This is a genomic window from Pedobacter lithocola (assembly GCF_042650845.1).
GTDB classification, from domain to species: Bacteria; Bacteroidota; Bacteroidia; order Sphingobacteriales; family Sphingobacteriaceae; genus Pedobacter; species Pedobacter lithocola.
In genome coordinates this window covers 1-57,671 of record NZ_JBHSBW010000003.1, presented here as the reverse complement: position 1 = coordinate 57,671, position 57,671 = coordinate 1, and the positions used below count along the sequence as shown (strand labels likewise).

General features: G+C 35.7%; 61 protein-coding genes (1 of these 61 running past the window's edge). 28 read left to right on the top strand and 33 right to left on the bottom strand.

Annotated features, from left to right (window positions below):
* On the bottom strand, positions 1 to 43 hold the beginning of the coding sequence (locus tag ACFOWA_RS01045) for a hypothetical protein (protein ID WP_378980960.1). The gene continues 152 nt to the left of window position 1, outside the view; the window shows 43 of its 195 coding nt (coding positions 1-43); its start codon is at positions 41 to 43; its stop codon lies off the left edge, out of view.
* 175 nt (positions 44 to 218) lie between these two features.
* On the opposite strand from ACFOWA_RS01045, the gene ACFOWA_RS01040 reads away from it, so the two are divergent.
* Entirely contained in the window at positions 219 to 407 is a 189-nt protein-coding gene (locus ACFOWA_RS01040; protein WP_378980958.1) for a hypothetical protein, read from the top strand.
* Positions 408 to 505: 98 nt separating this feature from the next.
* On the opposite strand, the gene ACFOWA_RS01035 is transcribed toward ACFOWA_RS01040, so the two are convergent.
* The 4 genes from ACFOWA_RS01035 to ACFOWA_RS01020 all read right to left on the bottom strand — a co-directional run bounded on the left by ACFOWA_RS01035 (position 506) and on the right by ACFOWA_RS01020 (position 4,759).
* Complete coding sequence (locus ACFOWA_RS01035) at positions 506 to 1,018, bottom strand: glycosyl-4,4'-diaponeurosporenoate acyltransferase CrtO family protein (RefSeq protein ID WP_378980956.1); 513 nt, start codon at positions 1,016 to 1,018, stop codon at positions 506 to 508.
* 472 nt (positions 1,019 to 1,490) lie between these two features.
* Positions 1,491 to 3,071 (bottom strand): ATP-binding protein, encoded by a 1,581-nt coding sequence (locus ACFOWA_RS01030; RefSeq protein ID WP_378980954.1) that lies wholly within the window; start codon positions 3,069 to 3,071, stop codon positions 1,491 to 1,493.
* A gap of 393 nt (positions 3,072 to 3,464) precedes the next feature.
* The gene (locus ACFOWA_RS01025; protein ID WP_378980952.1) at positions 3,465 to 3,866 is read right to left on the bottom strand and encodes a hypothetical protein; all 402 of its coding nucleotides are present in this window, start codon (positions 3,864 to 3,866) and stop codon (positions 3,465 to 3,467) included.
* A 515-nt stretch (positions 3,867 to 4,381) separates the two neighbouring features.
* On the bottom strand, positions 4,382 to 4,759 hold the full coding sequence (locus ACFOWA_RS01020) for a Fur family transcriptional regulator (RefSeq protein ID WP_378980950.1): 378 nt from the start codon (positions 4,757 to 4,759) through the stop codon (positions 4,382 to 4,384).
* A gap of 278 nt (positions 4,760 to 5,037) precedes the next feature.
* Here ACFOWA_RS01020 and ACFOWA_RS01015 point away from each other — a divergent pair, with 278 nt between their 5' ends.
* Positions 5,038 to 5,874, top strand: a complete 837-nt coding sequence (locus ACFOWA_RS01015; protein ID WP_378980949.1) for an NAD(P)/FAD-dependent oxidoreductase — start codon at positions 5,038 to 5,040, stop codon at positions 5,872 to 5,874.
* Between the two features lie 185 nt (positions 5,875 to 6,059).
* Here the strand turns inward: ACFOWA_RS01015 and ACFOWA_RS01010 are convergent, their stop codons facing one another.
* From ACFOWA_RS01010 to ACFOWA_RS00980, 7 genes are all read right to left on the bottom strand, one after another.
* Positions 6,060 to 6,482 (bottom strand): hypothetical protein, encoded by a 423-nt coding sequence (locus ACFOWA_RS01010; protein WP_378980947.1) that lies wholly within the window; start codon positions 6,480 to 6,482, stop codon positions 6,060 to 6,062.
* Positions 6,483 to 7,089: 607 nt separating this feature from the next.
* Complete coding sequence (locus ACFOWA_RS01005; RefSeq protein ID WP_378980945.1) at positions 7,090 to 7,512, bottom strand: hypothetical protein; 423 nt, start codon at positions 7,510 to 7,512, stop codon at positions 7,090 to 7,092.
* 47 nt (positions 7,513 to 7,559) lie between these two features.
* Positions 7,560 to 8,087 carry a hypothetical protein gene (locus ACFOWA_RS01000; RefSeq protein ID WP_378980943.1) on the bottom strand — a complete coding sequence of 176 codons (528 nt, stop codon included), beginning with the start codon at positions 8,085 to 8,087 and terminating at the stop codon, positions 7,560 to 7,562.
* Positions 8,088 to 8,291: 204 nt separating this feature from the next.
* Positions 8,292 to 9,269, bottom strand: a complete 978-nt coding sequence (locus ACFOWA_RS00995; RefSeq protein ID WP_378980941.1) for an ankyrin repeat domain-containing protein — start codon at positions 9,267 to 9,269, stop codon at positions 8,292 to 8,294.
* A 19-nt stretch (positions 9,270 to 9,288) separates the two neighbouring features.
* Complete coding sequence (locus ACFOWA_RS00990) at positions 9,289 to 10,725, bottom strand: ankyrin repeat domain-containing protein (RefSeq protein ID WP_378980939.1); 1,437 nt, start codon at positions 10,723 to 10,725, stop codon at positions 9,289 to 9,291.
* Entirely contained in the window at positions 10,725 to 11,216 is a 492-nt protein-coding gene (locus ACFOWA_RS00985) for a hypothetical protein (protein ID WP_378980937.1), read from the bottom strand. The genes ACFOWA_RS00990 and ACFOWA_RS00985 overlap by 1 nt, the downstream gene beginning before the upstream one ends.
* A gap of 14 nt (positions 11,217 to 11,230) precedes the next feature.
* Positions 11,231 to 11,539, bottom strand: a complete 309-nt coding sequence (locus ACFOWA_RS00980; RefSeq protein ID WP_378980935.1) for a hypothetical protein — start codon at positions 11,537 to 11,539, stop codon at positions 11,231 to 11,233.
* Between the two features lie 215 nt (positions 11,540 to 11,754).
* Here ACFOWA_RS00980 and ACFOWA_RS00975 point away from each other — a divergent pair, with 215 nt between their 5' ends.
* Together ACFOWA_RS00975 and ACFOWA_RS00970 are read left to right on the top strand one after the other, a co-directional pair.
* Entirely contained in the window at positions 11,755 to 12,159 is a 405-nt protein-coding gene (locus tag ACFOWA_RS00975) for a hypothetical protein (protein WP_378980934.1), read from the top strand.
* Positions 12,160 to 12,281: 122 nt separating this feature from the next.
* A complete protein-coding gene (locus ACFOWA_RS00970) occupies positions 12,282 to 12,473 on the top strand; it encodes a hypothetical protein (protein WP_378980932.1) in 192 nt (63 codons plus the stop codon).
* 148 nt (positions 12,474 to 12,621) lie between these two features.
* Here the strand turns inward: ACFOWA_RS00970 and ACFOWA_RS00965 are convergent, their stop codons facing one another.
* A complete protein-coding gene (locus ACFOWA_RS00965) occupies positions 12,622 to 12,999 on the bottom strand; it encodes a response regulator transcription factor (protein WP_378980930.1) in 378 nt (125 codons plus the stop codon).
* A gap of 304 nt (positions 13,000 to 13,303) precedes the next feature.
* Between ACFOWA_RS00965 and ACFOWA_RS00960 the strand changes: the two genes are divergently transcribed.
* A complete protein-coding gene (locus ACFOWA_RS00960; RefSeq protein ID WP_378980928.1) occupies positions 13,304 to 13,729 on the top strand; it encodes an alpha/beta hydrolase-fold protein in 426 nt (141 codons plus the stop codon).
* 35 nt (positions 13,730 to 13,764) lie between these two features.
* Complete coding sequence (locus tag ACFOWA_RS00955; protein WP_378980926.1) at positions 13,765 to 14,475, top strand: tetratricopeptide repeat protein; 711 nt, start codon at positions 13,765 to 13,767, stop codon at positions 14,473 to 14,475.
* 180 nt (positions 14,476 to 14,655) lie between these two features.
* Here ACFOWA_RS00955 and ACFOWA_RS00950 read toward each other — a convergent pair whose 3' ends face one another.
* A complete protein-coding gene (locus ACFOWA_RS00950) occupies positions 14,656 to 15,021 on the bottom strand; it encodes a hypothetical protein (RefSeq protein WP_378980924.1) in 366 nt (121 codons plus the stop codon).
* A gap of 626 nt (positions 15,022 to 15,647) precedes the next feature.
* Between ACFOWA_RS00950 and ACFOWA_RS00945 the strand changes: the two genes are divergently transcribed.
* The 6 genes from ACFOWA_RS00945 (at position 15,648) to map (ending at position 20,626) form a co-directional block, all read left to right on the top strand.
* A complete protein-coding gene (locus ACFOWA_RS00945; RefSeq protein ID WP_378980922.1) occupies positions 15,648 to 15,755 on the top strand; it encodes a S26 family signal peptidase in 108 nt (35 codons plus the stop codon).
* A 254-nt stretch (positions 15,756 to 16,009) separates the two neighbouring features.
* Complete coding sequence (locus ACFOWA_RS00940) at positions 16,010 to 16,981, top strand: aldo/keto reductase (RefSeq protein WP_378980920.1); 972 nt, start codon at positions 16,010 to 16,012, stop codon at positions 16,979 to 16,981.
* Positions 16,981 to 17,802 carry a helix-turn-helix domain-containing protein gene (locus tag ACFOWA_RS00935; protein WP_378980918.1) on the top strand — a complete coding sequence of 274 codons (822 nt, stop codon included), beginning with the start codon at positions 16,981 to 16,983 and terminating at the stop codon, positions 17,800 to 17,802. The genes ACFOWA_RS00940 and ACFOWA_RS00935 overlap by 1 nt, the downstream gene beginning before the upstream one ends.
* A 248-nt stretch (positions 17,803 to 18,050) precedes the next feature.
* Entirely contained in the window at positions 18,051 to 18,629 is a 579-nt protein-coding gene (locus ACFOWA_RS00930) for a TetR/AcrR family transcriptional regulator (protein WP_378980916.1), read from the top strand.
* The gene (locus ACFOWA_RS00925; protein ID WP_378980914.1) at positions 18,613 to 19,608 is read left to right on the top strand and encodes an alpha/beta fold hydrolase; all 996 of its coding nucleotides are present in this window, start codon (positions 18,613 to 18,615) and stop codon (positions 19,606 to 19,608) included. The genes ACFOWA_RS00930 and ACFOWA_RS00925 overlap by 17 nt, the downstream gene beginning before the upstream one ends.
* A gap of 259 nt (positions 19,609 to 19,867) precedes the next feature.
* A complete protein-coding gene (gene map / locus ACFOWA_RS00920) occupies positions 19,868 to 20,626 on the top strand; it encodes a type I methionyl aminopeptidase (protein ID WP_378980912.1) in 759 nt (252 codons plus the stop codon).
* Between the two features lie 58 nt (positions 20,627 to 20,684).
* Here the strand turns inward: map and ACFOWA_RS00915 are convergent, their stop codons facing one another.
* From ACFOWA_RS00915 to ACFOWA_RS00900, 5 genes are all read right to left on the bottom strand, one after another.
* Positions 20,685 to 21,341, bottom strand: coding sequence for a hypothetical protein (locus tag ACFOWA_RS00915; RefSeq protein ID WP_154278606.1), 657 nt, complete (start codon positions 21,339 to 21,341; stop codon positions 20,685 to 20,687).
* A gap of 477 nt (positions 21,342 to 21,818) precedes the next feature.
* On the bottom strand, positions 21,819 to 22,679 hold the full coding sequence (locus ACFOWA_RS00910; RefSeq protein WP_378980910.1) for an NAD-dependent epimerase/dehydratase family protein: 861 nt from the start codon (positions 22,677 to 22,679) through the stop codon (positions 21,819 to 21,821).
* 386 nt (positions 22,680 to 23,065) lie between these two features.
* Positions 23,066 to 23,275: a DUF7695 domain-containing protein gene (locus tag ACFOWA_RS20635; RefSeq protein WP_449301883.1), complete on the bottom strand. Its 210-nt coding sequence runs from the start codon at positions 23,273 to 23,275 to the stop codon at positions 23,066 to 23,068.
* A gap of 361 nt (positions 23,276 to 23,636) precedes the next feature.
* Entirely contained in the window at positions 23,637 to 24,041 is a 405-nt protein-coding gene (locus ACFOWA_RS00905; protein ID WP_154278609.1) for a VOC family protein, read from the bottom strand.
* A gap of 58 nt (positions 24,042 to 24,099) precedes the next feature.
* Positions 24,100 to 24,462: a nuclear transport factor 2 family protein gene (locus ACFOWA_RS00900; protein ID WP_154278610.1), complete on the bottom strand. Its 363-nt coding sequence runs from the start codon at positions 24,460 to 24,462 to the stop codon at positions 24,100 to 24,102.
* A gap of 255 nt (positions 24,463 to 24,717) precedes the next feature.
* Here ACFOWA_RS00900 and ACFOWA_RS00895 point away from each other — a divergent pair, with 255 nt between their 5' ends.
* Positions 24,718 to 25,581 carry a hypothetical protein gene (locus ACFOWA_RS00895; RefSeq protein ID WP_154278612.1) on the top strand — a complete coding sequence of 288 codons (864 nt, stop codon included), beginning with the start codon at positions 24,718 to 24,720 and terminating at the stop codon, positions 25,579 to 25,581.
* A gap of 339 nt (positions 25,582 to 25,920) precedes the next feature.
* On the opposite strand, the gene ACFOWA_RS00890 is transcribed toward ACFOWA_RS00895, so the two are convergent.
* On the bottom strand, positions 25,921 to 26,511 hold the full coding sequence (locus ACFOWA_RS00890; RefSeq protein WP_378980907.1) for a hypothetical protein: 591 nt from the start codon (positions 26,509 to 26,511) through the stop codon (positions 25,921 to 25,923).
* Between the two features lie 110 nt (positions 26,512 to 26,621).
* Positions 26,622 to 28,043, bottom strand: a complete 1,422-nt coding sequence (locus tag ACFOWA_RS00885) for an amidohydrolase family protein (RefSeq protein WP_154278615.1) — start codon at positions 28,041 to 28,043, stop codon at positions 26,622 to 26,624.
* A gap of 557 nt (positions 28,044 to 28,600) precedes the next feature.
* Here ACFOWA_RS00885 and ACFOWA_RS00880 point away from each other — a divergent pair.
* Entirely contained in the window at positions 28,601 to 29,017 is a 417-nt protein-coding gene (locus ACFOWA_RS00880; RefSeq protein WP_209437567.1) for a lysozyme inhibitor LprI family protein, read from the top strand.
* Between the two features lie 67 nt (positions 29,018 to 29,084).
* Positions 29,085 to 29,594 (top strand): hypothetical protein, encoded by a 510-nt coding sequence (locus ACFOWA_RS00875; protein ID WP_154278617.1) that lies wholly within the window; start codon positions 29,085 to 29,087, stop codon positions 29,592 to 29,594.
* A 79-nt stretch (positions 29,595 to 29,673) separates the two neighbouring features.
* On the opposite strand, the gene ACFOWA_RS00870 is transcribed toward ACFOWA_RS00875, so the two are convergent.
* From ACFOWA_RS00870 to ACFOWA_RS00860, 3 genes are all read right to left on the bottom strand, one after another.
* Entirely contained in the window at positions 29,674 to 29,844 is a 171-nt protein-coding gene (locus ACFOWA_RS00870) for a hypothetical protein (protein WP_378981206.1), read from the bottom strand.
* Positions 29,845 to 30,020: 176 nt separating this feature from the next.
* Complete coding sequence (locus ACFOWA_RS00865) at positions 30,021 to 31,136, bottom strand: acyltransferase family protein (protein ID WP_378980904.1); 1,116 nt, start codon at positions 31,134 to 31,136, stop codon at positions 30,021 to 30,023.
* Positions 31,137 to 32,057: 921 nt separating this feature from the next.
* Positions 32,058 to 32,624 (bottom strand): TetR/AcrR family transcriptional regulator, encoded by a 567-nt coding sequence (locus ACFOWA_RS00860; protein ID WP_154278621.1) that lies wholly within the window; start codon positions 32,622 to 32,624, stop codon positions 32,058 to 32,060.
* Between the two features lie 101 nt (positions 32,625 to 32,725).
* Between ACFOWA_RS00860 and ACFOWA_RS00855 the strand changes: the two genes are divergently transcribed.
* Both ACFOWA_RS00855 and ACFOWA_RS00850 read left to right on the top strand, forming a co-directional pair.
* Positions 32,726 to 33,730, top strand: coding sequence for a hypothetical protein (locus tag ACFOWA_RS00855; protein ID WP_154278622.1), 1,005 nt, complete (start codon positions 32,726 to 32,728; stop codon positions 33,728 to 33,730).
* Between the two features lie 472 nt (positions 33,731 to 34,202).
* The gene (locus tag ACFOWA_RS00850; RefSeq protein WP_378980902.1) at positions 34,203 to 34,553 is read left to right on the top strand and encodes a nuclear transport factor 2 family protein; all 351 of its coding nucleotides are present in this window, start codon (positions 34,203 to 34,205) and stop codon (positions 34,551 to 34,553) included.
* 96 nt (positions 34,554 to 34,649) lie between these two features.
* Here ACFOWA_RS00850 and ACFOWA_RS00845 read toward each other — a convergent pair whose 3' ends face one another.
* Positions 34,650 to 34,895: a 2Fe-2S iron-sulfur cluster binding domain-containing protein gene (locus ACFOWA_RS00845; protein ID WP_378981204.1), complete on the bottom strand. Its 246-nt coding sequence runs from the start codon at positions 34,893 to 34,895 to the stop codon at positions 34,650 to 34,652.
* A 1,525-nt stretch (positions 34,896 to 36,420) separates the two neighbouring features.
* On the opposite strand from ACFOWA_RS00845, the gene ACFOWA_RS00840 reads away from it, so the two are divergent.
* Entirely contained in the window at positions 36,421 to 37,323 is a 903-nt protein-coding gene (locus ACFOWA_RS00840) for a prohibitin family protein (protein WP_378980900.1), read from the top strand.
* Positions 37,324 to 37,536: 213 nt separating this feature from the next.
* Here ACFOWA_RS00840 and ACFOWA_RS00835 read toward each other — a convergent pair whose 3' ends face one another.
* The 6 genes from ACFOWA_RS00835 to ACFOWA_RS00810 all read right to left on the bottom strand — a co-directional run bounded on the left by ACFOWA_RS00835 (position 37,537) and on the right by ACFOWA_RS00810 (position 42,956).
* Positions 37,537 to 38,655 (bottom strand): Gfo/Idh/MocA family protein, encoded by a 1,119-nt coding sequence (locus ACFOWA_RS00835; protein WP_378980898.1) that lies wholly within the window; start codon positions 38,653 to 38,655, stop codon positions 37,537 to 37,539.
* Between the two features lie 249 nt (positions 38,656 to 38,904).
* Positions 38,905 to 39,312, bottom strand: a complete 408-nt coding sequence (gene uraH, locus ACFOWA_RS00830) for a hydroxyisourate hydrolase (RefSeq protein ID WP_378980896.1) — start codon at positions 39,310 to 39,312, stop codon at positions 38,905 to 38,907.
* A 32-nt stretch (positions 39,313 to 39,344) separates the two neighbouring features.
* Positions 39,345 to 39,875, bottom strand: a complete 531-nt coding sequence (locus ACFOWA_RS00825; protein WP_378980894.1) for a heme-binding protein — start codon at positions 39,873 to 39,875, stop codon at positions 39,345 to 39,347.
* Positions 39,876 to 39,928: 53 nt separating this feature from the next.
* Positions 39,929 to 40,498, bottom strand: coding sequence for a Crp/Fnr family transcriptional regulator (locus tag ACFOWA_RS00820; RefSeq protein WP_378980892.1), 570 nt, complete (start codon positions 40,496 to 40,498; stop codon positions 39,929 to 39,931).
* A 155-nt stretch (positions 40,499 to 40,653) separates the two neighbouring features.
* Complete coding sequence (locus ACFOWA_RS00815) at positions 40,654 to 41,709, bottom strand: oxygenase MpaB family protein (RefSeq protein WP_378980890.1); 1,056 nt, start codon at positions 41,707 to 41,709, stop codon at positions 40,654 to 40,656.
* Positions 41,706 to 42,956: an NAD(P)/FAD-dependent oxidoreductase gene (locus ACFOWA_RS00810; protein WP_378980888.1), complete on the bottom strand. Its 1,251-nt coding sequence runs from the start codon at positions 42,954 to 42,956 to the stop codon at positions 41,706 to 41,708. Before ACFOWA_RS00810 ends, ACFOWA_RS00815 begins: the two co-directional genes overlap by 4 nt.
* Positions 42,957 to 43,339: 383 nt before the next feature.
* On the opposite strand from ACFOWA_RS00810, the gene ACFOWA_RS00805 reads away from it, so the two are divergent.
* The 10 genes from ACFOWA_RS00805 to ACFOWA_RS00760 all read left to right on the top strand — a co-directional run bounded on the left by ACFOWA_RS00805 (position 43,340) and on the right by ACFOWA_RS00760 (position 55,584).
* Positions 43,340 to 44,944, top strand: coding sequence for a tetratricopeptide repeat protein (locus tag ACFOWA_RS00805; RefSeq protein WP_378980886.1), 1,605 nt, complete (start codon positions 43,340 to 43,342; stop codon positions 44,942 to 44,944).
* A 260-nt stretch (positions 44,945 to 45,204) separates the two neighbouring features.
* A complete protein-coding gene (locus ACFOWA_RS00800) occupies positions 45,205 to 47,982 on the top strand; it encodes a TonB-dependent receptor (RefSeq protein WP_378980884.1) in 2,778 nt (925 codons plus the stop codon).
* A gap of 22 nt (positions 47,983 to 48,004) precedes the next feature.
* Positions 48,005 to 49,267: a right-handed parallel beta-helix repeat-containing protein gene (locus ACFOWA_RS00795; RefSeq protein WP_378980882.1), complete on the top strand. Its 1,263-nt coding sequence runs from the start codon at positions 48,005 to 48,007 to the stop codon at positions 49,265 to 49,267.
* A gap of 1 nt (position 49,268) precedes the next feature.
* The gene (locus tag ACFOWA_RS00790; RefSeq protein ID WP_378980880.1) at positions 49,269 to 50,345 is read left to right on the top strand and encodes a phytase; all 1,077 of its coding nucleotides are present in this window, start codon (positions 49,269 to 49,271) and stop codon (positions 50,343 to 50,345) included.
* 208 nt (positions 50,346 to 50,553) lie between these two features.
* Positions 50,554 to 51,231: a response regulator transcription factor gene (locus ACFOWA_RS00785; RefSeq protein ID WP_378980878.1), complete on the top strand. Its 678-nt coding sequence runs from the start codon at positions 50,554 to 50,556 to the stop codon at positions 51,229 to 51,231.
* Entirely contained in the window at positions 51,228 to 52,481 is a 1,254-nt protein-coding gene (locus ACFOWA_RS00780) for a PorY family sensor histidine kinase (protein WP_378980876.1), read from the top strand. Before ACFOWA_RS00785 ends, ACFOWA_RS00780 begins: the two co-directional genes overlap by 4 nt.
* 279 nt (positions 52,482 to 52,760) lie before the next feature.
* Positions 52,761 to 53,189: a thioredoxin family protein gene (locus ACFOWA_RS00775; RefSeq protein ID WP_378980874.1), complete on the top strand. Its 429-nt coding sequence runs from the start codon at positions 52,761 to 52,763 to the stop codon at positions 53,187 to 53,189.
* Between the two features lie 2 nt (positions 53,190 to 53,191).
* On the top strand, positions 53,192 to 54,124 hold the full coding sequence (locus ACFOWA_RS00770; RefSeq protein WP_378980872.1) for an FAD:protein FMN transferase: 933 nt from the start codon (positions 53,192 to 53,194) through the stop codon (positions 54,122 to 54,124).
* A gap of 2 nt (positions 54,125 to 54,126) precedes the next feature.
* Positions 54,127 to 54,357: a DUF4266 domain-containing protein gene (locus ACFOWA_RS00765; protein WP_378980871.1), complete on the top strand. Its 231-nt coding sequence runs from the start codon at positions 54,127 to 54,129 to the stop codon at positions 54,355 to 54,357.
* Positions 54,358 to 54,369: 12 nt separating this feature from the next.
* Positions 54,370 to 55,584: a DUF3570 domain-containing protein gene (locus tag ACFOWA_RS00760; protein ID WP_378980869.1), complete on the top strand. Its 1,215-nt coding sequence runs from the start codon at positions 54,370 to 54,372 to the stop codon at positions 55,582 to 55,584.
* A gap of 62 nt (positions 55,585 to 55,646) precedes the next feature.
* Here ACFOWA_RS00760 and ACFOWA_RS00755 read toward each other — a convergent pair whose 3' ends face one another.
* Entirely contained in the window at positions 55,647 to 56,066 is a 420-nt protein-coding gene (locus tag ACFOWA_RS00755) for a response regulator (protein WP_378980867.1), read from the bottom strand.
* A 96-nt stretch (positions 56,067 to 56,162) separates the two neighbouring features.
* On the bottom strand, positions 56,163 to 56,786 hold the full coding sequence (locus ACFOWA_RS00750; protein WP_378980865.1) for a PAS domain-containing protein: 624 nt from the start codon (positions 56,784 to 56,786) through the stop codon (positions 56,163 to 56,165).
* Positions 56,787 to 57,671 lie beyond the last annotated feature (885 nt).

The window sequence follows — 57,671 nt, the reverse complement described above, 5'->3', positions numbered from 1 at the left end:
AAGCGGCACCAAGGATAATCTCCAGTATACGATTACGGTTCATTTTTTGAGACGATATATTTAATTTTTGGAAGTTAAATAAAATCCAGTTATCATTATGCCACCCTTTTCTCAGAATAGGTCGGGGGTATTCCAAAAGTGTATTAAATCTGTTTTTACTACTAATTCGTATGTATAGCTTCTATATCTAATCATCCTTTAATTTAAGCTTTGAAGTTATGGTACTTAATAATGATGTAACAACAATTATGTTAAATTCCCTTCAAGTTGGTGATTATATCGAACATAAAAGTGGTTCAAAAGGCATTATTGAGCAAATAAATGTTTTTAAAACCGAAACCACTGTTGAATATTATTTTCAATTATTCGATGGAAAAGGTATTGTATTGGTTGTCAAACGGAAATAAACTAGATAATTAATCTAAATTACCAAATAGTGTCTTACTACTTCTTATTTAACTAGTCGACGCACGTAAGCTGAACCAATGGGACATTAAATAAGCTATTACGCCGTAGTCCTCACTGAAGAAAGTGTAAGGATGCGGTACGCTTCTCTTGCTGCCAGCATAGTGCCATATCTATCGATTCTCCTTTTGTTTTGCTGTTGTAGCAAGGTAGGGTATAGGTTCATCACTATGTTCACAAGAAGGATGACAATTGCAAATGAATAGAATCCCCCTATAAGTTTTATCAAAACAAAAACATTCACAAAGAAGAAAGCTATCAAATGGCTGATTTCGGCGATGGTCATTTCATTGCGCAGCTCGGGTAATTCTGATGGCCTAATCTTTCTTTTAACCGATAACTTTGGGTTAAAATATCTGAAAAAGGAATGTATGGTGATCCATTTGAAAAGTTCAATCCCAATGTACCTGTTTAGATTGTCATTTGGGATAAAATTTAACTTTGTCAGGTTTTTTTTGTAGAATTCAGTCTTGATGAGTACAGCGTTTATTACCATACCCACAATCCAAGAAATAACTGAAATGGCAACACTGAATGTAAGGTATTTGATCATTTTTCGAAGGTTTGAGCGAAATTAAGTATGTAAAAATAAAGGATTTACCTGCATTTTAAAATAAAATATTATTTATAAAAGAAGTTTCTTTATTAACTGTAAAGGGCACCTAGGCTGAGAAATCTTTGTATTATTTTATTGAGCCATTTTTCTATATGCTGTAATTGGTATACATAACTCACAGCTGAAAGAAGCATATACAGTAGGATAGGAACACTTTCGTTTTTTGAGACAGTTTGCTGTTTGTTTATGGTAAGTTAGGCAGTTTTTTAGTAAAATAAAATACAATATGGTAGCAATGCTATTCGGGGCTGAATTTAGCAAAATATTCGTCTTTAACACAGTTTTGCCATTTTGTGTATTGGATATGGGGACCTTGCAGATGAAAGAAAGGAGTAGGAAAGAATTGCTGTCATTACTTCATTAGCAATAAATTTAGTTTGTTTTTGAAATAATAAATATTTATAATATTCTATACTAATGTGATGTTTATTGGAATGGTAAAACAAAAGGTTGATCCGTTTCCTAAATTGCTTTCTACCCAGATCCTGCCTTTATGACGTTTTATAACCTCTGAACAAAAATAAAGCCCAATGCCAAAACCAGCTGTTGTTTTGCTGATGTTGTTTTCTATTCTATAATAACGTTCGAAGATCTTTCCTTGATCTTCTATGGCTATGCCGTCTCCACTGTCTTTTACCAAAAAAGTAATTTCATTTTCGGTGTAGAAATAACTACATTCAATAGCAGCTCCCCTAGGTGAATATTTTACAGCATTCCCAATAAGGTTTTTAAGTACCTGCTCAACTCTGTTCTTGTCAGCTGTTATCATTTTCTCGACATCGCTGTTTTTAATTATTAAAGGGTGGCTACTAGTGGTATTTTTGAAATCTTCTTCTATTTCGCCCATGAGTTGTGAAACTACAAAAGCGCTTGGTTCTATTATGATTTTAGAATTCTCCAGCCTTGACATGCTCATAAATCCATTGACCATATTTGTCGTCTTGCTGATCTGAATAAGAGATTTCTCCAAGGCATTTTTTGTAATCTGGTCACCAGTTGTGTCTCTTGCTTTGAGCACTGCAAGCTGAAGATAAGCCTTTAAAGATGTTAGTGGAGTTTTAAGTTCATGACTTACCATTCCTATAAAGTCATTCTTCGTTTGCTCTTCATCTTTGAATTTTTGTATGTCGGTTGTGGATCCCACCCACATGATCATCTTCCCCTCATCATTCAAAACGGGAGCTGCAATGTTTAGGTGCCAGCGATATTTCCCTGACAAATCTTTAAAACGCATTTCAGATTCAAAGGGAATGCCAGACTTTGCTGCCTCAGCGAGCCCAGTTGTAAAAGGTTCTACCTCATCTTGATGCATCATCTTTTGGTAGCCATAATCTATTAAATTCTCGAAACTCATTCCACTATATTCGAGCCAGTGCTTGTTGAAGTAGGTAACTTCACCACTTGGCAAAGCATTACTAATCTTCGCAGGTACCAGATCCATCAACCTTCTGAAATGCTTCTCGTTCTTAAAGTGTTCAAGCTCGGATATCCTCAAGACATCAAGTTCAAGATTCAGGAGTTCAATTTTTTTAAGTGCATTCAGTTCTAGCTTTCTGCTCTCTGCAAGTTCTGAAAGGCGTAAAACCTTGTCCGTAATATTATTAGCATGTTGAATAATATAATCAATCTCCCCGGCAGCATTTAATACGGGTGTATGGCTCGGCTCCCAATATCTAGTAATGAATTTGCCAGGATATTGGAGGTCAGGCACGTCATACCTTTGGATGTTCATGTAATGTGGCTCCTTTGTTCGAAGTACCTCCTGAAGGGAAGAATTGATATTTTTCATTCCATCGACATCAGGCAAATCGGGATTGTCCGGAAACGCTTCAAAAATATGTTTACCCTTGAGAAACTCTCTAGTAGTTGCGGTAGCTTCCAAAAACTTGTTGCTCGCTGTTATTATATGCAATGACGCTGAAACTATCAGGTAGCTATTTGGAATAGTTTCAAGAATTTTCAGCGACTCGGTTCTTATGTCAGAGACCATTTTGAAAGATTATTGTGTGGGTAAAGATAAAAAAAACAACTTAGCCAAAAAAAATCAGAATTGTTATTAAAAATTCCCTGTTATACTAAAAATGGCCGAACATAGGCTAGCTTATGCTTGCTAACAAATAATGAACGGAAAGTGATATGCTTGAATCTTCAAGAATAAGATATTCTATATGTTTGTATTTCCTTCGTTTTTTGAGACAGTTTAACAAAGGTCGCTATGTCAAACATTTAAAACTTATAATTGGATTAAAATTTGACGTTAATAATGAGGTAAACCGTAACACATAAGCAACGAATAAAAGTTCGGTACTGAAAAAAAAACGTTGCAAAAATCAGTAAAGATCATCTTATGATGAAACATGTTGATGCTAGGTGATTTGCCATACTAGTTTCGTGATGTAAGAATATTTATGATACGTATCTCCTCAATATTGAAAGTTATTGGGTTTGTTATATCACATATTTGCTGGTTTGATTTTCCATCTAGATAAAATTCAAAGAAAAAACGTTTTCCCGAAACTTTCGATGAATCAGGTAACTGATATGTTTTCAACACATTGTTGTAAACAACTCCATTATAGGCTATTTTCTCTCCGTAGCTTTTCCCTCCGGCATTCGGACCAGAGAATTGTACGAGCCAAGCATTAGCAGATTGATTGTTTTTACAGATTTCTACGCCAATAATGACGCCCTCAGCAACTTCGTAATCCGGTTTGAAAGGAACTTTATTTTTGCACCCGAAAAAAATACTTGCTATGAATACAAAAAGTATGGATCTTATATACATGGGTTCGTATTTTAATATTTCGAGAGATTAATTTCATATAAGTGTGCAACTTATATTTAAATCAAATTATTTTCGCGACTTTATGAAGTTAGGAAAAATTTCACAACCTGATGAGGTTAATATTTCTTTATTTGAGTTCTCACTATTCCCTCATTTTAATGAACAATTAGCTTCATTGAGATAACTGGATATGGTTTTCCTACCTTATCAATCTCTGTTCTGCCTTTAATTGCGAATCTCATTTTTTCAGCAATGATCAACATATTGCAATCTGCGAACTGATATTCTAAGTACTGATATATGAAAACGTACTTGTAAAACAGACTGAAACAGATAATCCAGCATTGTGCTTTTCGCTGAATGGATACTTCGCCAGCAATATAGCTGGCCTATCAGCTTTTAAATTTTAAGAATCATTATTCATAGCAAGACTCATTGCACCTAAATTCGAATTAATAAGGATAAGGGAGAACACGTATCCACTGGGCCTTTTCTTTGCTGAGATAGTCATTCACTCATAAACAATCTTTACAAATACCAACTAAAATGCAGTTCATTTGTTGAACAGTATATTTATCCGGCACTGAAAATGTTACTAGGCTGTTAAGGCATTCAATAGTTTCACATTTAGTGCATCGGAAATGAAAATGGTCTTCCGGTATAGCCGTTTCATCACATTTAACGTAAACAGCAAAATACTGTTTTCCATCGTCAGCGACTATTCTATGAACAATATTATCTTCGCAAAAACGATTTAATATCCTGTAAATAGTAGCTCTGTTAGCATCAATACCCAGTTGCTCAACAATTAGATCCTGACTCATCGCTCTTCTCTTGGTTGCCAGAACAGATAAAACAGCTTCCTGAGTTGCCGTATTTCTTCGTTTTATCATGCCGTAAAATTAGTCAAAATAATTTAATGCGACAAACTTGCAATAATTTAACGCGATTAAGTCGCATTAATAAAATTAATTATATCTTTGCTGGACGAACAGCAGGAATCAATGACATCATGACGCAAATTCATTCAGCAAAATAGTTTAGCCATAACAGCATTGCCTTTGCGTTTCCATTAACAGCATTTTAAAAATATAATAAAATGACCGACAGTAAAAAATTTGACGTAATTATAATAGGGGGAAGTTATGCAGGGCTTTCAGCAGGATTGGCTTTGGGAAGAGCTTTAAGAAATGTATTGATTATTGACAGTGGCAAACCATGCAATGTTCAAACTCCACATTCACATAACTTTATAACTCAAGATGGGAAAAGCCCGAAGGAAATCTCAACGCTTGCCAGACAGCAAGTTGAAAAATATGAAACCGTAAAGTTCTACAGTGGGCAAGCAACCGATGGAGTAAAAACACAAAATGGATTTGAGATAATAACACAAACCAATAATAAATTTACAGCAAAGAAACTGATTTTCGCAACGGGGGTAAAAGATATTATGCCTGATATAAAAGGATTTCCGGAATGTTGGGGGATTTCGGTCATCCATTGTCCTTACTGCCATGGCTTTGAGTACAGTAATGAAAAAACTGGCATACTCGCCAATGGGGATATGGCCTTTGAAATGGGAAAATTGATTAACAATTGGACAAAGGATTTAATTGTATTTACTAATGGTAAATCATCATTAACAGAAGAGCAAACTAAAAAGTTACAAGAGCACAAAATAACAGTTATTGAAGATGAAATAGATTATTTCAACCATAGCAATGGCAGACTTGAAAATGTTGCTTTTAAAGATAAAACAGAGCAAAATATTCAAGCTATTTATGCAAGGCCACAGTTTGATCAGCATTGCGATATACCCAGCAAGTTGGGCTGTGAACTTACAGCACAAAATCTTATAAAAATAGATCCCTTTCAGAAAACAACGGTACATGGGGTTTTTGCTTGTGGCGATAATACAAGTATGCTGCGTGCTGTTGCTTATGCTGTTGCAATGGGTGGAATTGCGGGAGGTATTGTAAATAGAGAAATAATCGAAGAAGAGTTTTAAAGAACTATGATAAACGATCTTATTTATTACGTTCGTTTTTTGAGACAAAAGCAACTTAGATTATTTACAAATCTTTTTCTAAGCCCTTCTATAGATATGACCAGTAGGATTAATTTCAAGTCTCCATAAAGGTTAACAAAAACTCTACATCACTCAAAAAGAAAGTGAAAATACTTATGTATTTTCTATTTGTATGCTTCTAAATGGATCTGTTTACAATGAATTATTATTTGAAGACCACCCTCAAAAAAATATTTGATATCATCATTTTCTTTGGGATTTTCCTGTGGAAGATAACTATCAATAAAATCCCTTGCAGAGGAAGGGAAGAATGTAATCTCACCTAAACAACTATCATCTTCAGGTGTACTATTTTCGTCTTGTTCAATAACCTTAAAGAAAGTAACATTCCGATGTATTAGGATTAAAGAAGAGAATTCATTCGGACCAACCCAGTCACCCATTGATTTTACCCATTTTAAATGAATTTCTCTTATTGGCAATTGATAGTCTAAACCGACAAAATTAAAATTATTATGAAGGTCGATATGTATGCCTTTAAAATTTAAAGCCGCTGTATTGTTTTTTATCGCAAAGTTTACCTCCATACTTATTCTATAAAAAAGTTCATACAAGATGTTAGGGATCTATTATTCTATAAATCTAATTAAAAAATAAGCTTCTGACCTGGATACTCATAATGATTTTATAAGTTCGATTTTTGAGACAAATTATTTAACTTTTTGAAAGCCAAATAAATCCAGTCATCATCATTTGGCCCTTTTAACACAATAGAATGGGGTTATTCCAAAAGTGTATTGAGATTTGTTTCTACCATTAATTCTTATGTATGCATGTCTAAAAGGACTAATATGACCAATAAAGGTGTCTTCATAAAGATAATCAGCCCCACTATTGCAATCGTTCACTTTAAGAGTTTTGTAAGTGCCGTTGAAACACCTAATGGTGAGAAAATCCCAGGTAGCGTTCATACTGCCCTACTGTTATATGTGAAGCAAAATAATAAGTGGCTACTGACAGCCGGGGGAAAAAGTGGTGATTGATCCATTAGCGCAAAAAACAATCCAGTGCTGCATATGAACAAGTAAATTTTCATCAGTTTGTTTCAATTTTCCGGCATCCTTGGTGCATTCTGATAGTCATTAAACAATTCTCTAAAACAAAATTGTCATCTAGAGACAAAAGTCAAACATGCTAAAAAAAGATATCGATATAGTCTGTCGTACTACCATCGCAGTTTAGCATTTGTTGTAAACGCCAATATTTTCTCTCGCCAGTAGCTTTAAAAATTGACAATCCGTTAAGTTCGCAGGGTTGACCAGCATTGATAAAATTGATTTTAGTCACAATCTTCCCGTTAAATTTTAATACATTTTCCTGGTATAGAATTGTACCTTTTATGGTAACGTAGTCTTTTGTTTTCGAATCCCTTTGTTCACCTTCCACACTATATTCATCTGCACCAATCTTTTTTATATAAACTCTTCCAGGGGATTTTTTATCAATTTCAATCCATTGTATGGTAAATGAATGCCATCCCGTCCGCATGGTTTTTGGTTGTCCTTGTGCTCCGAATCCGCAGATAAAAATAAAAACTAAAAACAAAATGTATTTCATTGACACTGTATTTGATACCTAAATTTCTGTCGATTATTGAAAACTGACTATTGCTCAATCAAGATACCGTTTATTGATAAAGAAGTACAACTGAGTGATATGGAAATAGTTCCTATTGACTCTCCGTAGTATGATGATGAATATTGATCTGAGAAGCTATACAAAGAGGCTTTAAAAAATTTTATCGTTTTAGACGGTAGCTTGCCAAAAGTATCAGTTATGGTGATGGTGCCATCAAAGCTACTCTTTTTTGCTGCAATCAGCTTCAGCACTTCATCCGGTAAATTTTTTACATCCAGGTTTAAATAGAAAATACCTGCTTTATATCCGCTGGATGGCAGTTCAGTTTTAGTTGATGTGGAGTCTTTGCCTTTTGTACCTACAGGTGATGTAATAACATCATCATAGTACCTCGACACTGAAGTTGAAACACTATTGAGGGGAACATTAATTGGCTTTCCATTAGCAGTTACTGCTAAATTAATTTTAATCCGGGATTCTTCTTGAGCAAAACTTTTCTGGGTAAATAGAAAAACTATCATGAAAGATGATAGCGTACAAATTAGATTTTTCATAAATTTCAGATGATTTTTTAAATGGCATTAATGGTTAAAATTTAATATAGCAAGTTAATCAATATATCATTTTGTTTGCCAATACGTTAATTCACTTTTTAGGTTTTCGAATATTAATCAACTTAACAATTTAGATACGGGTAAAACAAAATTGTTTATCAATTTGACAGATAACTAAAAGATTAAATTGCATAATTCATCAGATTATTTTCCATCGGAACCAGCGGACAATAATTGTTCTAATATTTCTGTATAACCACGCTCACTGACAAAGTCCATGGCGCTGCGGCTTTCATTATTAACAGCATTTACATCTGCACCTTTTTCTATAAGCAAAGCAGTAAAATCATTAAAACCACATTGTGCCGCTACAAGTAGTGGCGTCTCGCTAAAACTATTACGTGAATTTATTTCAGCGCCAGAATTAAGTAAAAGTTTTCCTATATGGTGATTGCCAATACCAGCAGCATAATGCAAGGCTGAATTTCCGTTTAAAAGATGCAAATTCACATTAGCACCGCTTTTTATTAACAGCTCTGCTAAATGAATATTGGAGTTGTTTACCGCCAATACCAAGGCAGTAACGCCGTCATTATTCAACTCATTCACATTTGTAATATCAGCTTTCAGTAGTGCGAGCACCGTTTCACTCCGGTTATTGTAAACAGCCTGGTGCAATGGGGTGTTGCCATGATCGTCTTTTTGTGCAACACTACCATTTGATATCGCAATAACAAGGTCACGCATCCCGTTGGCGGTGGCATGATCCAACACATTATAACCAGAGTTATCTTTAACGGTAGAATCGGCATTTAGGCTAATAAGGTATAGCGCAGTTTCGGTTTTTCCATCCAGAACAGCATAAAACAAAGGTGTTTGTCCGCTGTTATTGGCAGCATTCACATCAGCCCCGGCATCTGTGAGCAACTTAATTATTTCTTTACTTCCACTACGGGCAGCTATATGTAGCGGCGTTTCGCTAGAGTTGTTGGCCAAATTTACGTCAGCACCGGCATCAATCAACAGTTTGGCAATATCCTTTGCTCCTTTGCTGCACACATAATACATAGGGCTATTGCCTAAGTTATCACGCTTATCTACGTTAATGCCACCCTTTTTTAAAAAGGCCTGAACAATTCCTTTTTGTGCATTTTTGCATGCATTTAAAAACATGTTATCCATTTTCCCTATTAATAATTTTTTAGTTTATTAGTTGTTTAACCACAGCTTCGTTATTTTGCTGTATGGCTACATCCATAGCCGTTTGGCCGACGTTATTCACATGTTCAAGAATAGACTTATCTTTCTCAAGAATCAAGGAGACCATTCTTTTGCCCGACATCTGGTCTCTATTTCCGGCAGCATAAATTAAAGCAGTATTTCCTGATTGATCTATGTAGGTAACACTGGCATCATTATCAATCAATAATTCCGCAATACCATATTTCATTTCATTGCCTCGCTGGGCAAATGACATTAAAGGCGTTTTACCGGATTGGTTAGCCTGATTAACATCGGCTCCGGCATCGATTAATTCTTCGGCGAAGCTTGGATTCAAATCCGCTAAATAGTAATCAGCCTGGCAAAGCAAGTTTAGAGCAGTATTACCCTCATTATCGACAGCAGCATTTACATCCATTCCGTTCGACAATAGGGTGCGCAACATCGTAACAACCTCCTTGTTGTTCTGACTCATACCACGCCCCAAATTTATAATTGCTTTGGTAAGTAAATAAAATACCGCTGTTTCGCCGTTACCTGCCTTAAAATTGATGTCAGCACCACCTTCTACCAACAGCTTCACTAAAGGCTCGGAAGCATATTCGCATGCTAGCATAAGTGGTGTACGACGGTACTTGTCATCGATTTCGTTTAAATCCACACCTGAATCAATTAAAGCACTTACAGCTACGGGGTCGCGGTTCAATACAGCTTCATGGATTGTCATCCCGCCCGTTGCCACATCATTTTCATCGCCCGAAATCAATGCTGCAACCTCTTTTACGCCACTTCGCTGTGCATAAGTAAGTGGCGTAGTGCCAAAAACATCTTTATCTTCGATATCAATACCACCTTTTTCAAGCAATACGCGAACAGTTCTAACAACCGCAGGAATTGCACCTTTTATATCTTTCCGGTTGGCCAACTTATCGCAAATCGTATGCAGAAGGTTCATTCCTCCTGATTCGGCGACATCCATCCTCACATTCGCATCACCCATAGCCTGAAGGAAGGGGTACATGTATAACAATCCCGCTTCAAAATAGGCTAGTTTACCAGAGTCGTTTTTCTTTTTAGGATTTACATCGGCTTCCAATAGTGCCTGAGCAGTTTCGAAAATTTTAACTTCTATTTTTTCCAGATTTGGGTCATCGAAATTAAAACGGGTATTCGTAAGCGCATGCAAAGGAGTATTACCATATTTATCTACATCTGGCTTTACGCCAGCATCTTTTAAAAACCGGATGGCTTCTGTATCAGTAAATCGAGCTGCCAGGTGATAGAGGCTCTCACCATAATCGCTTGTTAATTTCAGGTCTGGCAAATGCTTGTATAAGCTTAATATGTCAGCTTTATCAGCCTCCGCTACAAACATATTTCTCTGGTAGACATCTTGGATTTCATTAAATTCTTTCATTATCTTGAAGTCTCGGCTAATTTAAGTGCATCTATTATATCTCTATATGCTTTATGAGCAATTGGCGTTGCGATGGCAATTACCTTAGGATAATCACGAAGCTTTAACCAGCAGTCAGTTTTGAGACGAACAATAGCATCATGGGCTAAAACAGGAAAGTATTTGATATATGCTTCGCTCATCCCGTTTAGATAATCATTGGTTTGATTTTGTTTATGCATAATTCCATGATAATCACTATTGGTAGTGGATTGGCTTAAGTTATTTATTTGTGGAGCAAGCCGGATACTGTCTAGCCGATTTAAAGCACCCTGGTAATTTCCACTCCAGTGAAGGCAAATTGCCATATTATAGAGGGCAGCGGTTTGAGGTGATTTTTGACTGCTAAGCAATTCATACACTTCTTTATAACGCTGTTGCATCATCAACTGGGTAATCAATAATTCTGTATCTGGGGAAGTTTCGTTATTGCTTGTCGATGTGGATATCATAATAAATATAAAGGTTATTTGCTTGCTTGTCTGGATTTTACTTCAGCTAATTTTGCTAGTAGTGGTCCTTTGTGTTCCAAGGTAAATGATACAAATTTTTCTTCTTTTATGGCTAACCGCACCACCATTGGAAGCCATGGATACACTTTTCGTGCAAGCGTTTCGAAGGTTGCATCATCTTGGGCAGCAGCAAATGCTTTATTGGCATAAGGTTCTATCTTAGGCCAGTGCTCGGCCATTACAGGTCCTAAAGCATTCATGATTTTGTTATTTTGGTCGCTGTTATCAGCGTCACTTTCTTTACCTAAAAAAGAAGACAGCATAGCTTTGGGATTTATCTATGTTTTCAACAATACTTAACTATTTTTGTTTCTGCAATTAGCGTATATTAACCAAAAAACATTGGCACAGTGGTTATGGCATTTTTTGATATATAACCACAGATTTGAAATCCATTAACACGATAGGTTCGTAAAGTTTATTGCAGATAACAAAGAACGATTGCTAGTATAGTTGCTCACTTCAATACAAAATAATCATGCCCGTTAAATTACATTTAAATGTATCCTTATTCTTATTATTTTTTATTTCGCTAAATAGTAAAATAGGCCCCGTCGTAGCTCAAGAGCTGATTGCTCACAGCGCTGAAGAAAAAAAGGTGCTCACGCTAGTCGTTGCGCTGCCAGAGGTACAACAACGATCAAGGGAGATTAAGGCATTAAGCCATGGCAAGGTTCAGATTACTTTAATGGTCAGCGCAGCACCTGATTTGAGTATACCTTTTTACCAGATTAATGTAAATGACAACGCACCTACATACAATAACTATTACCAGTTTGCTGTCGATCCTAAAACCTATAAAATTTACTATTTCGATGCTAAAGCCAATAGGCAATATAGTTTAGAAGAGTGGAGAAAAAAGAGGAAGTCTTTAAAATATTGATTAGAAGCACTTAATTGTATATTGAATTCTTTAGACAGAATCATGGATTGATATCATTTATTGCGTGTTAATACGTTGTATATCAATAACTTTAGCTATATTACAAGAATAAGGTTAGAGAGATGGTTGTAGGGCAAAGTAGTGGAAAGTTAATTCTTGATTCAATAGGAGTTGGAGATGCGTTGGAGGATGATAACGGTAAAAAAGGTATAGTTTTTAAGATCGATATCTTAAAATACAGGACTTTTGCTCAATACTATTTTAAACTTTCAGATGGTAAAGGAACAATTGAAATCTTAATGAGGGGGCAATAAGGAAATTAAAAAAGCAGATGCACAAGGCACCTGCTAAAAGTATTCTAAGGTGAATGACAGTTATCAGTTCAGGCATCCACTTCGTTGACGGTATGTATCTATAAATGTTTTAACTACTAAATAATTTATCCATATCAAGTATTTATACTTATATGACTGGATATGAGTTATGTTTTATCAAAATCTTTATTTTACTAAGCATTATATCTAATTCGAAAGGCTTCTCTATGTAGTCATCGGAATATAGTGGTTTTTTCTCATCCTTGTAGAATCCGTTTACAACAGACATTAGAACTATTGGAATGTCATTGTGAACGGAAGATTTTAGTTCCTTGCAAATATCTCTACCATCTATCCCGCCCATGATAACATCCATTAAGATTAAATTGGGAATGAAGGTTTGTATTGAATATCCCAGTTTCGAACAATTATCCAAACCCATGACATTAAAGCCCTCCATTTCAAATAGAAGTTTTATAACCTCTAACGTTGGCAGATCATCATCAACAACTAATATTCTATTCATTATCTTGCAGATTAGACTGCCAATGTTAGTCAATTAATTTGCATATATGTTTAATCATGGTTTCTAGAAAAGATTGAGTATTTATACTTAAATCCTTAAAAACTACTGAACTATCAATCACATCTGATCTGTGAGCTGAGTTAATAGGGCAAATAAATAAGTTGTATCAAATGGTTTCCTGAGGGATATATTTGGTTTACGAAAATCCATCTTTCGACACATTTTTCAGCCTTTCCGTCACATTTTGCAAAAGATGCATTTTTTTGAAGCTAATTTTATCTTCATAACCTTTATCAAAATTAAAATGAGAAAATTTTGTACTACCTTACTATTAGTGTGCGTTTATGGACCATTATCGGCCCAGCAGATTAAGCTTGATAATAAAAATAAACTTAATATCTATTCAAAATCTGAAAATTTGGAGCGCACAATCTATATTCAATTACCAAAAGATTATGGAAGAGTGAATAAACACTATCCGCTAATAGTTTTATTTGATGCGCAGGATCAAAGCCTTTATAAGTATACTTTCTCCACAATCGATAGGCTGGCATGGACTAATGATATTCCTGAAGCAATTTTCGTTGGTATAATTCAGGATGATAGAAGTAAAGAACTGAATTTTGAGAAAAATGAAACAACGTCTTTGCGATTTTTGGACTTTCTAAAAAATGACCTAATTAATTATTTGAGTGAAAAATATTTATTAACGGATTCTACACGCTCATAGGTCATTCTTTAGGTGGGCAATTTGTCACCAATGCGATGATAACCTATCCAGAAACATTTAAATCGGTGATTAGCATTAGTGGTGCATTGAATTATCCGAATAAAGATAACGTGGTTAAGTCAAAAATAATAAGCAAAATAAACGATTATATAGCCAATACACCAGATAGTATGTTTTCTCGACAAAAGTATTATTTTTCGACAGGAGACGACGGGTTTCAGGAAAGTGGCTTTAAGTTAGGTGCATTAAAATTAGATAGTGTACTTAAGGCGAACAAACCAAATTCAAAAACCTGGCGTTTCGACTTCTTTAAGAGATTAAATCGTATGTCTACTCCACTAACAAGTCTTCCATCAGGTTTGACATTTATATTCAACGACTGGCATTTTTCAGATAGTTTAGCGATGGATGTATTAGTGTGTCATAAAAATGATCCATTGAAAGTTTTAAAGTTAAAAACACAAGCTATAATCAAATCTTTTGGTACTGATATCGCACTACCGTATAATTCATACTACCAGTTTGCGGACTATTATCTAACCAATGGAAAAACTATTGAGGCTAAAGAATTGACCAGACAGCTTCTTAATCTGTATCCTGATGATGATGACGCTTACAGCTTAATGGCAGAAGTGCTAACTAAGAAAGGGGATATAAAAAATGCAATTATATGTTTAGAGAAGGCGCAGTCTAAATTTTCAATAGATAAATACTCTGAAAAAATTAGAATACTAAAAAACCAATAAATTTTGGAGCAAAAAGAATTAAACAACCTCAATCCTTCTGACTGAATAGTAGGATGAATTTATCTTTATTTATTCGTTTTTTGAGACAATAACTTAATAGGAAATTCTGAATCCTATCAAATATCGACTGTTTTCGGATAGATATTAAGCCCCTAATTCGTTCTTTACTTAGCGGATGGGTTAGATCAAATTGTACTTTCGCCTACCCCAATTGACTACAGGTATTATCCATTCCTTAAGTGGTCTGAATATAAACCCGTGCCGCATTCCAGTATTGAGCTCTATTTCTTTAAAACGTGTCACTTTTAAATTAGATGTTTCTTTTCTTTTTATTGCAGAAACTCCAAACTCATCTGAACGTTCGTAAATGTTTAATATGTTACCGCAAAAGTTGATCTGAGGTAGATTTAGTAAATCTTGGTTTTGATAACTTCCAATGAATACAAAGTTAACCTTGGGATTTGCTAGTAAGGTTGAAGTCATCTGTGCAATATATCCACCTTTGGATATCCCAACTACAGTTATATGGTTTGCCTTGATGCCCATCCGAATTAGGCTATCTATCTGATGTACAATTTTTCTAGCATATAGAGTAATATCAGTTTTAACAGGTCTTTTTTCGCTTAGGACTCTAAACCCGCATTTTTAAAAGCATCAATTATTTCAAAATATTGAGATTTACCGTAATCTATATGCTTAGATTCCACAGGCATATCTTCAGTAAATTTATTATGTAAAAAAAACAGATAGTTGTGATTTTTGGAGTTGGTCGTATGCTGTCCATGACTATTGCAAGATATCATTACAAGGAAAATAAGACTGAACATTAACCTGATTATATTCATGGATGATTGGTAATTTATTTAACTTAATTTATTTAACTTAAGATATTGCTATGAACATATAAAATCTTCATTGTATAACCGATTTAACAATTGCCGCTTTGGCAAATTATCATATACTCATTTCACTAATCAAATAGGTTTTCCTGTATTTGATAATGAGTGTTTGATAATATCTATCAGATAAAAATAATCGTTTTTTGAAACATTTTTCTCTAGGCAGTATTGGTGTACATAAGTTACAGCTGAAAGAAAGATACATAATAGGGGATGGATACTCTCGTTTTTTGAGACTAAAAACATCGGAAATCTGCGGGGGTTGTTAGTTATGTGTTTAAATGGAATTATTATTTCGTGCTTGTCGATAACCGTAAGAATTTTGATGATTGCAGAATCAATGGCTTTGTTCCGGAACAAAAAGTTATTGGTAAAATTTAAGGTGTACTCTAATAATTATTTCTAAAAATAATAACATGAGAAGTTCACGTTACAGCCTTCACTTTTATAACTCTATAAAACACATTAATAGAACACCTATCATTTCTAATTAGAAGTCTGAAATAAATTGCGAAAGTATAGTATTTACAGTAATTAATCCAATAACCTCATCTCATAACATCTTGAGCCGTTTAAACAAATAATTTGAGCCGTATAGACAACTTTTATGCTTAATGAACGTCTAACTTTATAGTATGGAAAATACGAGAAAAATTAAGCTGGGTTACAATGGTCCTTTAGTATCCAAACTTGGACTAGGTTGTATGCGCATGTCTTCTATATGGGGCGGGCCTACACCTGAGGAAGCAGAAAGTATTGCAACAATTCACCAGGCACTGGATAGTGGTATTAACTTTTTGAACACCGGAGATTTTTATGGTGCCGGTCATAATGAGATGTTAATAGGAAAGGCAATTAAAGGAAGGCGACATGACGCTTTCATCAGTGTAAAATTTGGGGCTATCTTTCATAATGGTCAGCCCTTAGGAATGGATTTGCGTCCTATCGCTATTAAGAATTTTATAAACTATTCATTAACTCGTTTAGGTATTGAAACGATAGATCTCTATCAGCCCAGCCGAATGGATAACAGTGTGCCGATAGAAGATATCATCGGAACCGTTGCCGACCTTATTACAGAAGGTAAGGTGCGTTATATCGGCGTATCAGAAATCACGGCCGACCAACTTCGAAAAGCTCAAAGTATCCATCCCATAAGTGCCTTGGAGATAGGTTATTCTCTGGCAGATCGTCAAATAGAAACTGAATTGCTCCCAACAGCAAAAGAATTGGGCATTGGTGTGGGAGCATTCGCCAACACTGCTGAGGGATTATTATCTGGAGAAATGAAAGCTCCTCTTCCAGAAAATGATTATCACAATCATTTTTCACGTTTTCAAGGTGAAAATTTGACCCATAACCTGGAAAAAGTAGAAGTATTAAAACGAGTAAGCAGCAGCAAAGGTTGTACGCCCACTCAGCTTGCGATTGCCTGGGTTAAAGAACAAGGCGATTATATTATGCCGTTGGTAAGCATGAGTAGCAGATCAAGGTTGCCTGAAAATATCGCTGCGATGGACATTGTTTTTACTCAAGAGGAAATGAACGAGCTAAATACAACATTTACAATCGGTGCTGTACGTGGTGGCACATACTTACAACGTTAATGGAAAGTCCAGCAGAAATTCTTCCGGGTGTCATATTCTATTCTTACCTTTCTACGCAAAGAAAAGAGAAGGTTTGTATCTGGAACCACCACACCGTAATATTGCAGGTTTCAGGTCAGCTGGTTTTAGAGACCTCCGAACAAAATGTTTCAATGGTTGGAGGAGAAGTGTTGCTGATTGGCAAGAATCAATTGGGGACACTTACTAAAACGCCGGTATCTGGTGGGAATTATGAAACGATTGTAATATCTCTACAAGACAATTTGTTGCGCAAAATCTTTTTGGAAGAAAAGCTCGAAACTGACCAAAAATATACAGGTCCATCAAATATCCTAATCCCGTCAAACGACTTCCTGCAGGGATATTTTCAATCCATTGTTCCTTATGCACGAAGCTCTGGAGCGGAAATGACAGATGAATTAGGTATTTTGAAGGTAAAAGAGGTCGTAAAGTTGCTCCTTCTTGCCCTTCCAGCACTTCGAAATTTTTTATTTGATTTTTCAGAACCTAGTAAGATAGATCTTGAAAGATTTATGCTCAGCAATTTTCATTTTAATATCCCGGTTGAAAAGTTTGCTCAAATAACTGGTCGCAGTTTGGCAGGCTTTAAAAGGGATTTCCAAAAAATAATTGGCTTGCCTCCTCGCAAATGGTTATTAAACAAAAGACTTACCGAAGCAAAACATCTTATCGAAACAAGAAAATTAAAGCCTTCTGCTATCTATCTGGCTCTTGGATTTGAAAGTTTATCTCACTTTTCACATTCCTTCAAAAAAAAGTTTGGAATACCTCCAAGTGAAATGAAGTCTAAGGAATTTTAGTACTTATTTGAATATCTGTAGAATAATCAGATAGTTAATTTTGTGTTCAGAAAATCGATATTTAGCAAAAAGTCTTGTAATTTTTCCTGCCAGTAACGTAAAATATAACCTTGGCCTAGGATATGTAATGCCTGTATAATCTTATTTAGCCAATCATTATTTCTGAAAAACCATCTTATAATTTTAATTAATTGAGATCATATAACATAAATGTCTCTTAAGTGAGACATTTATGTTATATTTGAGGCATGAAAAGTACAAAAGATAAAATTATTGATGCTGCTGTCTTCTGCTTGAATAGGAATGAAAAGGCAAGCGTTGATGAGATTGCAAATCATCTGGACTTAAATAGAAGAACAATCCACAGGTATTTTAAAGATCGAAACACATTGATTGAATGTTGTCAGGAAAAGATGATGACCACTTGTAACCGGGCGATGAATGAAGCTTATGATAGCAGTAATGAAGCATTAATACAAGTTGAGAATATGTTTTATGCAGCGCTTTTAATTGGGAGCGAATACTCCTTCGTCAAAAAGCTATACAATCGGAGTGGATACTCTGATGTGGTTAAAAGTGAAGTAGAGGTTTATGATAATGTCAAAAACAAGTGGTTCAAACTAATTGAAGTTCTTCAGGAAAAAGGGACCATAAAAAGCACAATTCCAATTCCATGGATTTACAACCTTTTTGGAGGAATGATAGACATCGCAATCGCCGCACAAGCAAGCGGAGATGTAGCTGTAAATGACACTAAACTGCTTTCTTGGACAGCTTTTAAAGGAAGTATAGGAATAATCAATCAATCGGATGAAAATAAAAAATAAAATAACTGCTGTATTGCTTTTAATCGTATTGTTAATGAGCACCAAAGGCATTTCGCAAAATAAAAAATCTATGAATTTAAAACCTACATTACCACAAACAGAACAATATGATGACGAACATCTTGTGCGCCTATTGCCAGGCTTCACCAATCACTATCAGGATATAAAGGGAATCAGGCTCCATTATGTTGAGGGTGGTGAAGGCTCGCCATTAATATTGCTTGCTGGCTGGCCTCAGACCTGGTGGAGCTTTCACAAAATTATGCCGATGCTGGCAAAGCACCATAAAGTAATCGTAGTGGATTTTAGGGGAATGGGGTCATCAGGTAAACCAAACGAAGGTTACAGTAAGAAGAATATGGCTGGCGACATTGCACTGTTAATTGAAAAAATGGGACTTGATAAGGTAAGCATTGCAGGCCATGACATCGGCGCAAACATTGCGATCAGTTTTGCCGGCAACTTTCCAGAGCATACCGACAAACTAATTGTTCTCGATACACAACATCCTGAAGAGGATCTATATAAACTGCCGATGTTGCCAATTGGTATGCCCGTACATCCCTGGTGGGTGGCATTTAACCAGGTAAAGGAATTACCTGAGGCTTTGTTGGAAGGACGTTTTCATATTGTTCAGCGTTGGATTTTTGATAAAATGCTTCTTGATAAACAAAATATAAATGATTTTGACAGAAACGTATATGCAAAGGCTTACGAAACTAAGGATGCGATAATGTCCTCTAATGGCTGGTATCAGGCATTTCCGGAAGATATACAGGATATCAAAAAAATGAAGATGATTGAGGCCCCTAGCCTGGGACTTGGTAGTAGCGCCGGACTTGCAATGCTCAAAACTTCCTTGCCCGGATATATAAAAAATTTACAGCTAAGGGAGATTAAGAACTCAGGTCACTTTATTCAGGAAGAACAACCTGATGAGGTTGCAAGTGCAGTACTTGAATTTTTGAAATCGAAATAAGCCTCTCATCTTTAGATTAATAAGGGTGAGTATAACAGTTCACCTTTATTAATCTATTTTTTATTCATTTCCATGCTATTCTATGGGTATTGCGGACTAAAATTAATAGCCTTTCCTTTGGTAAAACCGGGAGGCTTTTGCAGTTGTGGGCATAATGCAATTACATGGATTTGCTAGACTGAGGATAATATTTGTCTAAAATTTACCATAAGCAGAGTTTACATACCCACAACTTTGCACGACTAAATAATTTAAATTAATGGTTATTAAAACCGAAGAAGAGTTACAAGGCATGAAAAAAGTGAGTGAAGCGGTTGCGCTAACTTTACTTAAGATGAGGGAATATACTCAAATAGGAATGTCTACAAAACAGCTGGATGAATACGGAAGACAGCTGCTAGAGGCGCTTGTTGCAAAATCTGCTCCATTCGAAACTTATAGTTTTCCGGGTTATAGCTGTATTAGCGTTAATGAAGAGTTCGCCCATGGTGTTCCATCTGATAAAATTATTCTAAAAAATGGGGATATCATTAATATTGATGTATCTGCAGAGTTAAATGGCTTTTGGTCTGATAATGGATGTTCATTTATTGTAGGTGAAGATGTCCAGGGATTACAACATTTGGTAGATACTTCAAAAGAAATATTACTTGCAGCTATTTCCCAAATTAGTGGAGGAGTAAAAATTTCTGACATTGGAAAACTGATTGAGACCAAAGCAAAACAGGCAGGTTATACTGTTATCCGAGATTTAGGTGGCCATGGGATAGGGAGGAGTTTACATGAGCAGCCTGATGCGATAATGAATTATTACGACCGTTGTGATAACAGGCGATTCAGGAAAGATTCTGTTGTGGCCATCGAAACATTTATTTCTACCAAGTCTACAAATATTCAAACGGAATCAGATGGTTGGACTTTTACAGGAAGTAATGGAGGATTTGTTGCTCAACATGAACATACCATATTGATTACATCAAACAAACCAATAATTCTTACTGCCTCGAATAAGATATAATTCGTTCTACTGTTGCATTTCGGTAAAAACTTACTAGTGTTCATTCGTTATTTACTAGTTAAATTTTTCCGCCCTTCTTTAAACCATCTAAGATTATACTTGAATAATTAGTATCACCTACTATAGGCAAATCTATTGTGCAAATACTGAAATCCTTATTCCACTTAACTAAAGGTTGCCCAGATTTATTTAGTGTATTGATTGTAATAGCAATTTTATTCGCAATAGGTCTCCATCCTGACGAGACCCCAACGCCTCTTTCAGGGTTCAGGAATTCTCCTATAGTAGTTAAAGTTGTCATGCTCAGTTCGTAGCTATTATCTGTTAGTTTAACACCCTGCGCATTTAATGTGATATGCAGTTTGCCCGAGATTTTGGAGATTTCTTTAGCACATGCAGCTTTTTGTTCAGCGGTGGTATTTACGGATGTTTTTTCTGCCGAATTTAATATATTGGTGCCGTATACCTTATCAAAATACTTACCTAGATATGAACTTAAATAAGAAAAAGTTGAAATGTCAAAAGAGCGCTTATCAGACATAATCCTGGTGAACATCTCTGATGGCCCATTAAGAGTGACACTTTCTTCTATAATTTTAGCTCTTGACCAATTATATTTCTGTTCAAGGGTTTGAACAATATCGGCAGTTGTTTGCGCCTTTGTACAGAAAGTGGTGGCCATACAAAAAATAGCACAAAAGAAAAGGAGTCTCATTTTTTTTATTTTTAATAGATGATGATTTAATAAATTGTATGAAACCTGAATTTATGAATTCAATTCAATTAATTACAATTCCGGTTTTAAGCTCAATTATCTTTTATAAGCGATTATTGGCTCATAAAATTCCATTTAAACATACTCATTTTTTCTTAAATTCAAATTAAGAATCGTATTTATAAGTTAACAACAGTTTGCCAATTGATAATTACCATATTAATCGATAAATATTAGGTTGAAATCAGCTGAGCGAATATGAACAGAACTTGTTCCACTTCTTTACGTTTTCGGTGAGTTTGAACATTATATTGTTATTATTGGATTTGTATCAAGGCTTATTCAAATTGAAAAATATTTATTCTTCGTTTTATGAGACTAATAACATTCATTGAAAGTCTTTAGTGTTATTAAAAAATCTACCATTTTTTGATAATGACCTGGGCAGGTATTTCAGTGAATAACATAATAATACTTTTAACTCAACGCTTTTATTTGTTCTTTTAGAAGATATTCAAAAGTAAATTTCGGCTGATAGCTAAGCATTTGCATAGCTTTATCTGAACGGTATACCCGATCAATACTTTCGGGAAGCGTCCAGTGATTACGTTCATATAATTCAATTACCTCTGGGTAATATTTAGCTATTACACATGCTGCATCGTACTTTAGCTCAATAAGATCTTCTTTTTGAAATGGTGACCCACTTGAAATATTAAATATTTCGAATTGCTCGAAATTATGTTCCAACGCTAATCTTAATGCATCGGCTCCGTCTTGCTCATCAAGACCGCGATAAAGCCGATGGTTTAGCTTTAAGTTATCTGGTTCAGGAAGAAAACGGCCGACCCTAAATACGGTTACATCTAGTTTCTCCTTTTCAAAGAATTCCCGACATAGTTCCTCGCATGATTGCTTGGTGATATCATAAATATCACGCGGTTGTATAGGTAGCTCTTCATTTACCCAAACGGCTTCGTTATCATCAACTAGAGACTTACCGTAAATGGATGTGGTGCTTGTAAACAGAAATTTGCCTATACCATTGGCTACACATGCATTCAGAAGGTTCAATGTACCTTTTATATTGGTATCGACAAACTCTTCCCTGGAATAGTTTAAGTCCATATGTCTGCCGTGTAATGCAGCAGTGTGTATAACTGCATCGAAGTTTTGGATAATCTCTAATATTTTGCCTTTATCTTTTACATCAGCAATTAAATTAGTAGTTGAACTACCTGATATGTCTAGGCCGGTCACCATATAACCAAAATCGGCTAAATGCTTTACTGTAACGCTACCTAATTTTCCAGACGAACCTGTAACTAGAACTCTCATATATTTACAAATATACGAATAAGCACTTCAAGCCTGTAGATGATCATATTATCAGAATTCCCTGATTTGTTGAGATCGTTTTTGCCTTTGTCATAATTTCCGTTTAAATAAAACTACGGCTGAAAAAAAAATACAGTAACGAATCACACCTTCGTTTTTTGATACAGGTCGCTGTTTGTTTGTTTGTGGAAATTTAATCACTTATTTATTAAAACAAGATACTATAGCATCTAAATACATTGTGGTCTGGAATCAGCAAAATATTCGTTTTGTAAGATGTTTCAATTTAGAATTGTAATATAATGCGAAGTGGTGTAGCTCGTTGTTGTTTATTTTAAGTTTTTTTATCGCAGTTAAATTTACCAGTAGAAAGGGCGAATATGGTATTAAAACATTATCGTAAAATTAGATTTGTCGCATGATGATAAACTATTGGTTATAACTGACGGTATCGTCAGTTCGATAATTCTTAAATTTAATCCATCATCTACGGCTATGAAACCACATTGACATACTTGCAGGTCATATTGGCTATGGCTAGTTAGTGTATTTCCGCAATTATTGCACATTGCCTGATTTGCTTTAAGATTTACCATTACTACCTGGATTTTTTATTGTATCAAATATATGGTACGTATGCATTTTATGCAATCTCTAAAAACCTTTTTTTAGCATAATTGTAACTTTAAGGACATTCATTGCTAAATAAAAAATTAGCGGTTGGAATATTATAGGTAAAACCGCTAAGGTTTTATCAATAATCTCAAATCTTCGTTTTTTGAGGCTAATAATATCTAATGAAAGTCCTTAATCTTATTAAAAAATCTGCATTTTATTGATAAAAACAATTATAGCCAGTTGCAAATTTTATCGCTGGTATTACTTTTTGCTAAATGAGAATACTAATCGCAAGTAGAAATTATAGTCTACATTTTTAATTATTATGTCGACAATAATCTACATTCGTTCATCCATACAAACTATATTAAACTTATGTCCATCCGGATCGGAAAATACACAAACATAAAAACCGTTTTCATCGATTTTAGGACCCATATTAAGGGTTCCTCTAGACGACTTTACCAGTTCAGCCCATTGATCAACTTCTTCATTACTCTTAGCTGCCATTGAAAAGATCACTTCATTACCATCTCTGGTTGAGTTGACATTGCCATTCATACTAGAGGCAAGGCGATCAGACTTAAAAAAATTAATTACGAACTGATTATCTCCAAACTTGAAACTAGCGAGGTTTTCGACTTCATCATATCCATTGCTTTTAAATCCTAATTGCTCATAAAAAGATTTTGTTCTTTTTAGATCTTCAACAGCTAGGTTACCCCATATCATTGACGTTTGCATGATGAATTTGTTTAAGGATGTTTATTATATAATTAATAACGTTAATATGACCCAGACCCTATACGTTATCAATAACATATGAAGTCATGCGAATAATCTTATCATTTGAAAAATGATAGATATCACAAGATGATCCTTGATAAGGACTTCCATTAGGTCTTTCTCCAGTACTGGTACACTCTACGGATGCCATTTCTCCATCGATGATTATTGTTCCGAATTTGAAATACATTCTTTCGGGCATATCCTCTCCAGCATCCATGTTTTTAATCTCATCTTTACCCCTCAATGTGGTATGCCCAGTTGATGAGCTATACATTTCCCATATGATGTCGTCCGAAAGGAATTCTATAAATTCCTCCATTTTGTTTTCTTCGAAGATCTTGTTGACCTTAGCGATAAGTGCTCTTGTAGTAGTCATATAAAATAAACAAATTGAAATAAGAAATGTTTTTTCAATAGCCTTTGTATTAGGTGTTTAATTAAAATAATATATTGTGCCTGACTTCTTAATACTTGTAATTTTCGTCTTTCATACTTACGCCTATTTAGTAAATTAAAAGAATAATATTATCTTGCTATCGCTTTACAGGTCTAGGCTTCCTATTTATTTATGCCCATGAGTTGTAATAATTAATGACGACATATGAGATGTTATATCACTATATTTTTGGTATTGGGCATTTTTGCTGAAGGATTTGGGCAGAAGGTGGAGATTCTTCTTATTGGAGCTTCTCATGATTACAGCAAATCTCAGGACCAAAATTTTTCAAATATTCATCAAAGAATACGGGCATTTAAGCCAAGCGCTTTTTTCGGAGAGTTTGTTAGTCCACAAGATGAAGCAACCCTGATGGATTATTGGTGTAAAGCTGATAATCTCAAAAGATTGAAAAAATTACGTTCTACCAGGCATATTCCATTAGACAAGATTAATAGGGTTATCGATAGTCTAAAGGTAATTTCAGAACGAAACAATGATAATTTCTATCTTAAATCAGATCTTGCTCATGCCTATTACCTGGCTCAGGATGCCGCCAATGGCCATTATTTATATTGGCAGGTATATGACCATTTAAATAAGTCAGCAGATAGTAAGCTGGAGAAATACGTTGACAGTTTACTTTGTCCAAAGCAAGATGTTTCCGGAAGGAGTATGAAAAGACTTGCTAGTTCAGAGTATGCTTTTATAGCATTTCCTATGATGAAAGAGTTTGGGATAACGAGACTGTTGTCGATGGATTGCCAGGATTATGATTTGAATTGGATGGCCTCTGCAATAGCTTTCCATGATAAATTTGAAGCATTTCGAAAAGATACGCTGACAATCGGTTATAACGCTATAGCTAATCTATTAGATAGAAGAGATAAAGGTTTTAAGAAATACCAGGAGATCGAAAGGTCTTCGGATGTATTTACAGAATGGTTAAACACTGATGAGGCCGCAGATATATTAGCATCTGGGGATTTTTATTTTAATGAACTTTATAATTTTAAAAACTTTCCAAAAGAAGAGATATTATCTCAAATTCATTGGTGAAAAAAGCGGAATGAAGGAATGTGTATGAATATTGTGAGTAGAGCTAATGAAATTCATGCTAAACGTGTAGTTGTCATGGTGGGAGCCAACCATAGAAAGTTTATGCAAGAAATATTCCAAACAATACCGAATATTGAGGTACTAACACTATAATGCCTCAATGAGTAAAAAGTCATCATTTAACAGATGTAGTATCAAATCTCTCTGATTTTTATAGATAGTTTTTTCTTTGTTGATTTGGTGCTTGGGCAATTATAGGTTAAATAAAGATATTCATTATGGGATAATACCTTCGTTTTTTGAGACATGGAACTGGTAATAAATTGCTGTTTTCAAGGGTCAATAAAATTTGGATGGCATAACCTCTACTCTTCCATTTATAAAAATTGAAACATCAATGCCCCCATGTAATTGAATACGTTCGCCTTCTCGATGTGGCGTTTTCTTTTTTGATTTTCCATCTATGCTTGGAGCTTGCATCAACTTGACTTTATATAAGAACGGCTCAATAATCCGTTGGAAATGTTTTTTACTCCTGTTTGAAAATTTTTTATCTACAAAGCTTTCGATTTCTCCTTTAAGCAAAATGATTTTGCTATCCACGTAACTATAAAATGGAAATTGGGAGTCGTTTTTAAGCTCGTCGAAATTAACATAATTTTTATTGATGTGATATCTCTTGATAATATCGTTTGCAGAATTTCTTATCTTCGATATCGTTATGTATCCAACAACTTTAAACCCTTTTTCTTTTACAATTTCTGATTGGATAAACTTTTTAATTTCCTGAATTAAGATAGAGTCTTTTAAATCAACTCTTTGAATTTGTAACTGTGATGTAGCACCATTAGGATTTTGGCCAAAAACTGCTAAATTCAATTGTAAAAAAAATGCGAATAGATAGACAACCTTCTTGTGAAGCTTTTTCATAATTATGATAGAGTTAATTATAAAGAACATACAGTTCGTTTGTTGAGACATTATCCTATTAGGAAAAATCTCAAGTCTATTAAAATTGCAGTTTGTGATTTTTAGTTTGGCTAATATTCTCCTCGTTTACTCCATTCATATTTATCCTTAGAGGCAAGATTGCGCTTTGAAAGATCGGATAGCATTCCTTTTATATGGGATTTGTCAAGCCATCGACCGTCTACAAAGACACCAAAGATACTTCGTGTATTTTTTATGCTTTCGAGCGGATTCCCATCAAGCAAAACCAGGTCTGCGAACTTCCCCGATTCAACAGTTCCAATTTTGCTCTCTATACCAAGCCAGGTCGCTGGTTGCCTCGTTGCTGAAACTAATGCTTCTTCCGTAGTTAGTCCTGCTTTGACCAAAAGTTCCAATTCGTCATGAAGCGAAAATCCCGCAATCACACCAGAGCTTCCTGCGTCTGTACCGGCTACTATAGGAACGCCTGTTTCCTTGAAAGCTTTCACCAATTGATTGTTAAATTCTACAATTTTTTCGAGACGAATTACACGCTCTGAACTTGTCCCAATATTATACTTGTTCGCAGTTAACCACTTATTTTGGAGAAGTGGGTGTACGTATTGCAAACTCACCAGATTACGAATACTATCGAGGGTTCGGGTTTGTTCGGCAATCTTTGATATCACTATTAAAGTTGGTGAAAGCCAAGTCCCATTTTGTTTGGCAAGCTTCGCAAAACGCTGGGCATCATGGTAGCTGAAATCTTCACTTTGCTTAGCATATTCTTCAGCATGTGCAACCATGCCAAAATAGGGTACAAAAGCTTCTTCTATTTTATTTTTAAATTCGTTAGGAATATGACCGATGACTTTCATTCCTTGCATATGAGCTTCATCAACTATTGCTTTGTAAGTTTTTGTATTAAGGCTTGAATAAACCTTGATGAACTCATATCCTTCTGCTTTTGCAAATCGAACAGATTGACGTCCATCTGAAGGCGTATTTGCTGTACCAACCTCATTTCCTCCATTTATCATCGCGGCCAGCGCCATACGTGGGCCTATCACGTCTCCTCTTATGATTTCATTTCGTTGCCCGAAATTTCCAACAACACTATTCAGCGAAAAGATTGTCGTTACACCGTTAGCAATAAAGGGCGTCATGACATCTTGTGTGCTAGTGAAAATTGCAGCAGCTCGTGTCGGATACGTGTTATTAAAGGTGCCATCAGTTGGTACATGAACATGCATGTCTACAAGCCCTGGAATTAGCCATTTCCCTTTACCATTGATTACATGGGCATCATTTGGAATATGCCCATTGATTGAAACAATTATTCTATTTTCAATTATTACTGTAGCATTTAGCAACACCTCACCTCTGTTAACCATGGGTATGACATTCACATTTTTTATAACAAATTTCTTTTGAGGATATTTTTTAAGCCCTGCATTTAGTGATGTGCAACCATTAACGATTATGAGAAAGGGTAGTAACAGAAAATAACGAAGTAAATGTTTGTATTGCATATTTCTATTTAATTTATGTATTAGAAGCATTTTTGCTGGAAACTTCTAAAATTGTATTGTTACAATTACACGAATTTTTTACCTATCAACACGTCTACTACGTTTTCAGGTAATTCAAGGACCTTTTAACAACTTGTTTAGCATTAGGGATTTAAGTTTAAAGGTAGGTAAAATATAAAGGTCAGCATTTTCACCCCTAATACCATTCTTAAAATAAACATTAAGATCTTCATTTCATTTATTTTTTAAATTTCTTCGTTTTCTAAGACATTTGTCTATCTGTCTTAACTAGCGCCTACAAACTTACAGCTAAAGAAAAATATACATTAGGGGATGGATGACTTCCTGAATTCAAAATATCGGAGGTGATGGATAAACCTGGATAAATTGACCCCCGCCTCACCCGCAATAGCTTTGTTGTAAGTTTTTGATTGGCTTTATATTGTAAAATTGGCGAGCACGGGTCAAATGTACTGATGTGTCCAAGCACGGTGAACAAGTTGCTCAAACAAAAGAATCTTTCAATGGTTTAGATTGCAAATACCATAATCAAACCCATGAAAAAGCTGTACCAATCCCAGATTTTCCTATTCGCTTTTGTCGTCATGACTATGCTCTTTATCGCTCCGAGTTTTGCACAGTCGCAAACCGCCATGAATATCAAGGCCTATTCGGACTTTAAAAAGGCAGATGCGGAACTAAATGTCGTATACCAAAAGATCCTGAAAAGCTATTCCAGGGAAACAACTTTCATTAAAAAATTCAGGAATGCACAGCGGCTCTGGATCCAACTTCGTGATGCAGAACTGGCCGCAAAATACCCTGACAGCGGAACCTATGGTTCGGTGGCTCCCATGTGCGAATCGATATACCTAGAAACGCTGACTAAAGACCGGATAAAATTTTTAAATATATGGGTTACCGGAATCGAAGAAGGTGAAGTTTGCTTGGGCTCGGTTAGGATGAAATCATAGCACATTCTGATCTTTCAATGATGCATTAATTAATCATATAAATTCCCTATACTTTTACCCAATAACAATGACTTTTTATCAGCTCCTAAAACGATTCTTTAGTCTAATCTTACTGATAAGTATATTCATTTGCTGTAAGAAAAAGGAAGATCAACCCCGACCTGAAACAGATGTGCCGCCGGTAGTTACAGGTAAGTTATACGGATCGTCTTTTACGGCAAAAGTTATACTGGAGCGCTATACAAAATTTGGTATGAACAACTACCGCCCCGAAGACTTGTTCAGTATATACATAGCAGGAGATGGATCCAAAGCATGTAGTTCACCATTGAGTGATTTTTCGATACGCCTGACGGTGCCTAAAAAGATAGGTACTTTTTCGGGCAATGATACCTATATCCTAGTTAATGACCCGGGCGATCCAAGCGGACAGAATGGTTCATTATTCTCTTCAGAACAAACCATTATCATCATCAGTTCTATCACAGGGGATAAGGTGATCGGCCAAGTTAATGTGAAATGGCCGGAACAGAATATTGATTTTAAAGGGCACTTCGAAGCTTACTACTGCAAATAAGATGAGAGATGTTTTCTAGCACATTAATGTAAATATTATCCATTTTTACTTTGCGCAATCTGGCTTAAATGTATCTCCATTAAAATCGCCTGTAAAATATCGTGTGGCTGAACCGCCTTGGCTCACCCGGGTTAATGTTCACTAAAAGAACCCAGTGATTTTCACCATTATGTTGATGCAGAAATAAGTCAGGACATTCACAAATGCCACCATGGGCACCCAGCTTTTTACCAAACTCACTCTTCTTGATCCATTTTTTTAAATCGGGAGAGGAATAGAATGTAATCCGGTCTTTCGTAGCTAAGTTGAAATTGAATTACTAGAACGTTCGTTTTTTGAGACAAAGTATTCATAATGAAAATCTATTGGCCTATCAAGTTCGACTGTCTATTGATATGCTTTGATATAGGGAGATGGCTTTTCAAATTAAGCTAGCTTTTTCCTCAACCATTTACGAACGGGCTCGTCATACCATTTCAATGATATATAAGCCAAAATAATACCGCCTATTAAAATAAGTAATGCATAAGGCCAGGCTTGTCCCATGGTTATTCCTTTATTATTGCTGATCCAGGCAACGTAAAAGTATACCAACGGATAATGTACCATGTAGAGCGGATAGGATATTTTACCTAAAAATTTGCATATCCTATTTTCTTTTTGAGATTGCATCACGCCACTGGCGCCAAGATAAACGATAAGTGCAAATACGATGATAATGCAAACAGCGTCGTATATGCCGTTCAGCCATAAATATTCAGCACCGCCGATTCGCGGCATGTAAAGTATAAGAGCTACTAAAAGGCTGCACCATGTGAAGGCATTCTTAATTTGAGTCGGCTTTGCAATGCGTGACAATAACAGGCCAGCAAAGAACGGGTACATGGTACGGGTAAATCCAATCCGTACCTGCTCTACATTTAGCGTCCACCCACCACTAACGTCGCCGTTGGTGACTGCCAGATGTACAAGTGCAATAGAAGCTATACCTACCAATATACTCAAGGCCAAAGTAGAAAATTTCCTAATCCAGACTGCATATAAAATGTTCGCAATGTATTCGAAGAATAACGACCAGCCCACGCTATTAAGCGGGTGCATCTCTTGCCAGCCACGGATATCAAGGGATAACGGTACTGGCAGAATTGTATAACCTATCAACGTGACCAGCAGCACCTTCCACACGGGAACGGTATGAATCAGTGGCCATAAGTTAGAATCTGTAAAATAGAATCCAATAGCTCCAAGGGTCATACCCAGCACTACCATTGGTTGAAGACGTTCAATACGGCGTTTGAAAAAAGTTCCTACCGTTGTTTTTTGCCAGCGATCATCATATGCATAACCAATCACAAAGCCTGATAACAGGAAGAAAAAATCAACAGCCAAATAACCGTGATTGACTAATTTATCCAAATTACCTGTTGAAAATGGCTCTGCAATATGAAATGTTACAACAATGATGGCGGCAATACCGCGAAGGCCATCCAGTATTGGGTAGTGTGGCTTTGAGGACAACTCATTAGTTAATTGAGATTTCATGTACGGCTATAAAAATTGCAATTTGTTGAAAAAAGCCTACATTCCATCATCCGATTGAATAATAATTCTAATTTGGCAACGCTCGAAATATTTCCTGTTGTATTGGATTATAATTATTCTCTGGTTTTTCTAGATCTTTTTTCTCTTTTTCGTAATGAGCATTTCATTAAAATTCAAACCCAAAGAAACATAGTTGCGCATCATACCTTCGTTTTGTGAGACAAACTCAATGTACACTTAGCTATATATTTTTATTAGATTGGAATTCTACATTATCTATATATTCTGTAAACTCCTAAAATGCTTGCGGTAAAAATAAAGGCTATCAATCGTTCTGGTTCAAATAGAATGTTTTTTTAGGCCAGTTACGTGCAAATATGAAGTCAGATTTCACGTGACTACAAGTTCCCATCAAAGTATAAGTCGAAATTTTGACTTGCAATAAAATACTAATCATACTGATAGTTCTTTCGCTCTTGCTTATGATAATCTTGTGAAGACTTTCAGGAATATCATAACAGATGTTGAAATAGATATTACTAGAAAAAAAAATAGTGGAATGTTAAAAATGACGTCGTTTAAATAGAAGAATATGCCTGATAAAACTACATAATTGAAAAAAATTAACAAAGAAGTAAACCTTAGCTGAATGTTAGGATTGAAAATGTATGTTGTTTCGTTTCGGAGCATTGTTATACCTGCATAAATACCAAAGTTGCTTATAACCCTTTTGTGTGATATTTGATCTGATCTAGCCTTCAATCTTAAATTAACATGTATTAAAATAAATCCTTTAATCTAATTAGACTAACTAAATAGTTGATTAGTATATTCTTGGAAAAGAATAGTAATTTCCGATGCTCAGCCACAAATTTTCTCTTTAAAAAATCATATGACTCTACAAATCCATCTATGGAAAATTTATTTATCCATGCTTGAAATTAGTTTTACCATCATCTGAATTATTCTTTCTTTATCCAGGGGGATAACATTATTAACAATTGTATAACCTTCTATAAATGGAATAAGCAAACTTACAATAACCTCAGGCTCCTTAGAAAACTTAGAAATCAGATCTATTAACCAAGTACAGTAGTTTTTATAATACGTTTCTACTGCCCGTTCAAGCTCTTCATTCCTTGCAGATAAGGTCCATATTTCTTGAAACATTAATACCTGGTCATTGGATTTACCTTCTAACAATAGCATGTTCAACAATTTCCGTAAAAAAACTTCTGTTGACGGCATGCGCTCGGCTGTTAAAAGGGCTATAGCCTGTGTGACTTCCTCCTGACAGCTTTCGAAATAATACTTTACCGTGGCGATCAATAACAGGTCTTTATCTTTATAATAATACTGGAGATTACTTAAAGACAAATTTGCATTCTTGGCTACCTTCCGCATAGAAAGTTTTTCAGCTCCTTCTTCACTAAGTATCGTAATGGTTGCCTTTAAAATATGATTTAGTCGCTCCTCTTTCTTGTCCATCTTAATAAAAGTAAAATTAAAACAATTAAATGACTTAACCTAGGTCAAATGACCTATATTTGTATAGGTCATTTGACCTAATTAAATTTAGACATATTATTATGGAATTACAGGAAAAGCGTATTTTAATTGTTGGCGGATATGGCCTGGTGGGAAGTCACATTGCACGCCTGATCAGGGAAAAGTACAATGCAATTGAACTTATTCTAGCTGGCAGAAATCCTAAAAATGGCGAAGGATTAGCAAAAGAATTAAATCATGCAGAAACCGCCCACCTTGATTTGAATGAAGGTTTCAATTTAAGTGATTATGGAAAAATTGATCTTATCATAACTGCAATGGAGGATCACAGAAATATTTTAAGAGAAACCGCCATTTTAAACGGGATTGCGAATATTACGGTTTCTGAAGTTGCTGATGAAATTTCCCCAACAGCATTTCTTGGCCTGCATAAGTCAATTTCAGCCCCAATTGTATTTGCAGGTCATTGGCAGGGAGGAATATTGACCCTGATTACAAAACAACTTGCAAATAAATTCAGTCACATTACACGGATAGAAACAGCTGGATTGTACGACGAGCGAGACCCTATAGGACCACTGGTAGCAAATGAGGTAAATGCATTTATTGGACAGGCATTACTTCGTGAGGCAGGTAAATGGCAGCTTGTTGACTCAAAAGAAAATGCAAGGGAAATCTATTTATACGATCAGACACCAGCAACGGGTTATCCTATGGGTACTCTTGATGTTCCCAGCATTGCTGCTTTCACCAGTGCTGCAAATGTTCGGTTTGATTTTGTCAAAGGAAAATCTATCGGAAGCAGTCAAGGTTTAGAAGCCTCCCATGATTTGTACATTGATATCGAAGGTGTTTTGTTATCTGGTCAGCCAAAAAAATTACGCTCGATAGTGTCTGGACCAAAAGGAAATTCTCATCTAACTGCTGTTGGTGTATTTTTAATAACTGAAGCCATATTCGGCCTTAACGGTCAACCTGATCCACAACAAGGAGGTTTATACCTTCCAGAAACAATTGTATCTACAGACAATATTATAAGCCGTTTGAGGGCGTTTGGAATTACTATTATTGAAGATGCTGGCTAAGATCAAACGCTATTGATGACCGTAATCACATAAATTTTAGTGAGTTATCTTAATAATTTAAAATTAAGTGAAGCGATTTTTAAGCCACCTCAACAGCAAAACTTTGGCATAATTTCAAAAAATGTATCTTTTAAGAATAAAAAACAAAGGCTATGTGCATAGTGAGGCCCTTATATGGTGATGGAGCATAGATCATAAGCTTTCCATTACAATTATTATAAATGTTACCCGTACCTATTAAAAACAACATTATGAATATTGAGACATCGTTCGGTTTTATAGCACTATTTATGGCAAGTTATAGTAACAAGAACCAAAATAAGTTCTGCCTTGACAAGTGTCGGGAATACAGTGAACACGATGGTTAGCGGTAAATTTATTAAACCTAAAATAGCCGATTCAGCGTTTGAAAAAGAGCAGTGGACTTTTTTGTAAAAAAAAAACAAGTAGATAAAAAAAAATTAATAATATTATGATTGAAAACAACAAAGAAATTTTAAAAAAAGCAAACGCGGCTATCACAGGTGGAGATTACGAAGTGTTTCTTTCTTTTTGTTCGGAGAATACGATATGGACATTTATCGGGGACCAAACTTTGCAAGGGAAAGAAGCTGTTCGCCAATATATGGCGAAAACCTACGTGGAGCCACCAAAGTTCAAAGTCGACAACCTAATTGGTGAAGGTGATTTTGTTACCGCAGTCGGAAAAATCAGCTTGAAGGATAGTGATGGAAAAATAACCAATTATTTATATTGTGATGTTTGGAGATTTAGTGAAGGTAAGATGGCCGAATTAAAAGCCTTTGTCATAGAAACAAAATAAAGATTAAATACTTGCCTGTTCAGTTTATGGTTAAATCAAAATTTTATGTTAAGAACTGCTAATGAACTCTGTCTAAAGTTTGATTTGACCATAAATTCAGTTATTCCTCGAATTCAATTTTGATAGGCGTAACAGGCCGGGCATCACAGGTAAGAATGTAGCCCAGATTACGGTCGCTATCAGTAAGGCATTAGGTTCGCTCATGTTTATCTGGCCAGCAACTACTTTAACCCGGCATTTACCACAATTGCTCATACCACAAGAAAATGGTACGGATAACTTTGAATTTAGGCTGGCTAGGAGCAACATTTGACGTACCGCTACTGTGGTTTCTTTGAAGATTCACCTTTTTTAATAATAGTCAATACCTGAGAAATCTGTGGTTGTATTTCCCCGCTTATCGCCGGTGGGCTAACCTGCCCAAATCGTTTCGGTATTGATCCTGTCAATGCTAATCTCCAAACTCGATAAGGCAGCTGTCACACCATCCATCATATGCTCAGAGCCGCATACGTAGAAATGTGCGTTTTAGGAAGGGGCCAGAGTCTCAAGCTCACGCCGGGTAGATGACTCGTCCAGCATGCCGATACCTCCTGTCCAACCAGTATGAGGTGCCGATAGCATATGTTTGACCACAAGGTGGTCAGGAAAGGTGTCGCAAAGATCCACCCAACCTTGGGTAAAGATTACGTCTTCCCACCTCCTGTTACCATATAGTACGGTTATTGTAGTGTCTGCTCAGTTGCTAACACTATTTGAGCAATTCTCATCATAGGAGTGACGCCTCTTCCGCTTGCTATTAATATAAACACTTTGCTTGCTGCAGGTTCTGGTACAACATAGAAAGTCCCGGATTGGCCACGTAGTGCTAAATTATCGCCTGGCTTTAAGTGCTGATTGGGCCTACGTTCGTATTATATTAAGTTATTGCAATCTTTCTTTGAGTTACAAGACAATTTGGAAGATAATATCAAGATTAAGTATGAAGATGTTGATCAAATTCCAATGATATGCCGTCTGCTTGTTGAGGAAAACATCGATATTTTACAAATATTCATTCAAACTATTTAATCTTGTAGGGAGTTGACAAGACTAAGTTAATCAAATCTTTATAGCAAAAATCTGGAGATGAAAGTTAAATATTCCAGTTAAACAGTATTAAAATAAGGTTCTTTTTGGAAAAGTTTGGTTAATGACTTCGAATGACAATATTATACTTACTTAATTCACTTATTAACAAGAGTTTAACAATCTTTAACAATGGACTTTTTAAGCTTTTAACGAAAAGCCTGACAGTTTAATTTTCTAGAAGATAAAAAGTAATGGTTAATAAACTGCTTTCCGTTTGCAAAAGAGGATGTTTTTTCTTAATTTTAAAATAGAAATTAAGGGTGAAAAGTCTGACAAAAGTCTGCCAATTACCCCCTAAAAATAGCGAAATGAGAAAAGTAAAACCCCTCTCAGAGTATCAAAAAGGCATCTACGGAGAAATATTAGGCGAATTTTTCAATCCGATATTCTCCACCCCCTACAGCCGTTTCATTCACTTGGAACGGCTTTTTTATTTTCAATCGAACAAGCTTTTTTTATCTGTCAGTGTAAACGTTTTACGCAAGGTTTTTCAAGTGTCGAATTTCAAAATAGTAGTTTTCAAACATCATTAAAACAGTATAATACTTGAAATTTTAAAATCAAATCAGTATCCCAAAATAAAAAAAAACACCCCATTATGGCATGGTAAATTAATGAGACATTTTTAATGAAAAAGCAAAAAAACCATTCAAAATGGTTATAAGTGCATTTATTTGCGGCCTGATATTCGAGGCATTTCCTTTGATCCAGGGTTATATAAATTAAACAAAATATCATGTTTCTCATTATTTTAGGTTTATCTATTATTATACTCAGTATCATTTCTGCAAAAGGAGATACGCCCTTAACTAAATACAGCAAACTATTCAGAATTGCTGGAATTGTCATAATCCTACTGGGTGCTTCGCTTTCCATGTTCAAAGTTATACCTGCAGGACAGGTTGGGGTAAAAACCTTGTATGGAAAAGTTGATAACGATGTGCTCTTTAGTGGGCTCAATATTATTAACCCCTTGGTTGAGGTTACTACTTTTGACGTTAAAACTCAGAACTATACCATGTCTGCGGTACATGATGAAGGCAACAAAGTTGGAGATGACGCCATCCGCATACTAACTTCTGACGGCCTTGAGGTTACAATCGATCTGTCTGTGCTCTTCAGCGTAACGCCTAATGATGCTCCAAGAATATTAAAAGAAATTGGAGATGATTATCTTGATAAAATTGTTAGGCCGATTGCAAGGACTGCCATAAGGGATAATGCAGTTTCTTATGAGGCTGTAGCATTATATTCTACCAAAAGACAAGAATTCCAAAGCAAAATCTTCGCCGCAATTGATCAGAGTTTCACAAAACGTGGGCTAAAGCTTGAGCAGCTCTTAGTCAGGAATGTCACCCTTCCCGAATCTGTGCGTAAAGCGATTGAGTCTAAAATCAATGCTGAACAGGATGCCCAGAAAATGCAGTTTGTACTCCAGAAGGAAAAGCAATTGGCTGAGCGTAAACGAATTGAGGCGCAGGGTATAGCCGATTATCAGAAAATTCTTTCAACAGGTTTGAGCGACAAGCAGCTCCAATATGAATCCATCCTTGCACAAAAAGATATCGCACTTTCACCAAATACTAAGATTATTATTATGGGGAACGGAAAAAATCCGGTAATACTTGGTAGTAATTAAGTTGCTTTAGGTTTTAGCTGAATGCGCTGGCTGTTATTTTATGAGCCAGCGCATCAGATCATTTATTGTTTGTTCGCTTAGCTTTTTACCTGAATTTTTCGCAAACTGAATTTATGACACAAATTATATCATTTTAATTAGAAGCAACAAAAGCTTTAAGAATAGGGATCAGAGTATATAATCCTAAATAAATATAGCTTAAAGCGTTGTCAATTAAACATTTAGATTTACCTTTTTCCCCATTTTCACCGCTTGATAGATGGCGTCAATAATTTTAAGATCTTTTAAGCCTTCCTCACCGTTTACAGGAACCAATGGCTTAGTGTCTTCAAAAATAATGCTCGCCATTTCATCCATTTGTACAGTTTGATGGGTTGTTATAGCTTCCGTCAGCGCTCCTTTGTGTGTTCTGCCCATAATTGGACCATAACCGGTAGAAGGTTGCATCTCTGCAAATCCTTTATCTCCACTCATAAAAAATCTATCCAGGTGATTGATATTATAACTAGACAAGCAAGATGCCACTGCTCCGCTAGGGAAACCCAATTGAAATTGTATGGTTTCATCTACGCCTTCTTTAAACTTTATCGTATCGGTTTTGGTTTCCTGAGCCGAAACCCAAATCGGTTCCTCGCCCACCATATACCTTGCTCCATTGATGGCGTAAATTCCAATATCCATCATTGATCCTCCGCCTGCAAGTGATTTGTTTAATCGCCACTGCTTCGGATCGCCTGCTTTAAAGCCGCATTGTGCCTGGAAGAACATAATCTTGCCAAAGTCGCCCGCATTTCTCATTCGGATTACCTCAAGCGTACGAGGTTCAAAATGCATTCTGTAGCCAATTAGCAGTTTTACGTTAGCTTTTTTACAAGCATCAATCATTTCCTGTCCTTCCTTAGCATTCAAAGCCATCGGTTTCTCACATATGGCATGTTTTCCAGCTTTAGCCACACGGATAACTTGACTATGATGCAGTGCATTTGGCGTAATCACATAAATTGCATCTATATCTGGATTATTTTTTACCTGATCGAAGTTCTCATAGTTATAGCAGTTCTTTTCTGGTATATTATATTTGGTTTGCCAATCTTTTATTTTTGAAGGCGTACCACTAATCACACCGACCAGCTTCGCCTTGGTACAAGCTTTCATCGCTTCTGCCACACGGGTTCCATATCCACCTAAACCCATAATGGCTACACGAAGTATTTTACCTTCATAAGGTTTTCCGATTTGGTCAAATCCGTCAGCAAAGGCTGTAACAGAACTTAATTGCAGCATTAATGCTGATAAACCCATTTTTTGTATAAAATCTCTTCTAGTATTCATATTTTACCCGGTGGCTAAATCTATTCAGTAATATAGCGTGATCAATAAGATTAATCAGTTTTTAATTTACAAATCACTGATTCACATTATATTAACTAACACTCGGTTGTCAGATTTAGTTTTAATGTAGGGTTTCCGGATTAATATTAATAATTGCACTGTGGTCTAAAATTCTTACAATTTATGAATATCTACGCTAAAATTTCCGAAAGCTTTAAAGCTAGCTTTGCTGATTTTACTTTTAGGAAGTTAATTACCTCTGTATGTGCTATAACCAAATGGAGATAAAGTAATTGGAACATGGTAGTGCTTCTCATCTTTGATTTGAAATACCACCTCGATGAAAGGATAAAAACTCTCAGTTTTTTTAGATTTAAAATAGTCTGCGATCAAAAATGTTAATCTGTATATTCCTTTCTCGGATTTCGTTTCTTCCAAAAAATTGCTAATCCTACCATTTTGGTCCGTTCTCTTTTGATCTACAGATGCCCACGTTTGATTGCTCTCGTTTAATTTTTCTAATTTAACAGTTACATTCTGTGCTGGAAGTCCGGTAGAAACATCGAGTATGTGGCTGGATAGCCGATACACAGGTACTTGTGCGTAAGCTAGGCTTATCGATAAGCTAAATAGCAAACCTAAAATTATTTTTTTCATGTGCTTATTTATTAATATGTGAATTGAATTTATTACTTGGCTATAATATCAGCATCTAGCATACTTACTGATCTTCCAATGAGATCGTCATGCTCGGGGCTGCCACCACCTGCTATGCCAATTGCCCCAATTATTTTGCCTTGATGAAAAAGCGGAATTCCCCCTCCAAGCAGTAGAAGTTCTGGCAAATTTGCGAGGTTTTCCGTATCTGGATTAACTCTTGTATTTCTTGATAAAATGAGTGTTGCTGTTTTGGTTGATGCTGCTGTAAACGCTTTTCGTCTTGCAGCTTCAGTATTATGAATCCCTACTCCGTCACCACGGCTAAGGATAATTATTTGTCCATTGGCATCCACTACAGCAACTGAAACATCCTTGCCTAATAGGGAAGCTTTTTTCCTTGCTGAATTAGCCAAATGAATAGCTGCTTCTAGAGTAATTACTTCCTTTTGTATTAAAAATGACCGTGAAGATTGTGTGTCACTTTTTTTAGGGTAATTGGTCTGTGCTAAAGAAGTATTCGCTAAAAAACATAGTAAAGCTAAATGTATGATCGATTTCATGATACAAAGGTAGCTTCACGTTAAATGAAAAACGTTGTTCTAAGTCAACGTTTTTAAAGCTTGGTCTTGATTCTGCTCAGTGTAGACGGAGATATCCCGAGATAAGATGCAGCCATTTTATTCGAAACTTTAAGTAAAAGGTTAGGTTGATGGGTTTTTATCCAGATTACTTTTTCAAGTGCACTAAATCCCTGAAAGCCGTATATTCTTTTTTGAGCAATGATAAATCCCTTTTCCAATATCCTACGATAGACGAGTGCAAATTCTGGAATCTGATCGACCAACTCATAGAAATCTGTTCTGCTAATGGTTAGCAATTCTGATTTTTCAATGGTTTTGAGGTATTCAAATGCTGGTTTTTGATCAATTAAGCTAGGCAAAGCGGTGCCAAATTCACCTTGAAATGCAAAATAACGGATAATTTCCATTCCGTCGGTATTTATTGCATAAATCCTGACACCACCCTTATTTACAAAATAATGGTTTTTGCAAACTTCATCGTAATCAACTAATGTCTGGTTGCGACCGGTTTTAAGGATGCTGAACTTAGTAAAGATCATATTCAGGCTCGCCTCATCAATGTGAGTTATAGATTTAATGTAAGATTCTAAAAGCTTAAACATCCGGGTATTATTGAGTTATATTATTTCGTTCGGCAAAAAATATATAAATAGTTGAAAGTGATATTTATTTTTCTAGCTGTTTCTGGTTATTTCTGCAACATTAAAAATGTTCATCAGTAAGCAGAATACTCAGTTAATTCGAATATATACAGTACTTATTGCTGAACCTGTATACTTTGTTTTTTAAATGCAGCATAAGCTTGATGATAAAGATGAACGCTATCGCCGCTAGGTTTAAAGCTTTTAACAAAATTTACTGTTTTAATTAAGGTGAGCTTATATTTTGATAATTCGGGTGCCTGGATGTTGAGCATATCTGCTATATCTTTACCAAGTAAATTCCGCATCAAACCAAGAATATCATTTTTGCTAACTTTCCTTTTATTTAAAGTGAGAATGTGTTCTATGAGTGAACTGGTGAGTTCCTGCCCGTGTTCTGAAATACAGAACTGACGATTTCTAATAGCGATATCAAGCTGTGTAGCCATTTTTCCATTTTCAGGTAGCAAATCTTTGTCCACTCCGGTAAAATACCCTACAACTTTCCAAAGGTGCAGAAAGGCAATTTGCTCTCGGTTGCTTATGGTAATACCCAGTTTGCGCAGCCCTCGAACAACAATTAATGAAAAGGAAAGGTTGGTTCCCGCCATATCTTCCTGATTAATCGGAATGCCCCATTTTTCGTTCCATTTGCCGCTTTGTAGCGTGTAATAGCGAACTGCGGCATGGATTATTCTAACTTTCAAAGCCTCTTTAAAACCATTTCCACCCTTTGAGAATGCCTGTGGACCCATAACTTCCCAAACAAAAACTGCTGTATCGTATAGGCGTTTGGTCGTATTTTTTCTAATTTTTTCTGATAGATACAATACCATAGCTCCATCGGCAGCAGCATAACAATAAGGAAGTGACAATAAGCCGAGAAGACTCATAATCTGTTCAGAATGCTGGGCGAAAAATGTATTACCCTCTCGGATGAGTTCTGGTTTTGCCCATAAAGGTAGCTCATTACTTTGCTTGATGAAATCAAAATTGGGAAACATTTCATCTAATTGGGACATTGATGAATTATCTGCCAACCATTGCTGCAGTTGCTGTTTCCTATCATTATCTGCGAATACAAATGTGATAAATTCATCAACAACCCGATCGCCCGATTGCCGTTTAATATCTAAAAATGTTCCATTATAAATTTCCTCTGTCCCCATCATTTCGCCATACTTTTAATAATTGCTTCCGCTACAATTCTACCGCTTTTCATTGCTGCATTAATCGATCCGTTCAGTAGATAATCGCCACATCTATAACATTGTTTATTTAATGCGATGTCTTCAGCAGCCATTTCATTACTTACTTTATCATCGTTTGGAAGAGCGTATTTTATATGATAAGTTTTAAGGTGTTTCCAGTTCAACGCATCAGCATACCAGTATTTCAACTCATCTAAAATCTCTTGCTGTAGTAGTTTTTCATCTTTGGCAGAATGATCGCCAATGAGCGATAGCGATATCAATGCCTGACCATTCTTCGAATAATCTTTTGAAATTGTATTCATAACCGCAATATTATTCACCAACTTTCCAGGTAAAGTGTTTAGTGCAATTAATGGCTTGTTATAGGGTTTGTTTTTAGCTGTAAAATAAACATTGGTTACCGAACAGAAATTTTTTGCATCTTTTTGATGGGGGAAAGGCAAATTCAATTCGTCTGCAGCTATAATTACAAATTCAGAAGTATAAGACTGGCCTGTTGTTGTAGTTACTGTTCCCGATTCGAGGGTCAAAACCTTGCTATTCAATAGCAATTCATTCGCTGCAAGGCATGAGGCAAGCTGTAGTGGTATCATCCCCATACCTTTAGCTGGGATTGCAGCATTTCCCTCTCCGAACATTTTAAATACAAATTCGAACATTCTGCTGGAAGTTTGCAGTTTATCTTCAAGGAAAATACCTGTGAAGAATGGACGGAAAAACTTATTAATTATTAAATTGCTAAAGCCTTGTTTTTCTAAGTACATCAGGGTTGACATTTCCTGCTCAGCGAAAATATCTGATATGGATTTAGCATTAAGCTTTAACTTCAGTTTCAATATCCGCAATTTATCAGCTAATGTTCCGGCCTTAGAAAACAATGTACTGATAAGCGATGTAGGTTGTCGGAGTGGATCGCCGATTTTACTAATCTCTTTTTCATCCAATATTAAGGCACCCGAATCGAAACTTCGAAGATCAAGTGCTTTATAGTCTAATAAATTTTTTGTTTCAGGATAAGCCGTTAACAGAACTTGAAAACCTCTATCTAAAAGAAAACCATCAATCTCATCGGTTCTTACTCTTCCGCCAACTCCATCAGATGCCTCGATTACCAGAACCGATTTTCCTGCATTTTTCAAAACCTTTGCTGCAGTTAGTCCGGCTAAACCAGCACCAATTATAATTACTTCTGCATCTTTGTCCATTTCGGTTATTTACTAAATGATAATTAATGTTTATTTCAAGATATTGTTTGCCAATTTCTGGTCTCATCGGTTAAAGTAATTGTATTAACAATTGCCTTTCATTTAACCTGCTTGTAAAGCAAATATACTTTTTATCTAAAGCTTCATTGTCCGGAATTAATCAAAAAATGCTAATCAGATTCTTTTAAATCTCATAGAATAAGGTCTCTGTAAAAAACAAGATGATTTATTTACCAAAGAGAAAACATTCGCAGATATCTAGGCTGTTATGCTATAATTGGCACTATTAGCTTTGTGGTTTTGGCATTACACTGATTAATTTATTTAATGTCTTAACGTTAACTTAACGTATATGGGTTTTCTTTGCTGAAAAAGTCTTCAGCATGATGAAATTTTTTAAGTTAATCTTTTTCCTTTCCTTAATATCTGCCAAGATTAATGCGCAAGGCGGAGACCAGCAAACTTTAACCAGACAGCCACAAAAAACGCCAATTGAATCTCTAGTCGAGTTAAAAAAAATCTATGCCAAGGCGATAGAGAATGATAATGCGATTTTAGAAGGTAATTGTCTGCAGCAAATGGGCAACGTGTGCTATCATCAGGGGCATTTTAGGCAGGCGCTTGATTTCTTTTTAAAGGCCGATAAGATTTTTAGTACAAATGATAAACAACTATCACTCGCAGCAAACCTTTGCGATATCGGTGTGCTTTATTACTACATCAAACAGCCGAATAAGGCAATGAAGAATTATTCGATTGCATTGAATATCTATAAAAAACAAAATGAGTTAAAAGGGCAGGCGACAGTATATGGTCATATAGGGCAACTTTACGAAAAACGCCAAAAATACGATAGTGCATTTTATTACCAAAACCTTGCTTTAAAAGTAAATGCAAAAACAAACGACATCAACGGCAGAGCGAAAATTTACGAAAACTTAGGAAGTATTTACGAGGATCTGGAGAAATATGACCTCGCTGCCCAACATTTTAAAAACTCACTCTTGTTGTATCAAAAATCTAATAATGAGCTTGGTAGCATCGAGGTAATTAACAATTTAGGCGATATTTTACGTAAAACAGGTAAGTACAAAGAAAGTATATTAGAAACGCAAACTGCAATGAAGCTTGCCAATAAACTCGGTAATATTTATCAATTGGCTTCTTGTTGCAGAGATTTGGGTAAAGCTTATGAACTTCTTAATCAAATGGATAGCGCTTATCATTATGTAAAATTAGGTTATAAATACACAATAGATTTATACTCTGAGGATGGCGCAAAACAAGTCGCCTTTTTACAGGTGCTTTATGATATCAACAAAAAATCAAATGAGATTACTCGTTTACAAAACGACCGGAAAGTAAATCGAATTATTGCATTCTCAGCAACGATAGTTGTTTTATTAACTGTTGTTTTAGGATTTGTAATTTTTAGTCGCCAGCGTTTGAAGCTAAAAGACCAACGTATGCTGGCCAAACATAAAGAAATTGAACATGATTTAACCAGCTTAGAACTCAAGAACCTTCAGTTAGAAGAGCAAAACCTAAAGCAACAACTCGAAGTTAAAACCCGTGAGCTGTCTACCCATACTTTAAATTTGATTAAGAACAATCAGTTTCTCGAAAACCTTCGAAGTACGCTACAAGCGATGGTGAAAGATGATAAGCGTGATCAGAAAAAACAGATGAATATGATTTTAGCTGAAATTAATCAAAGTTTTAATCATGAACGAAACTGGAAAGAATTTACGCTTGCCTTTGAGCAGGTTCACCACCAGTTTTTAGAACAACTGAAAAAATTTAGCAGCGAGCTAACATCTGCTGATATGCGTTTGATAGCATTGCTAAAAATGAATCTGGATTCTACAGACATCGCAACCTTGCTGGGAATATCAACCGACAGCCTAAGGGTATCCCGCTATCGGCTAAGAAAGAAACTAAATTTGGCACAGGGAGATAATTTATCAGCTTTTATTCAATCACTTTAAGCGTTACATTCAGCCCGCTAAAACTATACTTTTTTATGGTTTCCTGGGCTTAACAATTTGTTAATGTAACGGTAATAAAAGCATAACGGCGTTTTTATAGTGTCACAAAGATTTGATAACCAACATATTGTGTATTCATGTTGCTTTTGTGTATATGCCCTTGGTAACGATGTTGCCTTTATGTAACCCTTAAAATTTCACGCTGTGATTTTGTGTTTACACCTTTGCATTGTCGATAATAAAAAGGCAATACCAAACAAATGAATAAACTTTTACAAATTCTGTTTTTTCTTATTTTTTGTGCAGGCACAGCTAATGCCACAAAAATAAAAGGTCACGTTTACGATAAGCAAACCGGAGAAGCCATTGTAGGCGCTACGGTGATATTAGAAAACCCGAAACGGGTAACCAATACCGGATTAGATGGTACTTTTGAATTCAAAGGAGTTTCAACAGGCTCTGCAAAAATTAGTGTAAGTTATATCACTTATAAAACCATCACCAAAACCTTCACAGTAGAAAAGGAAGATAATGAACACTTGAAATTTTATATGGAAAGTGACTCTAAAAGTCTTGATGATGTAACCATCAAATCAAATGTTGTAAGTTCTACTGATCAGGGAGCTCGCCGCTTAGAAAAAAATGCTACTCAAATCATGAATATCGTATCTGGTAGAGCAATTGAGATCTCTCCGGATTTGACCGTTGCAAATGTGATGCAGCGTATATCTGGAGTTTCTATTGAACGAAACAGCAATGGCGACGGGCAGTATGCCATACTTAGAGGCATGGATAAACGCTATAACTATACGCTGGTAAATGGTGTTAAAATACCAAGCCCTGATAATAAATATCGTTATGTTCCTTTAGATCTTTTCCCTTCGGATTTACTTGATAGACTTGAAGTTTATAAAACACTTACTCCAAATTTGGAAGGTGATGCAATTGGCGGCGGAATTAATATGGTAATGAAGAATGCACCCGGGAAATTTCAGGTGAATGCTAACATTTCTTCTGGTTATAGTCGGCTTTTTATTGATAGAAAGTTTGCGAGTTTCAATTCGTCTGATATTCAATATAAATCGCCTTACGAATTAAATGGAAAAAGCTATAATGCAAACCAAAACAATTTTACAAAAGGAACATTGGATTATAAATATAAAAATCCGGCACCAAATTTAATTGGTAGTTTATCACTAAGCCAAAGGTTTTTAGATAATAAACTAGGTGTTGTTCTGGCCGGAAGTTATCAAAATACTTATCGTGGTAGCAACAGTACCTTTTATAACACCGCTGTTAATGGTACAGATGCCTATTCTGTCATCACTAGCAAAAGCTACAGGGAGTTTTCAGAACAACAGCAGCGTACGGGTTTACACGGAAAGATAGATTATGTTTTTAATAAAAATCATCAGTTAAGTCTATACAACGTATATGTAAACTTAAAAAATGAACAACTTAGAGATGCGGTAACAACAACATATAATGGCGTTTATAACCCAACCGCAGGAAATGCAGAACTGGTTTACAACACCCGAAGCCGATTAACCGAGCAGCAAATTTACAACAGTACTTTACATGGCGACCATAAATTTTTTGATGAAAAATTTAAAGTACAATGGTCGGCTGTGTATTCATCTGCTAAAAACGACGTGCCAGAGAACACCAGTATCAGCTTGAATGGCATTCAGCAGAATTTTCAAAGCAGGCGCCTTAGTCTGGTAAACACCAATCCGGTTACCCACAGGTGGGAACGCAATACGGATGAGGATTTGGCAGGATACCTTGACCTTACTTACCGCTTTACTTTTGGTGAAAATAAACTCGATGTTATGGCTGGTGGATTATACCGCGATAAGCAGCGAAGCAGTTTCTTTAACAACTACAACCTTGGGCCATCAGCCGCTGATGCGAATAAAATTTATGGTGTAGATTATAAAAATTATACTGATTTGAATTTGATAGTGAGCAACCCAACCGGCGCCGTTGCTAACTCATTAACTTATGATGCATCAGAAAAAATTACCGCTGGTTACGGTATGTTCAAATACATTTCAGCCAAGTTAGAGTTAACTGGTGGCGCAAGGATAGAGCATACTATCCAAGGTTATAATTTGCTTTTCCCTGCCGGAGAAACATTTCCAAACGGGCAACAAGTATATACTGATGTGTTGCCAAGCTTAACAGCGAAATATTTTTTAAGCGAGAAGTCGCAATTACATGCCTCTTACTATAAAGCACTTAATCGTCCTGGTTTCTACGAGATTGTTCCAGGTAAAGTAGTTAACGAAGAATTTCAGGAACGCGGTAATCCTAATTTAAAGCGTGCCCTTGCTGATAACTTTGACTTACGATACGAGCTTTTTCCTGGCGCATCTGAGCAGCTTTTGGTCGGTGCATTTTACAAGAGAATCAAAGATCCTATCGAATATACTTTTCAGGCTGATGCTACACGAGGACAAGACATTTACTACACGCCTGGAAACTTTGGTACAGCGAATAATTATGGTGCAGAAGTAGATTACATTAAATATTTCAGTAAAATAGGGGTTAAGGCAAATTATACCTATACCCATTCTAGAATTACTACACCGAAAACTTCAAGAGTGATTAATCCGGCAACAGGAGATATCCAAGCAGTTTCTGTTGAGCAAGAGCGAACGCTTTATGGTCAGTCAGAACACATTGCAAATGTATCTTTATTGTTTAAGGATACCAAAAAGGGTTGGGATGTTCAAGTTGCTGGTGCTTACACAGGTCCGCGTATAAATACCGTTTCCCAATTCTTAAATAATGATTTATGGCAAGAGGGTTTCATTCAAATGGATGCCTCGGCCGAGAAAAGATTTAAAGGTGGCATCAGTGTTTTTGTCAAAGCAAATAACATTTTAAATACACCAACTAAATTATTCATTAAAGGTACCAATCCTGAAAACAGCAAAATCAACGAGCAATTGGTAAAAGATGGGCAGACATTGGTTAGAAGTGATTATTACGGTCAGAATTATCTGATTGGTTTTAGATATAAGTTTAATTAATTAATAATTTTAAAAGAAAAATATGAAATCGAATCAGATTTTTAAGTTGCTAGTTCTGGCACTTATGGCTCTTGCAGGTTGCGAAAAAGCCAATGTCGATGTAGATACAACGATAGCTGAAGGTTCTGCAATTGGAGAAGTTTCCGGCGTTTGGACAAAAGGAAGCACACAAGTAATTAAGGGCGATATCATTATTCCTGAAGGGAAAACACTTACCATTGAAGAGGGTGTTACCGTGTTGATGGATACCGTGGCAAAACCAGAAATCATTGTTAAAGGAAATTTATATGCCTTGGGTACTGCAGATAATCCAATTAAATTTACTGTAAACGAATTTTATAAAACGGCTCAAAAAAAATTTGGCAAACTATGGGGTGGCATTTTAGCTGGCCCAACGTGCGAAGAATTGGTATTAGACCATGCGATTATCGAATACGCAGGCTCCACTACATCAGATGCCTCAACCTCAGTAAAAATGGGACTTTACAAAGCTGTTGCTGGAGAAAATCTTCCGGCGCTTTGGTTCTCAAATGCAAAAGGTAAATTGGTTGTGCAAAATACGATATTTAGAAATCTACAAGAAGATTGTACTTACATAGAAGGCGGTAAAATTATTTTTGCCAATAACATTTTTTACACTACAGGTGTAAGCGGTGGCGAGGCGATGAATTTTAAATCGGGTTGTTTAGCAGATATTGCTTACAATTTGATCTACAGTACAAATACCAATGCGCTTAAATTATCAAACACAGGTGATAAAACGCCACAAACTTATATAATTGCATACAATAACACGATGGTAAACACAGGATGGAGAAGACCTACAGCAAAAGGTGGTTCGGTTTGGTTGGAGAGCACCGTTCGTGCAGATTTATATAACAACCTGTTCGCAAATACCCGTTTTGGAATAAAAAGAGATCCCAAAAAACCTGAAGATAGTCGCTCTACTTACAGCAATAACTGGTATTATGGCTTCGACCAGCTTACTGTTAACCAGTTTCAGCCAGGTGCTAATGATGTTATTGGTGGAAAGAATGATGTTATAAGTAAAGTTGCAGGAGATAATGATCCTAAATTTGTTAATTATCCTGTAAATACAGCCGTAAGCAACGCTGATTTTAATACTTCTTGGGATTTTCATCTTCAGGGAAATTCTCCTGCTTTAGGCAAGGGCATCACCAATTTTACCCGTCATCATGCTACGGGTATTGTAATGAAAAATGGTATAACGTACACTTCTCCTGCTCCGGCTACTTTTGTTGGTGCTTATGGTACTAAAATTTAAAATGAAGAATAAAAATTTAATAAATATTGCAGGAATTGTAATCTTAAGTATTTGCTTTTCTTGCAATGGTATTGCTCAAAAAAAAGATACCGCAGCGGTTAAACCCTTGTATATTTCTGATAAGGTAGATTTTGATACCGATGATCCAGCTATATGGGTTAACCCCGCCGACCCTGCAAAGTCTTTGGTTATTGGTACTGATAAAGATGCCAAAGGTGGTTTGTATGTTTTTGATCTCAAAGGAAAAATTATTCCCTCAAAAACAATAAAGGGCTTGCAAAGACCAGACAATGTTGATATTGCTTACGGCTTGATGTTAAGCGGAAAAAAAACAGATATTGTTGTAACTACAGAACGATATACGCATAAACTTCGAATTTATGCCTTGCCAAATATGAAAGCAGTAGATAACGGTGGAATTCCGGTATTTGTTGGAGAAACTGAACCAGAATTTAGAGATTTGATGGGAATATCGATGTACACTGCGCCAGACAAGAAAATCTACGCAATCGTTGGAAGAAAAACTGGTCCGAAGGAGGGTGGTTACTTATGGCAATATTTGTTAAGCGATGATGGCAGAGGAAATATCAAGGCTGATTTGGTAAGAAAATTTGGCAAATACAGCGGTAAAAAAGAAATTGAAGCCATAGCTGTAGATAACGAACTTGGCTATATTTATTACTGTGATGAACAGTTTGGGGTGCGGAAATATTATGCAGATCCCGCTAAAGGTAATGAAGAAATTTCTCTATTCGGACAAGGAGACTTTGCTGTAGATAATGAAGGGATAGCAATTTATAAAACTGCAGGAAATAAAGGATATATTTTGGTGTCAGACCAAGGTGCAAGGCAGTTAAAAGTCTACAGCCGAACAGGCAAAGCCGGGGCTTTAAATCAGCACCCATTATTAACCACCATAAAATACTCGGCTAACCAGACAGATGGTATTGATGTAGTATCAGTACCACTAAACTCAGATTTTAAACATGGATTACTTGTTGCCATGAGCGATGATAGAACATTTCATTTTTACCGCTGGGAAGATATTGCAGGTAAAACATTAAAGATTAATCCGTAAGCCAATTATTAGGTTAACAATATTAAGGCGGGCTGAATTTTTTCAACCCGCCTTTTTTATTTCTCTAGAAGCTTTGCATTAAATTTTATATCAAAGGATAGCTAAACATGATACTATTAACCACGAAATAGCAATATAGTATCACAATTTATTTCGTTTTTTGGTAAACTTCAAAATGTCTTCAGTATCTTAAATCATATTTGATGATATGAAAATCCTGATTGTTGAAGATGAACTTATCTTGCAAAGTAGTATTGCGCAGTATCTAACCGATGAAGGCAACATCTGCAGCACCGCTTCTACTTATACCCAAGCGATGGAAAAGGTGGGCGTTTACCAATATGATTGCATTCTGCTCGATTTAACGCTGCCCGATGGCGAAGGTTTACAACTACTGAATTATCTTAAAAGACTGAATAAAGCTGAAGGTGTTATTATCATTTCAGCAAGAAATTCCATCGACCAAAGAATTGAAGGGCTTAATCTTGGCGCTGATGATTATCTCATCAAACCCTTTCATTTATCAGAACTCAATGCCAGAATTTTAGCTGTTGTTCGTAGAAAAAGTGCACAAGGAGAACGACACATTCAATTTAACGAAATCCGTATCGATCTCGATGCAAAAGAGGTAACCGTAAATGGACAGGAAGTTCACATGACCAAAAAGGAATTTGATTTGTTGCTTTATTTCGTATCGAATAAGGGGAGGGTAATTTCGAAATCTGCTGCGGTTGAGCACATCTGGGGAGATGATTCTGATATGGCAGATAGTTTCGATTTTATTTACACCCACATCAAAAATATCAGAAAGAAACTTACAGATGCCGGGAGCGAAGATTATTTCCATTCTGTATATGGAATTGGTTATAAATTCATCAGCACATGAAACTCTTTACAAAATACAATCGCATACTAATTTTAATAAGCTTCTCCGGATTGCTAATTATAGGGTTTCTATTTTACAGGATGCTGGTTTTTTACTTGGATCAGCAAATAGACCATGATTTGGTAGAAGAAATAATGGAAGTAAAAGAGTATTCAGTAAATGGAAATTTCTACAAACCACACGAATTTGAAGATTTAGTTGTTCAATATAAAAAAATTGCAAAGGCTCAAAATACGAGTGCTTATGGTGATACTATTTATTTTAATGCTTTAAAGCACAAAAAGGAAACAGCTAGATTTCTAAAAACACAACTTATTCTGGATGGGCAGCCTTACCAAATCGTTGTAATTTCTTCCAAATCAGAAAAGCAGGAGCAAATCAGAAATATCTGCCTAATCATTCTTATACCAGTAATGATTTTATTTGCAATCGTTCTATTTATCAACCGTATTTTACTTAAACAAATATGGACACCTTTTGAGCAGCTCTTAAAAAATATCACCACATTCAATATCAACAGAGAAAAACCTTACGAACCGGTGGAAATGCCTGTTGAGGAATTTCGACAGCTAAACCGAGTGCTGGTTGAATTATCAGGAAAGGTAAAATCCGATTACGATGAAATTAAGCTGTTTACTGAAAATGCATCTCACGAAATGATGACGCCCTTAGCAGTGATAAATTCGAAATTAGATAATATGCTTCAATCAAATACCTTGGGAAAAGGTGATGGAGATACTTTGATAGAACTTTACAAAGCTACTTCTAGGTTAACTAAGCTTAACCAATCGCTTTTATTATTGGTTAAAATAGATAATAACTTGTTGCAAGATGAAGAGTTGGTTAATCTAAAATCACTAATTCAAGAGAAAGCCGTTTATTTTGATGAACTTATCGCCGAAAGAAAAATTACCGTTGATATGGATTTGTTGGATGTTACCGTTTCTGCAAGTCCGCAGTTGTTAGATATTTTAATTAACAATCTTTTTAGCAATGTAATTCGGCATAATTATGAGTTTGGTAAAGTAGAAATTAAGCTTGATACGGATAGAATAATTTTCGCAAATACTGGTCATAACAAGGCTCTCGACCCAAAAAAAATATTCGACAGGTTTTATAAAGACAATTCATCAGAGGGAACCGGACTTGGTTTAGCCATTTTGAAACAAATTTGTAATCGGCAGGGATATGGTTTAAGCTATAACTATCAGTTAGATTTACACTGTTTTACAATTACATTTAACAAATGAAATCTCTAGAAAGAAATCTTTTAACTCAATAAAGATTTGAAAACTTCAGAATTTCTTCAGAGTTCATAGCTTACTTTGTTCGATAAAATTTACTTCATCTATTTGCTCGGTTGCTCATTGATGAATAATTAATAGCTGAAATTTTTTAGGATAATCTTGTGTTCGACATTTTATTATATCAATATTAATAATTTCCCTTTTTTGATGTAAAAATTGAAAGAGACATAACGCTTATCGAAACACAAAATCGATAATCAATTACTTATTTACTCCAAAATTATGAAACTCCTTTTTATATTCTTATTTACCCTTTTTACCACTTCGGCAGTATGGATTGGAGATTTTTCTGAAGCTAAGAAACAAGCAAAATTCAGCCATAAACGCATCTTAATTAATTTTTCAGGTTCAGATTGGTGCGGCCCATGCATTAGGTTACGTAGTGAAATATTAGAATCGCAAGTTTTTGAAAAGTATGCAAATGTTAATTTGGTTTTAGTAAGAGCTGATTTTCCTCGGCAAAAAAAGAATCAATTGCCTAAAGAGCAAATTAAGCTAAATGAAGCCCTCGCTGATGTCTATAATCCTAATGGAAAGTTTCCTTATACCGTTTTGGTTGATGAAAATGGAAAGGTGATTAAAACCTGGGATGGTTTTCCTGGTGTCTCGCCAACTGCATTTGTTGCCCAAATAGAGAATACACAAAAGTAATTATGGCTAAAGAAGTTTCCGTTAACAGTATTTTAAAGCTAATGGGCAATCGCTTCGAATTTACGGTGATAGCCAAAAGTGAGCAAGAAGGGAATAAAGCAATTAATGCTGCTGTAGATGAAGTAAGAAGGATTGAATCTCTTTTAACAACTTATAATAACGATAGCCAAACTAGTTTAATAAACACAAATGCAGGTATTACACCAGTTAAAGTAGATGCTGAAGTTATTTCTTTAATTGAGCGGGGCAATAAAATATCAGAAATTACAGATGGTGCTTTTGATATTTCTTATGGTTCGATAGATAAGCGTTTGTGGAATTTCGATATAAATATGACAAGCTTACCCGACCCGGAAACGGCACTCGCATCTGTTAAGCTTATAGATTATCGAAACGTGATACTAGATAAAGCAAACTCAACCGTTTTTTTAAGGAATAGAGGTATGCGTATTGGTTTCGGTGGCATTGGTAAAGGATATGCCGCAGATAGATGCAAAGCTGTTTTGCAAAATTTGGGTATTGAAAATGGAATTGTTAATGCTGCCGGAGACCTTACAACTTGGGGAAGCCAGCCCAATGGAAACCTATGGACTGTTGGTATTGCCGACCCTGAACAAACAGAGCGACCATTTTCTGCTCTAAACATTAGTAACATGGCTATTGCAACCAGTGGCAATTACGAAAAGTTTGTTACCATCAACGGGAAAAGATATTCGCATACAATCGACCCCAAAACGGGCTTACCCGTAAGCGGAATAAAAAGCGTTAGCATCATTTGCCCAAGTGCCGAACTTGCTGATGCGCTTGCTACACCAGTAACGGTAATGGGTGTAAAGGTTGGTATTGAACTTATTAACCAAATTAAACATGTTGCATGTATCGTAATTGATGATAACGACAGGATTTATACTTCTAATAATATTAATGTGATTTAAATATGAAGCACACAAGAAAATTTTATTACTCAGCGCTTATTGCCCTGTTGGCAATTACAAGTTTAAGCGCTTGCAGCACGGTGAAGTCTTACCAGAAAAATAAAATTAACGACGCAGACATGATTCTTTCGGCCCGAAAGGTGCAAAAGTTCGAACAAAGTTTTCAGCTGTATCGTGAAGGTGCATCGGGCGCCAATGGTGGCAAAAGTGGTGGTGGTTGCGGCTGTAATTAGTTGTTCTAATCGATGAGAAAAATATATCTACACGTGCTTTTTATGTATTTTGGCATACTAAGCGCCTTTGCACAAACCAAACCAAATCCGCTAAAAGTTGATTCTACAAGCAATTATCAATCGCGTAAACTAAAAATTGATGAAGTTAACTTGGTTTCAGCTTATTATAGCCAGAATGGAAATAACTCTGCCGTTACTGGTGGAATTGGAACAGAAAAACTGAGCGATTTTGCAAATACGATTGACCTTCAGGTATCAAAATTTAATAAAAATGGGAAAAAAAATACCTTTCTTTTTGAACTTGGAGTTGATCATTATTCATCTGCCTCTTCCGATAAAATAGATCTATCTACAATTTCTTCAGCTTCCTCTGCTGATACAAGAATATATCCATCGTTAAACTGGACACATTCTAATGAAACAACAGGTAATTCGTTTGGATTTACTGGCTCATACTCAACAGAATATGATTATCAATCGATGGGTGCAGGTTTTAATCTAACCCGCTTATCAAAAGATAAGAATACGCAGTTCGATTTTAAGTTACAAGCATTTTTAGATCAGTGGACAGTTATCCTTCCCATCGAGCTTCGAACCGGAAATGCAGGTAAAGATGGCGAAGAATATGATACTGCACCTAGAAATTCTTTTAGCTCGTCTTTTTCCTTATCACAAGTTGTTAACCAAAAGTTTCAGGTTGCTCTTATTATAGAGCCGTCTTATCAAAAGGGTTTGTTGGCCACAAAATATCAGAGAAACTACTTTTCTGATGGTTCGCTTCGGGCAGAAACACTACCTGATGAGAGGTACAAATTGCCTATTGGCCTTCGTATGAATTATTTTCTGAGTGATAGATTTGTGTTACGTACTTTTTACCGATACTACGTGGATAACTGGGGAATAAAGGCGCATACTGCAGAACTGGAAATTCCGGTTAAAATTAATGCATTCTTCTCTGTGAGCCCGTTTTATCGAAATAACAATCAGGTTGGTACAAAATATTTCGCTCCATACGGACAACATAATGTAAACGAGCAGTTCTTTACCAGCGATTATGATTTAGCTACACTATCCAGCGATTTTTATGGTGCAGGTGTGCGTTTTACACCGCCTAAAGGTGTTTTTGGTTGGCAAAGATTAAACATGCTCGAACTCCGATACGGACACTATTCTCGTTCCACAAACCTGGTATCTAATGTAGTATCGCTAAATTTGAAGTTTAAGTAGAGATATTTTATATGACAGCAAGCCTAGATAGCTTGTTGTCATACCATTGCTTCCCAAAACACCTAAGCCGCGTTATCACTCTTATTAAAAAACGATTCGAAATTTTGAATAGATTGCAAATCAGACAAATCTTTTTCTTTTAAAGGCTTAATTAAAAAATCTTTTACCAATTGGATGTTGAGCGCTTTCTTTTTTTCACTATTTTCTGTTGATGAAGTTACCATTACAACTTGTATATTGTTTTGTAATGGATGCCCGTTTAATTTCTCTAGAAAACCCCATCCGTTCATGATGGGCATGTTTATATCTAAAAATATAAGATAATGATTATCCGCACTAACCGGATTTTCCAAATAACTTATAGCTGCTGAAGCACTATTAAATGTTTGGGGTTCGCAAACTGCACCACAATCAATCAGTAAAGTTGAGTGAAGAAATAGCGCAATATCATCATCGTCAACAATCAGGATTTTATGTTTCATAGTTAAGCCAGGGGTATAGATTTTCTATTTTGTTCGAGGTAAATAATATACAGAACATAAAATAGCCTATCTTGTTTGCCTGGCTTCATGCAAATATTAAACCTCGTTTTCTTCTTCGCTGGTGTTTATATTTTCTACTATATTTTTAACCGTATAATCGAGTTTTAAAGCACTTTCTAAAATCATTTGGCAAATAGAACGCAGTTCATCATCAACCGTTCGCTTATTTAAAATAGCTGTTAATGCAAGGATGTTTGTTAAGGGTGCTCGTATTAAATGGGCTTGTTGAAATGCAATTTCTGAAAGTAGGGTAGAATTTTTCTCTATTTTATCCATTGCACCTTCTAGATTTTGTTTATCGGCCACAAATTGGGTAATGTTGTAGCCTAAGCAGAATATTCCTTCTGGGTTTCCATCATCATCAAACATGGCTAGGTATTCCCATTGCGTATAAATGTAGCCGCCTTCTCCATCATGTTTGCGAATAATTGCGGGGAAAAGTTGACCAGGATTGGCAAAACATTTTTTAGATACTTCCTCGCATGTATATCGATCATCTGGGTGCATGGTAATATGATACGGTTGACCTGCAAAATTTTCGTGGATGTATTTAAACTCATTGGCATAATGCTGATTTACATAAGCGTATTTTGCATCCATACCGGAGATAATTATGTAAAAATATTTTGAGTCTTGAAGTGATTTTATAATTTCTTTCATTGTAAAGCGGTAATAATAGGGATAGATGATTATAAGAATTTTTCTAATTATAAAAGCAGATTAGAATGGTTCAAAATAGTAAAAAAACGATTGTTTATAGAAATTAATGTAAAAAATGTTAAGACGTTGTATCCTAAGTAAAAGCAAAATTTTAAGTGCAGATTAAATTTGCACTTAAACTGCTATTTACAATAACTACCCTTTGTTAATAAGCCTGATTGTAGCGGCAGCCGCCAATTTTTCATTGGCGCTATAGCGAAAAGCAGGACTAAAATCGGCACTGAAATGCTGAACGTTCACTTCCAAAACAATCACACACGCCTGTTAATATTTAAAATTATATTGAGAAAAGCAGTTTCAGTTTAGCCACATAACGCTGTGCGATATATTAATTGTTCAACAATTAATTTCTTATCTCTATACTACGATAGAAACTATCCTTTGTTTATAAGCCTGATTGAAGCGGCAGCCGCCAATTTTTCATTGGCGCTACAGCGAAAAGCAGGACTAAAATCGGCAATGAAACGCTGAACGTTCACTTCCAAAACAATCACACACGCCTGTTAATATTTAAAATTATATTAAGAAAAGCAGTTTCAGTTTAGCCACATAACCCTGTGCAATGTGTTAATTGTTTAACAATTAATATCTTATTTCTATACTACGATAGAAACTATCCTTTGTCAATAAGCCTGATTGAAGCGGCAGTCGCCAATTTTTCATTGGCGCTACAGCGAAAAGCAGGACTAAAATCGGCACTGAAATGCTGAACGTTCACTTCCAAAACAATCACACACGCCTGTTAATATTTAAAATTATATTAAGAAAAGCAGTTTCAGTTTAGCCACATAACGCTGTGCGATATATTAATTGTTCAACAATTAA

Coding starts and splice junctions, on each gene's coding strand:
- ACFOWA_RS01040 (WP_378980958.1), top strand. CDS start 219: ATGGTACTTAATAATGATGTAACAACAATTATGTTAAATTCCCTTCAA.
- ACFOWA_RS01035 (WP_378980956.1), bottom strand. CDS start 1,018: ATGATCAAATACCTTACATTCAGTGTTGCCATTTCAGTTATTTCTTGG.
- ACFOWA_RS01030 (WP_378980954.1), bottom strand. CDS start 3,071: ATGGTCTCTGACATAAGAACCGAGTCGCTGAAAATTCTTGAAACTATT.
- ACFOWA_RS01025 (WP_378980952.1), bottom strand. CDS start 3,866: ATGTATATAAGATCCATACTTTTTGTATTCATAGCAAGTATTTTTTTC.
- ACFOWA_RS01020 (WP_378980950.1), bottom strand. CDS start 4,759: ATGATAAAACGAAGAAATACGGCAACTCAGGAAGCTGTTTTATCTGTT.
- ACFOWA_RS01010 (WP_378980947.1), bottom strand. CDS start 6,482: ATGGAGGTAAACTTTGCGATAAAAAACAATACAGCGGCTTTAAATTTT.
- ACFOWA_RS01005 (WP_378980945.1), bottom strand. CDS start 7,512: ATGAAATACATTTTGTTTTTAGTTTTTATTTTTATCTGCGGATTCGGA.
- ACFOWA_RS01000 (WP_378980943.1), bottom strand. CDS start 8,087: ATGAAAAATCTAATTTGTACGCTATCATCTTTCATGATAGTTTTTCTA.
- ACFOWA_RS00995 (WP_378980941.1), bottom strand. CDS start 9,269: ATGGATAACATGTTTTTAAATGCATGCAAAAATGCACAAAAAGGAATT.
- ACFOWA_RS00990 (WP_378980939.1), bottom strand. CDS start 10,725: ATGAAAGAATTTAATGAAATCCAAGATGTCTACCAGAGAAATATGTTT.
- ACFOWA_RS00985 (WP_378980937.1), bottom strand. CDS start 11,216: ATGATATCCACATCGACAAGCAATAACGAAACTTCCCCAGATACAGAA.
- ACFOWA_RS00980 (WP_378980935.1), bottom strand. CDS start 11,539: ATGCTGTCTTCTTTTTTAGGTAAAGAAAGTGACGCTGATAACAGCGAC.
- ACFOWA_RS00975 (WP_378980934.1), top strand. CDS start 11,755: ATGCCCGTTAAATTACATTTAAATGTATCCTTATTCTTATTATTTTTT.
- ACFOWA_RS00970 (WP_378980932.1), top strand. CDS start 12,282: ATGGTTGTAGGGCAAAGTAGTGGAAAGTTAATTCTTGATTCAATAGGA.
- ACFOWA_RS00965 (WP_378980930.1), bottom strand. CDS start 12,999: ATGAATAGAATATTAGTTGTTGATGATGATCTGCCAACGTTAGAGGTT.
- ACFOWA_RS00960 (WP_378980928.1), top strand. CDS start 13,304: ATGAGAAAATTTTGTACTACCTTACTATTAGTGTGCGTTTATGGACCA.
- ACFOWA_RS00955 (WP_378980926.1), top strand. CDS start 13,765: ATGATAACCTATCCAGAAACATTTAAATCGGTGATTAGCATTAGTGGT.
- ACFOWA_RS00950 (WP_378980924.1), bottom strand. CDS start 15,021: ATGGGCATCAAGGCAAACCATATAACTGTAGTTGGGATATCCAAAGGT.
- ACFOWA_RS00940 (WP_378980920.1), top strand. CDS start 16,010: ATGGAAAATACGAGAAAAATTAAGCTGGGTTACAATGGTCCTTTAGTA.
- ACFOWA_RS00935 (WP_378980918.1), top strand. CDS start 16,981: ATGGAAAGTCCAGCAGAAATTCTTCCGGGTGTCATATTCTATTCTTAC.
- ACFOWA_RS00930 (WP_378980916.1), top strand. CDS start 18,051: ATGAAAAGTACAAAAGATAAAATTATTGATGCTGCTGTCTTCTGCTTG.
- ACFOWA_RS00925 (WP_378980914.1), top strand. CDS start 18,613: ATGAAAATAAAAAATAAAATAACTGCTGTATTGCTTTTAATCGTATTG.
- map (WP_378980912.1), top strand. CDS start 19,868: ATGGTTATTAAAACCGAAGAAGAGTTACAAGGCATGAAAAAAGTGAGT.
- ACFOWA_RS00915 (WP_154278606.1), bottom strand. CDS start 21,341: ATGAGACTCCTTTTCTTTTGTGCTATTTTTTGTATGGCCACCACTTTC.
- ACFOWA_RS00910 (WP_378980910.1), bottom strand. CDS start 22,679: ATGAGAGTTCTAGTTACAGGTTCGTCTGGAAAATTAGGTAGCGTTACA.
- ACFOWA_RS20635 (WP_449301883.1), bottom strand. CDS start 23,275: ATGGTAAATCTTAAAGCAAATCAGGCAATGTGCAATAATTGCGGAAAT.
- ACFOWA_RS00905 (WP_154278609.1), bottom strand. CDS start 24,041: ATGCAAACGTCAATGATATGGGGTAACCTAGCTGTTGAAGATCTAAAA.
- ACFOWA_RS00900 (WP_154278610.1), bottom strand. CDS start 24,462: ATGACTACTACAAGAGCACTTATCGCTAAGGTCAACAAGATCTTCGAA.
- ACFOWA_RS00890 (WP_378980907.1), bottom strand. CDS start 26,511: ATGAAAAAGCTTCACAAGAAGGTTGTCTATCTATTCGCATTTTTTTTA.
- ACFOWA_RS00885 (WP_154278615.1), bottom strand. CDS start 28,043: ATGCAATACAAACATTTACTTCGTTATTTTCTGTTACTACCCTTTCTC.
- ACFOWA_RS00880 (WP_209437567.1), top strand. CDS start 28,601: ATGAAAAAGCTGTACCAATCCCAGATTTTCCTATTCGCTTTTGTCGTC.
- ACFOWA_RS00875 (WP_154278617.1), top strand. CDS start 29,085: ATGACTTTTTATCAGCTCCTAAAACGATTCTTTAGTCTAATCTTACTG.
- ACFOWA_RS00865 (WP_378980904.1), bottom strand. CDS start 31,136: ATGAAATCTCAATTAACTAATGAGTTGTCCTCAAAGCCACACTACCCA.
- ACFOWA_RS00860 (WP_154278621.1), bottom strand. CDS start 32,624: ATGGACAAGAAAGAGGAGCGACTAAATCATATTTTAAAGGCAACCATT.
- ACFOWA_RS00855 (WP_154278622.1), top strand. CDS start 32,726: ATGGAATTACAGGAAAAGCGTATTTTAATTGTTGGCGGATATGGCCTG.
- ACFOWA_RS00850 (WP_378980902.1), top strand. CDS start 34,203: ATGATTGAAAACAACAAAGAAATTTTAAAAAAAGCAAACGCGGCTATC.
- ACFOWA_RS00840 (WP_378980900.1), top strand. CDS start 36,421: ATGTTTCTCATTATTTTAGGTTTATCTATTATTATACTCAGTATCATT.
- ACFOWA_RS00835 (WP_378980898.1), bottom strand. CDS start 38,655: ATGAATACTAGAAGAGATTTTATACAAAAAATGGGTTTATCAGCATTA.
- uraH (WP_378980896.1), bottom strand. CDS start 39,312: ATGAAAAAAATAATTTTAGGTTTGCTATTTAGCTTATCGATAAGCCTA.
- ACFOWA_RS00825 (WP_378980894.1), bottom strand. CDS start 39,875: ATGAAATCGATCATACATTTAGCTTTACTATGTTTTTTAGCGAATACT.
- ACFOWA_RS00820 (WP_378980892.1), bottom strand. CDS start 40,498: ATGTTTAAGCTTTTAGAATCTTACATTAAATCTATAACTCACATTGAT.
- ACFOWA_RS00815 (WP_378980890.1), bottom strand. CDS start 41,709: ATGATGGGGACAGAGGAAATTTATAATGGAACATTTTTAGATATTAAA.
- ACFOWA_RS00810 (WP_378980888.1), bottom strand. CDS start 42,956: ATGGACAAAGATGCAGAAGTAATTATAATTGGTGCTGGTTTAGCCGGA.
- ACFOWA_RS00805 (WP_378980886.1), top strand. CDS start 43,340: ATGATGAAATTTTTTAAGTTAATCTTTTTCCTTTCCTTAATATCTGCC.
- ACFOWA_RS00800 (WP_378980884.1), top strand. CDS start 45,205: ATGAATAAACTTTTACAAATTCTGTTTTTTCTTATTTTTTGTGCAGGC.
- ACFOWA_RS00795 (WP_378980882.1), top strand. CDS start 48,005: ATGAAATCGAATCAGATTTTTAAGTTGCTAGTTCTGGCACTTATGGCT.
- ACFOWA_RS00790 (WP_378980880.1), top strand. CDS start 49,269: ATGAAGAATAAAAATTTAATAAATATTGCAGGAATTGTAATCTTAAGT.
- ACFOWA_RS00785 (WP_378980878.1), top strand. CDS start 50,554: ATGAAAATCCTGATTGTTGAAGATGAACTTATCTTGCAAAGTAGTATT.
- ACFOWA_RS00780 (WP_378980876.1), top strand. CDS start 51,228: ATGAAACTCTTTACAAAATACAATCGCATACTAATTTTAATAAGCTTC.
- ACFOWA_RS00775 (WP_378980874.1), top strand. CDS start 52,761: ATGAAACTCCTTTTTATATTCTTATTTACCCTTTTTACCACTTCGGCA.
- ACFOWA_RS00770 (WP_378980872.1), top strand. CDS start 53,192: ATGGCTAAAGAAGTTTCCGTTAACAGTATTTTAAAGCTAATGGGCAAT.
- ACFOWA_RS00765 (WP_378980871.1), top strand. CDS start 54,127: ATGAAGCACACAAGAAAATTTTATTACTCAGCGCTTATTGCCCTGTTG.
- ACFOWA_RS00760 (WP_378980869.1), top strand. CDS start 54,370: ATGAGAAAAATATATCTACACGTGCTTTTTATGTATTTTGGCATACTA.
- ACFOWA_RS00755 (WP_378980867.1), bottom strand. CDS start 56,066: ATGAAACATAAAATCCTGATTGTTGACGATGATGATATTGCGCTATTT.
- ACFOWA_RS00750 (WP_378980865.1), bottom strand. CDS start 56,786: ATGAAAGAAATTATAAAATCACTTCAAGACTCAAAATATTTTTACATA.